The organism is Streptomyces sp. NPDC045701 (genome assembly GCF_056432045.1).
This window is the reverse complement of record NZ_JBWKJV010000005.1, coordinates 83,982-139,756: the sequence shown is the minus strand read 5'-3', so window position 1 is coordinate 139,756 and position 55,775 is coordinate 83,982. Positions and strand designations below refer to the sequence as shown.

At 73.4% G+C, this 55,775-nt stretch carries 54 protein-coding genes and 1 pseudogene (2 of these 55 cut by a window edge); 36 read left to right on the top strand and 19 right to left on the bottom strand.

Features of this window, described 5'->3' with window-relative positions:
- From AC07DW_RS08440 to AC07DW_RS08425, 4 genes are all read left to right on the top strand, one after another.
- Positions 1-792, top strand: the 3' portion of a protein-coding gene (locus tag AC07DW_RS08440) for a cysteine desulfurase (protein WP_064073105.1). Its footprint begins 465 nt before the window's first position; 792 of the gene's 1,257 nt are visible here — the last part of the coding sequence; the start codon falls outside the window, past its left edge; it ends in the stop codon at positions 790-792.
- An 8-nt stretch (positions 793-800) separates the two neighbouring features.
- The gene (sufU, locus tag AC07DW_RS08435) at positions 801-1,265 is read left to right on the top strand and encodes a Fe-S cluster assembly sulfur transfer protein SufU (protein WP_478856855.1); all 465 of its coding nucleotides are present in this window, start codon (positions 801-803) and stop codon (positions 1,263-1,265) included.
- Entirely contained in the window at positions 1,262-1,600 is a 339-nt protein-coding gene (locus tag AC07DW_RS08430) for a metal-sulfur cluster assembly factor (RefSeq protein ID WP_478856854.1), read from the top strand. Before sufU ends, AC07DW_RS08430 begins: the two co-directional genes overlap by 4 nt.
- Before the next feature lie 71 nt (positions 1,601-1,671).
- A complete protein-coding gene (locus tag AC07DW_RS08425) occupies positions 1,672-2,037 on the top strand; it encodes a VOC family protein (RefSeq protein WP_478856853.1) in 366 nt (121 codons plus the stop codon).
- On the opposite strand, the gene AC07DW_RS08420 is transcribed toward AC07DW_RS08425, so the two are convergent.
- Positions 2,027-3,118, bottom strand: a complete 1,092-nt coding sequence (locus AC07DW_RS08420; protein ID WP_478856852.1) for a DUF7847 domain-containing protein — start codon at positions 3,116-3,118, stop codon at positions 2,027-2,029. The two genes, AC07DW_RS08425 and AC07DW_RS08420, sit on opposite strands and share 11 nt — an antisense overlap.
- 76 nt (positions 3,119-3,194) lie before the next feature.
- On the opposite strand from AC07DW_RS08420, the gene AC07DW_RS08415 reads away from it, so the two are divergent.
- From AC07DW_RS08415 to AC07DW_RS08390, 6 genes are all read left to right on the top strand, one after another.
- Entirely contained in the window at positions 3,195-3,515 is a 321-nt protein-coding gene (locus tag AC07DW_RS08415) for a DMT family transporter (protein WP_478856851.1), read from the top strand.
- A complete protein-coding gene (locus tag AC07DW_RS08410) occupies positions 3,515-4,084 on the top strand; it encodes a TetR/AcrR family transcriptional regulator (protein ID WP_478856850.1) in 570 nt (189 codons plus the stop codon). Before AC07DW_RS08415 ends, AC07DW_RS08410 begins: the two co-directional genes overlap by 1 nt.
- A 26-nt stretch (positions 4,085-4,110) precedes the next feature.
- Positions 4,111-4,710: an RNA polymerase sigma factor gene (locus tag AC07DW_RS08405; RefSeq protein WP_478856849.1), complete on the top strand. Its 600-nt coding sequence runs from the start codon at positions 4,111-4,113 to the stop codon at positions 4,708-4,710.
- A complete protein-coding gene (locus AC07DW_RS08400; RefSeq protein ID WP_478856848.1) occupies positions 4,703-5,704 on the top strand; it encodes a hypothetical protein in 1,002 nt (333 codons plus the stop codon). The genes AC07DW_RS08405 and AC07DW_RS08400 overlap by 8 nt, the downstream gene beginning before the upstream one ends.
- Before the next feature lie 102 nt (positions 5,705-5,806).
- Complete coding sequence (gene dapD, locus AC07DW_RS08395; RefSeq protein WP_478856847.1) at positions 5,807-6,790, top strand: 2,3,4,5-tetrahydropyridine-2,6-dicarboxylate N-succinyltransferase; 984 nt, start codon at positions 5,807-5,809, stop codon at positions 6,788-6,790.
- Positions 6,791-6,881: 91 nt separating this feature from the next.
- On the top strand, positions 6,882-7,088 hold the full coding sequence (locus tag AC07DW_RS08390) for a hypothetical protein (protein WP_478856846.1): 207 nt from the start codon (positions 6,882-6,884) through the stop codon (positions 7,086-7,088).
- Here the strand turns inward: AC07DW_RS08390 and dapA are convergent.
- Positions 7,064-7,966 (bottom strand): 4-hydroxy-tetrahydrodipicolinate synthase, encoded by a 903-nt coding sequence (gene dapA / locus AC07DW_RS08385; protein ID WP_478856845.1) that lies wholly within the window; start codon positions 7,964-7,966, stop codon positions 7,064-7,066. The two genes, AC07DW_RS08390 and dapA, sit on opposite strands and share 25 nt — an antisense overlap.
- A 142-nt stretch (positions 7,967-8,108) precedes the next feature.
- On the opposite strand from dapA, the gene AC07DW_RS08380 reads away from it, so the two are divergent.
- The 4 genes and pseudogenes from AC07DW_RS08380 (at position 8,109) to AC07DW_RS08365 (ending at position 9,704) form a co-directional block, all read left to right on the top strand.
- A complete protein-coding gene (locus AC07DW_RS08380; protein WP_478856844.1) occupies positions 8,109-8,498 on the top strand; it encodes a phage holin family protein in 390 nt (129 codons plus the stop codon).
- Positions 8,495-8,752, top strand: a complete 258-nt coding sequence (locus AC07DW_RS08375; protein ID WP_478856843.1) for a DUF3618 domain-containing protein — start codon at positions 8,495-8,497, stop codon at positions 8,750-8,752. The genes AC07DW_RS08380 and AC07DW_RS08375 overlap by 4 nt, the downstream gene beginning before the upstream one ends.
- Before the next feature lie 7 nt (positions 8,753-8,759).
- Positions 8,760-9,041, top strand: a complete 282-nt coding sequence (locus tag AC07DW_RS08370; protein WP_478856842.1) for a DUF4235 domain-containing protein — start codon at positions 8,760-8,762, stop codon at positions 9,039-9,041.
- Positions 9,042-9,057: 16 nt separating this feature from the next.
- Positions 9,058-9,704 (top strand): annotated as a pseudogene (locus tag AC07DW_RS08365) (antibiotic biosynthesis monooxygenase).
- A 6-nt stretch (positions 9,705-9,710) separates the two neighbouring features.
- Here AC07DW_RS08365 and AC07DW_RS08360 read toward each other — a convergent pair.
- Positions 9,711-11,591, bottom strand: a complete 1,881-nt coding sequence (locus tag AC07DW_RS08360) for an endonuclease/exonuclease/phosphatase family protein (protein ID WP_478856841.1) — start codon at positions 11,589-11,591, stop codon at positions 9,711-9,713.
- A 196-nt stretch (positions 11,592-11,787) separates the two neighbouring features.
- On the opposite strand from AC07DW_RS08360, the gene AC07DW_RS08355 reads away from it, so the two are divergent.
- Positions 11,788-13,254 (top strand): hypothetical protein, encoded by a 1,467-nt coding sequence (locus AC07DW_RS08355; RefSeq protein ID WP_478856840.1) that lies wholly within the window; start codon positions 11,788-11,790, stop codon positions 13,252-13,254.
- Between the two features lie 123 nt (positions 13,255-13,377).
- On the opposite strand, the gene AC07DW_RS08350 is transcribed toward AC07DW_RS08355, so the two are convergent.
- From AC07DW_RS08350 to AC07DW_RS08340, 3 genes are all read right to left on the bottom strand, one after another.
- On the bottom strand, positions 13,378-14,145 hold the full coding sequence (locus AC07DW_RS08350) for an SDR family NAD(P)-dependent oxidoreductase (protein ID WP_478856839.1): 768 nt from the start codon (positions 14,143-14,145) through the stop codon (positions 13,378-13,380).
- An 82-nt stretch (positions 14,146-14,227) separates the two neighbouring features.
- Positions 14,228-15,430 (bottom strand): TerD family protein, encoded by a 1,203-nt coding sequence (locus AC07DW_RS08345; RefSeq protein ID WP_478857015.1) that lies wholly within the window; start codon positions 15,428-15,430, stop codon positions 14,228-14,230.
- A gap of 245 nt (positions 15,431-15,675) precedes the next feature.
- On the bottom strand, positions 15,676-16,485 hold the full coding sequence (locus tag AC07DW_RS08340) for an NAD-dependent epimerase/dehydratase family protein (RefSeq protein ID WP_478856838.1): 810 nt from the start codon (positions 16,483-16,485) through the stop codon (positions 15,676-15,678).
- 255 nt (positions 16,486-16,740) lie between these two features.
- On the opposite strand from AC07DW_RS08340, the gene AC07DW_RS08335 reads away from it, so the two are divergent.
- Positions 16,741-17,670 carry a 5-dehydro-4-deoxyglucarate dehydratase gene (locus AC07DW_RS08335; protein ID WP_478856837.1) on the top strand — a complete coding sequence of 310 codons (930 nt, stop codon included), beginning with the start codon at positions 16,741-16,743 and terminating at the stop codon, positions 17,668-17,670.
- Positions 17,667-18,866, top strand: a complete 1,200-nt coding sequence (locus tag AC07DW_RS08330) for a hypothetical protein (RefSeq protein ID WP_478856836.1) — start codon at positions 17,667-17,669, stop codon at positions 18,864-18,866. Before AC07DW_RS08335 ends, AC07DW_RS08330 begins: the two co-directional genes overlap by 4 nt.
- On the opposite strand, the gene AC07DW_RS08325 is transcribed toward AC07DW_RS08330, so the two are convergent.
- Positions 18,817-19,047: a hypothetical protein gene (locus AC07DW_RS08325; RefSeq protein ID WP_478856835.1), complete on the bottom strand. Its 231-nt coding sequence runs from the start codon at positions 19,045-19,047 to the stop codon at positions 18,817-18,819. The two genes, AC07DW_RS08330 and AC07DW_RS08325, sit on opposite strands and share 50 nt — an antisense overlap.
- A gap of 480 nt (positions 19,048-19,527) precedes the next feature.
- On the opposite strand from AC07DW_RS08325, the gene AC07DW_RS08320 reads away from it, so the two are divergent.
- The 14 genes from AC07DW_RS08320 (at position 19,528) to AC07DW_RS08255 (ending at position 37,748) form a co-directional block, all read left to right on the top strand.
- Positions 19,528-20,193 carry a GntR family transcriptional regulator gene (locus AC07DW_RS08320; RefSeq protein ID WP_478856834.1) on the top strand — a complete coding sequence of 222 codons (666 nt, stop codon included), beginning with the start codon at positions 19,528-19,530 and terminating at the stop codon, positions 20,191-20,193.
- Between the two features lie 20 nt (positions 20,194-20,213).
- Positions 20,214-21,116: a dihydrodipicolinate synthase family protein gene (locus AC07DW_RS08315; RefSeq protein WP_478857014.1), complete on the top strand. Its 903-nt coding sequence runs from the start codon at positions 20,214-20,216 to the stop codon at positions 21,114-21,116.
- Positions 21,113-22,837 carry an L-arabinonate dehydratase gene (araD, locus tag AC07DW_RS08310; RefSeq protein ID WP_478856833.1) on the top strand — a complete coding sequence of 575 codons (1,725 nt, stop codon included), beginning with the start codon at positions 21,113-21,115 and terminating at the stop codon, positions 22,835-22,837. Before AC07DW_RS08315 ends, araD begins: the two co-directional genes overlap by 4 nt.
- 103 nt (positions 22,838-22,940) lie before the next feature.
- On the top strand, positions 22,941-23,879 hold the full coding sequence (locus AC07DW_RS08305) for a carbohydrate ABC transporter permease (protein ID WP_478856832.1): 939 nt from the start codon (positions 22,941-22,943) through the stop codon (positions 23,877-23,879).
- Positions 23,876-24,787, top strand: coding sequence for a carbohydrate ABC transporter permease (locus AC07DW_RS08300; RefSeq protein WP_478856831.1), 912 nt, complete (start codon positions 23,876-23,878; stop codon positions 24,785-24,787). The genes AC07DW_RS08305 and AC07DW_RS08300 overlap by 4 nt, the downstream gene beginning before the upstream one ends.
- Before the next feature lie 3 nt (positions 24,788-24,790).
- A complete protein-coding gene (locus AC07DW_RS08295; RefSeq protein ID WP_478856830.1) occupies positions 24,791-25,936 on the top strand; it encodes a Gfo/Idh/MocA family protein in 1,146 nt (381 codons plus the stop codon).
- Positions 25,933-26,763, top strand: a complete 831-nt coding sequence (locus AC07DW_RS08290; RefSeq protein WP_478856829.1) for a DUF6807 domain-containing protein — start codon at positions 25,933-25,935, stop codon at positions 26,761-26,763. The genes AC07DW_RS08295 and AC07DW_RS08290 overlap by 4 nt, the downstream gene beginning before the upstream one ends.
- A complete protein-coding gene (locus tag AC07DW_RS08285; RefSeq protein WP_478856828.1) occupies positions 26,760-28,322 on the top strand; it encodes a glycoside hydrolase family 43 protein in 1,563 nt (520 codons plus the stop codon). Before AC07DW_RS08290 ends, AC07DW_RS08285 begins: the two co-directional genes overlap by 4 nt.
- A gap of 35 nt (positions 28,323-28,357) precedes the next feature.
- Positions 28,358-30,343, top strand: coding sequence for a pectinesterase family protein (locus tag AC07DW_RS08280; RefSeq protein WP_478856827.1), 1,986 nt, complete (start codon positions 28,358-28,360; stop codon positions 30,341-30,343).
- Between the two features lie 12 nt (positions 30,344-30,355).
- Positions 30,356-31,705, top strand: coding sequence for an ABC transporter substrate-binding protein (locus AC07DW_RS08275; RefSeq protein WP_478856826.1), 1,350 nt, complete (start codon positions 30,356-30,358; stop codon positions 31,703-31,705).
- A 116-nt stretch (positions 31,706-31,821) separates the two neighbouring features.
- Positions 31,822-32,631, top strand: coding sequence for a rhamnogalacturonan acetylesterase (locus tag AC07DW_RS08270; RefSeq protein WP_478856825.1), 810 nt, complete (start codon positions 31,822-31,824; stop codon positions 32,629-32,631).
- Positions 32,632-32,654: 23 nt separating this feature from the next.
- Positions 32,655-33,938, top strand: a complete 1,284-nt coding sequence (locus AC07DW_RS08265) for a pectate lyase family protein (RefSeq protein ID WP_478856824.1) — start codon at positions 32,655-32,657, stop codon at positions 33,936-33,938.
- Between the two features lie 225 nt (positions 33,939-34,163).
- Positions 34,164-36,338, top strand: coding sequence for a cellulase family glycosylhydrolase (locus AC07DW_RS08260; RefSeq protein WP_478856823.1), 2,175 nt, complete (start codon positions 34,164-34,166; stop codon positions 36,336-36,338).
- A 21-nt stretch (positions 36,339-36,359) separates the two neighbouring features.
- The gene (locus AC07DW_RS08255; protein ID WP_478856822.1) at positions 36,360-37,748 is read left to right on the top strand and encodes a glycoside hydrolase family 6 protein; all 1,389 of its coding nucleotides are present in this window, start codon (positions 36,360-36,362) and stop codon (positions 37,746-37,748) included.
- Between the two features lie 138 nt (positions 37,749-37,886).
- On the opposite strand, the gene AC07DW_RS08250 is transcribed toward AC07DW_RS08255, so the two are convergent.
- The 8 genes from AC07DW_RS08250 to AC07DW_RS08215 form a co-directional block, all read right to left on the bottom strand.
- Positions 37,887-39,053 (bottom strand): glycoside hydrolase family 12 protein, encoded by a 1,167-nt coding sequence (locus tag AC07DW_RS08250; protein ID WP_478856821.1) that lies wholly within the window; start codon positions 39,051-39,053, stop codon positions 37,887-37,889.
- Between the two features lie 773 nt (positions 39,054-39,826).
- Entirely contained in the window at positions 39,827-40,855 is a 1,029-nt protein-coding gene (locus AC07DW_RS08245) for a LacI family DNA-binding transcriptional regulator (RefSeq protein ID WP_478856820.1), read from the bottom strand.
- 93 nt (positions 40,856-40,948) lie between these two features.
- Complete coding sequence (locus tag AC07DW_RS08240; protein ID WP_478857013.1) at positions 40,949-41,338, bottom strand: hypothetical protein; 390 nt, start codon at positions 41,336-41,338, stop codon at positions 40,949-40,951.
- 121 nt (positions 41,339-41,459) lie between these two features.
- Complete coding sequence (locus AC07DW_RS08235) at positions 41,460-42,908, bottom strand: peptidoglycan D,D-transpeptidase FtsI family protein (protein WP_478856819.1); 1,449 nt, start codon at positions 42,906-42,908, stop codon at positions 41,460-41,462.
- A gap of 107 nt (positions 42,909-43,015) precedes the next feature.
- Positions 43,016-43,684, bottom strand: coding sequence for a response regulator transcription factor (locus tag AC07DW_RS08230; RefSeq protein ID WP_478856818.1), 669 nt, complete (start codon positions 43,682-43,684; stop codon positions 43,016-43,018).
- Positions 43,681-44,877 (bottom strand): sensor histidine kinase, encoded by a 1,197-nt coding sequence (locus AC07DW_RS08225; RefSeq protein ID WP_478856817.1) that lies wholly within the window; start codon positions 44,875-44,877, stop codon positions 43,681-43,683. Before AC07DW_RS08225 ends, AC07DW_RS08230 begins: the two co-directional genes overlap by 4 nt.
- A 53-nt stretch (positions 44,878-44,930) precedes the next feature.
- Positions 44,931-46,040, bottom strand: coding sequence for a hypothetical protein (locus AC07DW_RS08220; RefSeq protein ID WP_478856816.1), 1,110 nt, complete (start codon positions 46,038-46,040; stop codon positions 44,931-44,933).
- Between the two features lie 140 nt (positions 46,041-46,180).
- Positions 46,181-46,951 carry an IclR family transcriptional regulator gene (locus AC07DW_RS08215; RefSeq protein WP_478856815.1) on the bottom strand — a complete coding sequence of 257 codons (771 nt, stop codon included), beginning with the start codon at positions 46,949-46,951 and terminating at the stop codon, positions 46,181-46,183.
- A gap of 110 nt (positions 46,952-47,061) precedes the next feature.
- On the opposite strand from AC07DW_RS08215, the gene AC07DW_RS08210 reads away from it, so the two are divergent.
- The 4 genes from AC07DW_RS08210 to AC07DW_RS08195 all read left to right on the top strand — a co-directional run bounded on the left by AC07DW_RS08210 (position 47,062) and on the right by AC07DW_RS08195 (position 51,348).
- Entirely contained in the window at positions 47,062-48,591 is a 1,530-nt protein-coding gene (locus tag AC07DW_RS08210; RefSeq protein WP_478856814.1) for an aldehyde dehydrogenase (NADP(+)), read from the top strand.
- A gap of 4 nt (positions 48,592-48,595) precedes the next feature.
- Positions 48,596-49,207: a DUF1349 domain-containing protein gene (locus tag AC07DW_RS08205; protein ID WP_478856813.1), complete on the top strand. Its 612-nt coding sequence runs from the start codon at positions 48,596-48,598 to the stop codon at positions 49,205-49,207.
- Between the two features lie 341 nt (positions 49,208-49,548).
- Positions 49,549-50,247, top strand: a complete 699-nt coding sequence (locus AC07DW_RS08200; protein WP_478856812.1) for a DsbA family oxidoreductase — start codon at positions 49,549-49,551, stop codon at positions 50,245-50,247.
- Between the two features lie 57 nt (positions 50,248-50,304).
- Positions 50,305-51,348, top strand: coding sequence for an aminotransferase class V-fold PLP-dependent enzyme (locus tag AC07DW_RS08195; protein ID WP_478856811.1), 1,044 nt, complete (start codon positions 50,305-50,307; stop codon positions 51,346-51,348).
- On the opposite strand, the gene AC07DW_RS08190 is transcribed toward AC07DW_RS08195, so the two are convergent.
- Positions 51,300-51,893 (bottom strand): MarR family winged helix-turn-helix transcriptional regulator, encoded by a 594-nt coding sequence (locus AC07DW_RS08190; RefSeq protein ID WP_478856810.1) that lies wholly within the window; start codon positions 51,891-51,893, stop codon positions 51,300-51,302. The genes AC07DW_RS08195 and AC07DW_RS08190 overlap by 49 nt on opposite strands.
- Positions 51,894-52,014: 121 nt before the next feature.
- Between AC07DW_RS08190 and AC07DW_RS08185 the strand changes: the two genes are divergently transcribed.
- Positions 52,015-53,097 (top strand): alkene reductase, encoded by a 1,083-nt coding sequence (locus AC07DW_RS08185; RefSeq protein WP_478856809.1) that lies wholly within the window; start codon positions 52,015-52,017, stop codon positions 53,095-53,097.
- A gap of 7 nt (positions 53,098-53,104) precedes the next feature.
- On the opposite strand, the gene AC07DW_RS08180 is transcribed toward AC07DW_RS08185, so the two are convergent.
- The 3 genes in view from AC07DW_RS08180 to AC07DW_RS08170 are tightly spaced (at most 23 nt apart) and all read right to left on the bottom strand, a layout consistent with a single transcriptional unit that may run on beyond the window.
- A complete protein-coding gene (locus AC07DW_RS08180; RefSeq protein ID WP_478856808.1) occupies positions 53,105-54,148 on the bottom strand; it encodes a LacI family DNA-binding transcriptional regulator in 1,044 nt (347 codons plus the stop codon).
- A 23-nt stretch (positions 54,149-54,171) separates the two neighbouring features.
- The gene (locus AC07DW_RS08175; RefSeq protein WP_478856807.1) at positions 54,172-55,101 is read right to left on the bottom strand and encodes a carbohydrate ABC transporter permease; all 930 of its coding nucleotides are present in this window, start codon (positions 55,099-55,101) and stop codon (positions 54,172-54,174) included.
- On the bottom strand, positions 55,098-55,775 hold the 3' portion of the coding sequence (locus tag AC07DW_RS08170; protein WP_478856806.1) for a carbohydrate ABC transporter permease. The gene runs 267 nt beyond the window's last position; the window shows 678 of its 945 coding nt (coding positions 268-945); the start codon falls outside the window, past its right edge; its stop codon occupies positions 55,098-55,100. Before AC07DW_RS08170 ends, AC07DW_RS08175 begins: the two co-directional genes overlap by 4 nt.

The following is a 55,775-nucleotide window of genomic DNA, read 5'->3' as shown; positions in this document are numbered from 1 at the left end:
CTGACCGACGACGGCCGCCTCGACCTCTCGAACATCGACGAGATCATCACCGAGAAGACGAAGATCGTCTCCTTCACGCTGGTCTCCAACATCATGGGCACCGTCAACCCGGTCGAGGCGATAGTCCGCCGCGCCCAGGACGTCGGCGCCCTGGTGCTGATCGACGCCTCGCAGGCCGCGCCGCACATGCCGCTGGACGTGCAGGCCCTCCAGGCCGACTTCGTCGCCTTCACCGGCCACAAGATGTGCGGCCCGACGGGCATCGGCGTGCTGTGGGGCCGCCAGGAGCTGCTGGAGGACCTCCCGCCATTCCTCGGCGGCGGCGAGATGATCGAGACCGTCTCGATGAGCTCGTCGACGTACGCCCCGGCTCCGCACAAGTTCGAGGCGGGGACGCCCCCGATCGCGCAGGCCGTGGGCCTCGGCGCGGCGGTGGACTACCTCACCTCGATCGGCATGGAGAACATCGCGCGCCATGAGCACGCGATCACCGAGTACGCGGTCCGCCGCCTCCAGGAGGTCCCGGGCCTGCGGATCATCGGCCCGGTGACGGCCGAGGACCGCGGCGCGGCGATCTCCTTCGTCCTCGGCGACATCCACCCGCACGACGTGGGCCAGGTCCTCGACGAGCAGGGCATCGCGGTCCGGGTCGGCCACCACTGCGCCCGGCCGGTCTGCCTGCGGTACGGAATTCCTGCGACCACGCGGGCGTCGTTCTATCTGTACTCCACTCCGGCCGAGGTCGACGCTTTGGTCGAGGGACTGGAGCACGTCCGGAACTTCTTCGGCTAGGAGCGGGTGTGAAGCTGGATTCGATGTACCAGGAGGTCATCCTGGACCACTACAAGCATCCGCACGGGCGGGGCTTGCGGGACGGCGACGCCGAGGTGCACCACGTCAACCCGACGTGCGGCGACGAGATCACGCTGCGCGTGAAGTACGACGGCTCGCGGATCGAGGACGTGTCGTACGAGGGTCAGGGCTGTTCCATCAGCCAGGCGTCCGCCTCCGTCCTGAACGAACTTCTCGTCGGCAAGGAGCTCGCCGAGGCGCAGCGGATCCAGGCCACGTTCCTGGAGCTGATGCAGTCCAAGGGCAGGATCGAGCCCGACGACGCGATGGAGGAGGTGCTGGAGGACGCGGTCGCGTTCGCCGGCGTCTCGAAGTACCCGGCCCGGGTCAAGTGCGCCCTGCTGAGCTGGATGGCCTGGAAGGACGCGACCGCCCAGGCGATGGGCGACGGCGCGGAGAGGAAGACGGCATGAGCGAGAACCAGACGGCCGAGATGAAGCCGGCGTCCGAGGAGGAGGTCCGCGAGGCGCTGTACGACGTCGTCGACCCCGAGCTGGGCATCGACGTCGTCAACCTCGGCCTCATCTACGGCATCCACATCGACGACTCCAACGTCGCGACGCTGGACATGACGCTGACGTCGGCGGCCTGTCCGCTGACGGACGTGATCGAGGACCAGGCGAAGTCCGCGACGGACGGCATCGTCAACGAGCTGAAGATCAACTGGGTCTGGATGCCGCCGTGGGGCCCGGACAAGATCACGGACGATGGCCGCGAGCAGCTGCGCGCGCTCGGGTTCAACGTCTGATACGACGCTCCTCCCGCCGGATCCACGTTTTCCAGCTGCGACGGCCATGCTCCCCAGGCACACTGGCGGGCATGGCCGTTTCTCTGTACCAGATCGCCATCGACGCCCATGACGCGCCGGGCCTCGCCCGCTTCTGGACCCGGGTCCTGGACTGGAAGGTCCTGTACGAGGACGACGAGGAGATCGTCATCGGGGCGGACGAGCACGCGATGCCGGGCATCGTGCTCCTCCCCGTACCCGAGGGGAAGACCGTCAAGAACCGGCTGCACCTGGACCTGGCGCCCGACGACCAGGCCGCCGAGGTGGAGCGGATCATCGGCCTCGGGGCCCGGCGGGTGGACGTCGGGCAGGGCGACGACGTGACGTGGGTGGTCCTGGCGGACCCCGAGGGCAACGAGTTCTGCGTCCTGCGGCCGAAGAAGTCCCTTACGGGCTGACGTCCCGCGGCGGTACGGCGGCCGCCTCGGCGAGCGTGGGCGCGAGGTTCTCCTCGCGGATCCGCCGGTCCACGTACAGCAGGGCGGTGACCAGCTGCGGAAAGGCGGCCGTGACGATCTGCGCGACCAGCTGGGCGAGCAGGGCGAAGGCGAGCGTGGTGACCAGCAGCGTCACGACGAGCGCGGCGTCGGGCGAGGCGTCCGACAGCCCCGCACCCGGCAGGGCGCTCAGGAACTGGAACGGCAGCTGGACGAGGTAGCCGGTCAGGGTCGCCATGAGCGACGCCAGCAGCGTGATCCCGAACGTCCGCCACCAGGCGCCCCGCACCAGCCGCGAGGAGCGGCGCAGCGCGGCGAACGCCCCTTGCCCCTCGAAGACGGCGGCGGCCGGGGCGAAGCTGAACCGCACCCACAGCCAGATCGCCGGCGGACCGGTCACCAGCACGCCGAGCGCCCCGCCCAGTGCCCACCAGCCGGCGCCCGGGTACGCGTCGGGCGGGGCCAGCAGCGCCACGAACATCGCGACCAGCGCGAGGGCCATCAGCAGGATCGGGACCATGGCGATCAGGCCCGTCAGCAGCACGGTGCCCAGCACCGTCGCCGCCCGGGGGCGCACCCGGCGCCACACGGTGCCGATCGTCGTGGGGCGGCCGAGGACCGCGTCCTGGAGGACGGCCGGGCAGCTCGCGTAGACCACCGCGTTGGCGGTCAGCAGGAGCAGCGTACCGAGGGCGTACACCCCGCCGAAGGCGGTCAGCAGTGCCGGGACGTCGTCCCGCCCGGCGTCCTCCAGCCGGTCCCGGACGGCCAGGAAGGCGAGCGCCAGACCGGCGCCGAGGACCACCGTGGCCGTGCCGTAGGCCGCGAGGGCCAGGCCCAGCAGCTGCTTCCAGTGGCGTCCCAGGGTGGCGAGCGCGCCGCTCAGGAGGTCGGCGACGGAGAGCGGGGCGAGCGGGATGACGCCCGGCGCGGGCGGTGGGGGAGGGGGCGTCCAGCCGCCGTCCCACCCGTAGGGGCCGGGCGGCGGTCCCGGTGGCGGCGGTGGTCCGGCCGGCGGGCCCCACCCCGTGTGCTGCGTCATGCGTCCCCGTCCCCCTCGTACTGGTGTGTGAGCTGACGCGCACACGTTAGCGGGCCCCATGTGTACGCTCGTACACATGGGATCCGGACCGCTCGCCGCGGCCGTCGCGGCGAAGGTGGCCGACACGACGGCGATGAAGTACGGCGAGGGCTGCACCCGCCTGTGGCCCTCACCGATCACCGGCGCGGGCCACCCGCTCGCCTTCGCCCTGCTCGCGCAGACGCTCGACGCGCTGTCCGTGGGCACCGCGTACGCGATCTGTGCGGGCGCCGGCACCGCGGCCGTCGCCACGACCGGGATGCTGTGCATGGACGAACCGGCCGGCCCGGCCAAGCTCGCGGGCATCGCGCTGGTCGTCGCCGGCGTGGTCGTCCTCAACCTCGGCGGGGCGCACTGATGGCACCCCGCCGGTACGACCCCGACCGGCGCCGCCGCGTCATCGACGCGGCGATCCGGGTCGTCGGGCGCAGCGGCATCGCGGGGCTGAGCCACCGCACGGTGGCGCCCGAGGCGGACGTGCCGCTGGGCTCCACGACGTACCACTTCGCCTCCCTCGACGAACTGCTCGTCGCCGCGCTGCGCCGGCCGGGCGAGGGCTTCGCCGCGGCCGTACGCGACAGTGGCGCGCTCACCGGGGCGGACCTCGCCGCCGGCCTCGCCCGGGTGATGGGGCGGTGGCTGGACGGCACCCGCACGGGCGTGGAGCTGGAGTACGAGCTGTACCTCGCCGCCCTCCGGCGCCCCGCGCTGCGCCCGGTGGCGGCCGAGTGGACGGACGGTGTGGTGACCGCCCTGTCGGCCAGGACGGACCCGGCCACCGCCCGGGCGCTGGCCGCCCTGATGAACGGCATCTGCCTCCAGGTGCTGCTGACGGACGCGGCGTACGACGAGGAGTACGCCGCCGGGATGCTGGGCCGGCTGCTCGCCGTGAACCCGGCGGGGCCCTGTGGGGAACAGGGGGTGTGACCACACCCGCCACAGACGGAGACCCCGTGACCGGCCCACCGGACAACGACGACGCCGGCGTCATCGCCGCGTCCCTGCACCGCCCGGAGGCCTTCGCCGAGCTGTACCACCGGTACGCCGCGGACATCCACCGGTACGCCACCCGGCGGCTCGGGGACACGGTCGCCGACGACATCACGGCCGACACGTTCCTCGCCGCCTTCCGCGTCCGCGCCCGCTACGACCTGGACCGCGGCAACGCCCGCCCCTGGCTGTACGGCATCGCCGCCAACCTGATCGGCAAGCACCGCCGTACCGAGGTCCGCGCCCTCAACGCGCTGGCCCGCACCGGGCGCGACCCGGTCGCCGAGTCATGGGTCGACCACGCCGACGACCGGGTCACCGCCCAGGCCGCCCACGGCCCCCTCGCCGGCGCGCTCGCCTCCCTCTCGGGCGGCGACCGGCACGTGCTGCTCCTCGTCGCCTGGGCGGACCTGACGTACCAGGAGGTCGCCGAGGCGCTGTCCATACCCGTCGGCACCGTCCGCTCCCGCCTCAACCGGGCGCGCCGCAAGGTGCGGACCGCGCTCGGCGACAGTGACCCGACTCTCGCATCCGATTTCGCCCCGGAGGCCACCCATGGATGAGATGCGGACGCTCCAGGACTTCCGTGCGGACGCCCCCGCCCCCGACCGCACCCGCCTCGCCCCCGGCCACCGGCGCCTGCTCGACGAGGCCGCCCGGCCCCGGCGGCGCGCCCGTACCGGGTGGCTGGTCGCGGCGGCCGGCGCGGCGGCGGCGGTGACGGCGGTGGCGACGCTCGCCACGCTGCTCCCGGCGGACCACGAGCCGGCGGCGGCCGCGGCCGGCCCGCGGGCGGACCAGTTCATCTACCGCCAGACCGACTGGTGGTCGGTGCGCTGCGAATCCGTGGGAAGCGGCGGTGGCTTCATGGAGATGCTCTACGTCAAGCTTGCACCCGGGCCGGGCGAGCCCTGCGCCCTGACGCTCCGACCGGTCCGGGAGGAGGAGGCGTGGAGCCGCTACGACGGGTGGACCGAGACGATGGGCTCGCACACTCCTCCCCCGCAGACCCCCACCGGCGCGACGTCCAACGGGGGCGGATCCGAAGTGTTGACCCCCCGGCAGGCGGACGCGTTGGTGGAGGATCTGCCGGACGACACCGATGGCGCTCTGCGCATGATCCGGAAGCGGTCCGTCCCCAGCCGGGTGATCAGCGCGCCGCGTCTGACCCAGGCGCAGCGCGACTTCGTGGAGATCGCGGAGGTGCTGGCGACGGCGACCACGGTGCCTCCGGAGAAGAGGAAACTGTTGCTCCGGGTCGTCAGGGGGCTGGAGGGGGCGCAGATGACGGCCACCGCCGTGCCGGAGGCGAAGAAGACCTTGACGGCCGTGTCGGTCGAGGGCAACTCTCGGGACTACTCCTTCGAGCGGAACACCTTCCGCCTGCTGTTCGATCCGAAGACGCAGGAATTGAAGGGCTTCCAGCTCGTGGCCGGGACGGACTACTGGATCGGGGGCAAGGGGTCCGGCCACCCGTACGTCGCCAAGGGCACCGTGCTGGCCACCGCCCTGCGCGTCACGACCGGGGTCGTCGACGCCCGGGGAGCCCGCCCCTGACCCCTCCGGCGGCGCCCGCCCCGGTACCGGGGTTCGGGGCGGGCGCCGCCGGAAGGTGAGACCGGTTCGCCCGGGCGGCGGGGCGCCGGTTAGGTTTCTGGCATGACTTCTGCACCTCGTACCACCGGCGCCGTCGCCGCCGGCCTTGCCACCGTCGCCGGCGACGGCACCGTTCTCGACACCTGGTTCCCGGCCCCCGAGCTCGTCGCCGAGCCCGGCCCCGCGGGCACCGAGCGGCTCACTTCCGACCAGGCCGTGAACGTCCTCGGCGAGGGCGCCGCCAAGGCGCTCGGCGTCGACGCGCGGCGCGGCGTCGAGGTCGTCGCCGTCCGTACCGTCATCGCCTCGCTCGACGACAAGCCGCTGGACGCCCATGACGCCTACCTGCGTCTGCACCTGCTCAGCCACCGGCTCGTCAAGCCGCACGGGCAGAACCTGGACGGGATCTTCGGGCTGCTCGCCAACGTCGCCTGGACCTCGCTGGGGCCCGTGGCCGTCGACGACGTCGAGAAGGTCCGGCTGAACGCCCGCGCCGAGGGCCTGCACCTCCAGGTCACCAGCATCGACAAGTTCCCGCGCATGACGGACTACGTCGTCCCCAAGGGCGTCCGCGTCGCCGACGCCGACCGCGTCCGGCTCGGCGCGCACCTGGCCGCCGGGACGACCGTCATGCACGAGGGCTTCGTCAACTTCAACGCCGGCACCCTCGGTACCTCGATGGTCGAGGGCCGCATCTCCGCGGGCGTCGTCATCGGCGACGGCAGCGACATCGGCGGCGGCGCCTCCACCATGGGCACCCTGTCCGGCGGCGGCAACGTCATCATCTCCGTCGGCGAGCGCTGCCTCATCGGCGCCGAGGCGGGCGTCGGCATCGCGCTCGGTGACGAGTGCGTCGTCGAGGCCGGCCTCTACATCACCGCCGGTACGCGCGTGACGATGCCCGACGGCCAGATCGTCAAGGCCCGCGAGCTGTCCGGCGCGTCGAACATCCTCTTCCGCCGCAACTCGGTCACCGGCACCGTCGAGGCCCGCCCGAACAACGCGGTGTGGGGCGGCCTCAACGACATCCTCCACAGCCACAACTGATTCGTGTGATGGTGCGTAACCTTTGGGCCACTCGGGTGGATAAACAGGCCGCACACCGTCATACGAATCGGCTAGGCGAGGGACGGCTCCAATGAAAACCAGCAGACTCATCGTTCCGGGCGTCCTCGCGCTGGCGGCCCTGCTCGCGCCCGGCGTCGCCCACGCGGACGAGGCCCACAGCCAACCGGACAACGGCCACCGGGTGACGCTGGTGTCGATCGGCCAGATCGACGACCCCATGGAGGACGTGCTGGAGCACGTCGCCGTCCTGGGTCACAACCAGGTCGTCGGTTCCTGAACCAGTTCCTCGTACGCCGCGCGCAGCCCGTCGACCGCCTCCCGGCCGGCGGGCTGCAGCGGTTCGCGGACCGGTCCCGCGTCCAGCAGCGCCTTCACCGTCACCGTGCCCGGCAGGCCCGACGCCATCATCAGCTCGGCCAGCGCGATGGTGCGCGCGTTGAGCCGGGCGGCCAGTGCCGTGTCGCCCGCGTCGAAGGCGTCCAGCACCGCGCGCATCTGACGCGGCGCCACATTGGCGACCGTGCTGATGAAACCGGCGCCGCCGATCGCGTACAGCGGGAGGTTCGTCTCCTCGCAGCCCGAGTAGTACGCCAGTGACGTGCGGGCCAGCACCTTGGTCGAGCCCAGCAGGTCGTACGCGCAGTCCTTGACGGCCACGATCCGCGGGTGGCCGGCCAGCCGCAGCACCGTCTCCGGCTCGATGCGCGTCCCCGTACGGCCCGGGATGTCGTACAGCACCAGCGGCAGCCCCGTCGCGTCGGCCACCCGCCGGAAGTGGGCCTCCACGGCCGCCTGCGGCGGGCGGCTGTAGTACGGGGGAATCACCAGCAGCCCGTCCGCGCCCGCCCGTTCCGCCCGGCGGGCCAGTTCCACCGTGTGCGCGGTGTCCGCGGTGCCGACTCCCGCCACCAGCGGCGTTTCCGGGCCCAGCGCGTCCCGTACCGCCCCGATGAGCGCGGCCTTCTCGTCGTCGGTCGTCGTCGGGGACTCGCCGGTGGTGCCGTTCAGGACGAGCCCGTCACAGCCCTGGGCCACCAGATCGCGCGCCAGCTCCCGCGCCCGGTCGAGGTCGAGGTCCCCGGTGGCGGTGAAGGGGGTCACCATGGCGCACAGGACGCGGCCGAAGGGGCGGGGAGGGGTGGTGGTAAGGGTCATGGAGGCAGTCTGCGGCGCACGATGGTGTAGGTCTACTTAGTTCTCCTCCGGTCAAGTTTGAGCGTTGCTGAAGCATGGGCTGGTTGCGCGACCGCTCGGCGGGGTACCCGATGCTTCCCGTACGAGATGGGAGGCGATCCGCGTGGCCGGAGAACCGTCGGTCGGCGAGCTGGTGAAGCAGGCGTCTGAGCAGCTCTCCGACCTGGTGAAGACCGAGATGCGCACCGCGCAGGCCGAGATGATGCAGAAGGGGAAGCGCGCGGGCAAGGGCGGCGGGATGCTGGGGGCCGCGGCGGCCGTCGGCTACGTCGGCCTCATCGGGGTGTGGGCCACCGTGGCCGCCGCGCTGGCGGTGGCGCTCGACGTGTGGGCCGCCGTGCTCATCGCGACCGTGCTGTTCCTCGCCCTGGCCGGTGTCCTCGCCGTGCTCGGCCGCGCGCAGCTTAAGCGCGCCGTGCCGCCGAAGCCGGAGCGGGCGATCGACGGTGTGCGCTCGGACGTCCACGAGATCAAGGAGAGGGTCCACCGATGACACGGGACACGCACCACACCCCTGGACCTGACGAACTCCGCCTCCAGGCGGCGCGCAAGCGGCAGGAGCTGGGCGAGACCATCGACCAGCTCATGGCCAAGACGGATGTGAAGGCGCGCGCCGCCCACCTGGTGCACGACAGGACCCCGGAGCCGGTGCGTGAGCATGTACGCCCGGTCCTCGCGGCGGTCGCCGCCGTCGTGGTAGCGGGTGTGGTGTTGTGGCAGTTGCGGCGCACCGGAAAGTGGGGATAGGACGGGAATGGCGAAGCAGAAGAAGAAGCGGAAGCAGAAGCTGCTCTACCGGCCGGTGGGCATCCTGCTCGGCATGGCGAGCGGTGCCGTGGCCAGCACGATGTTCGCCAAGGCGTGGGCGGCGATCGGGGACGGCGACGCCCCGGACGCCATGGACGAGGAGCGGGAGTGGAAGGAGATCCTCCTGGCCGCCGCCGTCCAGGGCGCGATCTTCGCGGTGGTCAAGGCGGCGGTGGACCGCTCCGGCGCGATGGGGGTCCGGCGCATCACCGGTTCCTGGCCGGGCTGAGCCGGAAGGCGCGGCGGTGACGCGCGGCCGTACCCGATCCGGGTGCGGCCGCGCGGTCGTATCCGGAGCGGCGGCCTGGCGGAGCCGGGACTGACCCGACCCGCGGCCGCTCTCGTACAGCGTGTACACCGGCGAGGACGGGGCACGCTGCCGCACTGCTCCCAGTGGACGGACGAGCGGGCCCACCAGGACTTCGCCCGCATCCACCGGGACGCCAGGAACGCCGAGATCGACGCCGCCGTGCCCGGCATCGAGCGGATCGCCCCGCGCTCCTACGAGTGCCACCGCGGCGGTGCGCTCCGTACCGGGGACGACACCCGTGTGCCCGGCCGCGTGGTCATCGTGGACGTCGAGTTCGACGGGCCGGACGCCGACCGGCAACGGGTCTGGATCGACACGGTCTTCGAGGCGCTGGAGAGCGACCCCGGCCTGCACCCCGGCGGGATCTCCGGGCACTTCCACATGAGCCTCGACGGCACCCGGGTGCTCAACTACGCCGAGCGGGAGAGCGCCGAGGCCCACATCGAGGCGCTCGCCGGGCCCGGCGACGGGATCGGCGGCGCCACGCCGCAGTGGCGGAAGGTGCTCGAGTACCCCGGCGTCGTCGGGGGCGGCGTGAAGCGGTACACGCCCGCGCTGAGCCTCGGCGCGGGCGTGTCCTGAGTGGCGTCACGGGCGGAAGCGCAGCACCTGCGGGTCGTGGTCGCTGTTCTGCTCGGCGAACTCGGCGTTGATGTGCACGCTGTCGTACGCGAAGTGGCGGATCGACGGGCTGGTGAGGATCTGGTCCAGCACCTGGCTGTTGCCCTGGTAGACGTACGAGTAGCGCTCGCTGCGCGGCAGCGAGGTGACCGCCGCGTGGAGCGCGCCGCCGTCGGTCAGCGCCCGCGTCGTCGCGGAGAACTCGAAGTCGTTGATGTCGCCGAGGACGACGACGTCGGCGGTGCGCTGCACCTGGAGGACGTCCTTGACGAAGGCGTTGACCGCCTTCGCCTGCTGGAGGCGCTTGGCCTCGGAGGAACGGTTCGGCGGCTGGTGGTGCGAGACCAGTGACTCGTCACCGCCCTTCGACCCGAAGTGGTTGGCGATGACGAAGACCGTCCGGCCCCGGAAGGTGAACTCGCCGGCCAGCGGCTTGCGGCTGTTGTCCCACGCCGGGTTCGCCGGGTCGATCCGGCCGGGGGAGTGGGTCAGGGCCGCCCGCCCCTTCTCCCGTACGACACCGGTCGACGTCGCGGCGTCGCCGCCCGCGCGGTCGGTGAAGGACACCCGCGCGGGGTTGAAGAGGAAGACCTGGCGGATGTTGCCGCCCGGCTCGCCGCCGTCCTTGTTGTTCACCGGGTCGACGCCGCGCCACTCGTACGCCGGTCCGCCGGCCGCGACGATCGCGTCCGTGAACTTCTTCAGGGTCTGGTCGGCGGCGACCGTGCCGTCGTTCTTCGCCCCGTTGTTGTCCTGGATCTCCTCCAGGGCGACGATGTCGGGCGAGGCCAGGTTCTCCACGACGGCCTTGGCCAGCGCGTCGAACTTCTCCTGGGCGTCGGTCGGGTCGAGGTTCTCGACGTTGTACGTCGCCACCGCCAGCTCGCTGCGGTGCTGCTTCTCGGTGGTCTCCCGCTCCAGCCCCCGGTCGGCGACGGTGCCGAGCGTACGGGCGGTGAGGGTGTAGCCACCGAACTGGTTGAAGTCCAGCGGGCCCTCGGTCGTCCCGGTCAGCCAGTCGCCCACGTTCGCCTTCGGGAACGGCGTCTGGGAGACCGGGGTCAGCGACTGGATCTGGAGGCGGCCGGTGTTCTGCGCGGTGTACGAGCCGTACACGGCGCCGCCGCGCCGGTTGTCGTTCTCGTGCGGCTTCACCGTCACCCAGAGCTCGTTGTACGGGTCGGTCGCGCCGACGACCCGGGAGGAGCCGATCCGGATGTTGGTGCCCTCCAGGGACTCGTAGTGGTCCAGGGCGTAGCGGCCCGGCTCCAGCGTCCGGCCGTTGACGGAACCGCCGGCCGCCGGGTCGCCCTCGGGGGCGTACGCGGCGGGGACGGAGCGAGCCGAGACGACGACCGGCGCGGGGACCGGGTTGCCGGAGGAGGTGACGGTGACGGTCGGCTTGGTGATCTGCGTGAGCGACTGGTTGCCGGAGGACGTGCCGCCCGGGACGTACTCGGTGACCGTGCCGGAGACGGTGACCGCGTCACCGACGGCGACGGTGGGCGCGGAGCCGGTGTAGACGAAGACGCCTTCGCTGGTGGCGGGGTTGTCGTCCGTCTGTGTGTCCTGGAACCAGAAGCCGCGCGAGCCGTAGGTCCGTACGCCGGTGACGATGCCGGTCACCCCGGTGACCCGCTGCCCGGCGAGCGGGGATATCCGGGTGGTGCCCTGGATGTCGTGGATGCGTACCGCGTCGGCCGTGTCGGCGGCGGTGGCCGGCCCGGTGGCCAGCAGGCCCGCGGCCAGGGCGGCGGCGAGGACGGCCGAGACGGCGGCGGTGCGGGGCGCGGTGTGCGACAGGGCCGACGGGGATGTCCGCGCGGTTCTCGGCGGGGAGGAAGGCATCACGGGCTCCGATGGGTTCGTGGGAGGTACTGAGCGGTAGCTCTACGCGCGTCAATGTCTGGTCTGGGGCCTGTACTTGTCAAGGGTTCGCGGGTGGCCGGGTCTTGACCGGTACATGAACTGCCGGGCGGGGGCCCGAATACGTCTACGCTGGGGGCCGCCCGACCCCCGCGTACGTGCCGAGGAGAAACCGCTGATGTCGTCGGATCGCCCCACTCTGCCGCCGGTGCGGCTGCCCTCGGACGCGGAGCTGGCGCGGGACGCGCTCGTCGCCCCGCTGCTCGCCAGGGCCGTCCGGCTCGCCCGCTGGGCGGGGCCGGAGACCCGGGTCGGCGCCGGCGGCGAGCTGGTCGACGATCAGCTGCCCGCCGCCGCCGAGGCGCTCGGGCTCACGCCGGACGACGACGGGGCGGCGTACGCCAGCGAGGCGTGGCGGGTGGCCGTCGACACCGGGCTCGTGGTGGTCGAGGAACCGCAGGACGACGAGGGCGGCGGCGAGGACGGCGCCGTCGAGGCGGGCGGACAGCTCGCGCTGGTCACCGGCGGTGCGCCGCAGGACGTCCTGGCGCTGTGGCTCGACGCCCTGGAGACGGCGCTCGCCGACGCGACCGCGCCGCTGCTCGACGACCTCGACGGCCTCCTCGGTGAGGACGGCGACCTCGACCTGGACGCGCTGGACTGGGACCCGCAGCGCGAGGCCGAGTTCCTCGACGGCGTCCTGGGCAACCTGTACCTCCTCACGGTCGCGGAGGGCGGCTCGGGGGACGCGCCGGTACCGCTTCCGGCGCTCGCCGCGTCGATGATCGTGCCCGACGACATGGGCGAGCCGACCGACGACATCCTGGAGCAGGTCTCCGACGCGATGATGCGGCTGGACGACCAGTTCCGGGTGCTGGAGCCGATCGGGCTCGTCGAGTACCGGCCGGTCGACGAGTCGCTCATGGCCGAGGAGGGCGAGGAGCCCGCCCCGGCGCCGGACGGCGACGACGAGGACGTGTCGCGGTACGGCATGGTCAGGCTCACCCCGCTCGGGCTGTACGGCGTCCGTGCCCGGATGCTGGAGGCCGGTGTGGACGCCCCCGCGGTCGGCGACCTGGCCGACAAGGGCGCGGACGTGCTCCTCGACGGGGTCGCCCGCTACCCGGAGGCGTCGGCGCGGGCCGAGACCCACGCGTGGCTGGTCCGGCGCGAGCCGCTGCCCGCGGCGCGCGAACTGCTCGCGGCGGCCAAGGGCGCGGACGCCGGCGCGCCGCTGCGCCGTCTCCACTGCCAGCAGGCGCTGTCGCTGGTGGGCGCCGAGGCGGAGCCCGCGGTACGGGAGGTGCTCGACGACCCCGAGCTGGGCGGCCTGGCGCGCGTCTGGCTGGCGGAGCGCGAGGCGGCGGACGTACCGGCGCCGCCGGAGCCGATGATCTTCTGGCTGGCCATCGACACGATCGCCGCGCAGCTGGACGCGGTCGGCGGCGGGGACCTGGAGGAACTCCAGGAGCTCGTCGAGGGCCTGACGAGCCGGCACAGGGGGTTCTTCGACGCCGCGTGGCGGGTGGAGCACCCCGCCACGCCGGAGGTCCTGGAGGCGATGGGCCGGCTGCACCGCGACAAGCGGGTGGCGAAGGAGGCGCGCAAGGCCGCGTTCAAGGCCCGCTCCCGGACGGGCGACTGACCCACGGGGCGTGGCCGCCCGGGCCGGGGGCCTTCCCGGGGCGGAGCGCGGGCCCCGGGCCCGGTGGTGCGGTGCGGGGCCTTCCCGGTGGCCCCGGTGGTGCGGTGCGGGGCCTTCCCGGTGTCAGGTACGCAGGTGGGAGGCGCCGTTGAGGTCGAGGACGGTGCCGGAGGACCATTCGGCGGCCGGTGAGGCGAGCCAGAGGACCGCGGCCGCGATCTCCTCGGGCGTGGCCACCCGGCCGAAGGGGCTCTGGGCGCGGATCGCGTCGCCTTCCGGGCCGGTGAGGCGGGGCGCGACGCGTTCCGTGGCGAAGAAGCCGGGGGCGACCGAGGCCACGGCGATGCCGTGCGGGGCGAGGGAGACCGCCAGCGACTGGCCGAGGGCGTGGACGGCCGCCTTGGTGGCGCCGTAGGCGGGGTGGTCCGGCTCACCCCGGAAGGCGCCGCGCGAACCGATGTTGACGATGCGCCCGCCCGTGCCCTGGTCGATCATGCGGCGGGCGGCCAGGTGGCTCAGGTTCGCGGTGGCGAGCAGATTCACGGCGACGTGGCGCTGCCAGGCCGCCACCCACTCGTCGTACGGGGTCTCCGGCAGCGGGTGCCGGGTGTTGACCGCCGCGTTGTTGACGAGGACGTCCAGGCCGCCGAGCGCGGAGGCGGCGGCGCCGGCGACCCGGGCCGCCTCCGCCGGGTCGGTGAGGTCGCCGCCCGCCAGGACGTGGCCCGTGCCGGGCAGGGACGCCAGCGTGGCGCGTGCCTCGTCGGCGCGCGAGCCGTAGTGCACCGCGACCCGGTCGCCGTTCGCGGCGAACGCCCGGGCGACGGCGCGGCCGAGGCCCCGGGACGCACCGCTGACGAGCACGCGGCGGCCGGTCTCGGGGACGTTCAAGGGGGATCGCCTTTCGGGTGAGGCCCGGCACGAGGCGGCCCGGGCCGTGCCGGGCCGCCTCGTCGCGGACGGGCGGCGGTGCCTACAGCGCCTGCGCGGCCGGCTTGACCATGCCGCGTACGGTCCGTGACTTCACGAACTCGCCCATCGCCGTCATCTCCCACTCACCGGAGAACTGCTTGATGAGCTTGGCCATCATCACGCCGGTCTGCGGTTCGGCGGAGGTGAGGTCGAAGCGGACCAGCTCCTCGCCGGTGGCCGCGTCCATCAGCCGGCAGTACGCCTTGGCGACCTCGGTGAACTTCTGCCCGGAGAAGGAGTTCACGGTGAAGACCAGGCCGGTGGCGTCGGCGGGCAGTCGGCCCAGGTCGACCACGATCACCTCGTCGTCGCCGGCGCCCTCGCCCGTGAGGTTGTCGCCGGAGTGCTTGATGGCGCCGTTCAGGATGGCCAGCTTGCCGAAGTAGCAGCTGTCCAGGTGGTTGCGCTGCGGGCCGTAGGCGATGACCGAGGCGTCGAGGTCGATGTCCTTGCCCCGGAACGCGGGCTCCCAGCCGAGACCCATCTTGACCTGGGAGAGGAGGGGGCGGCCGCCCTTGACGAGGGAGACGGTCTGGTTCTTCTGGAGGTTGACCCGGCCCTTGTCGAGGTTGATCTTCCCGGCTCCGGGGGCGGGAGCGGGGGCCGTGGCGGGAGGGGCCGGGGGCGCGGCCGGGGCGGCGGGTGCGACCGGTGCCGGGGCGGCGGGCGCGGCGGGGGCCGGTGTCTGCGCCGGGGCGGCCCGTGCCGGCTCCTCGTCGACCGAGACGCCGAAGTCGGTGGCGATCCCGGCCAGCCCGTCGGCGTACCCCTGGCCGACGGCGCGGGCCTTCCAGGCGCCGTTGCGGAGGTAGACCTCGATCACCACCAGCGCGGTCTCCGTGCCGAGCTGCGGCGGGGTGAAGGTGGCGAGCACGCTGCCGCCGTCGGCGTCGCGGATGGTGGCGGTGGGTTCGATGCCCTGGAACGTCTGCCCGGCGGCGTCCGGGCTCGCGGTGACGACGATCTTCTCGATGCCCGGCGGCACGGCGGCCGTGTCCACGATGATCGCGTCCGGCGACGTGCCGCCGCCCGAGCGGTATGTCACGCCCGGGCCGGACGGCTGGTTGTAGAAGATGAAGTCGTCGTCGGAGCGCACCTTGCCGTCGGCGGTGAGCAGCAGGCCCGATACGTCGAGCCGCACGGGCGCGGCGACGTCCACCGCCACACGGGTGACGGGAAGCGGGATGTTCGAGCCGGGGGTCATAGCTGTCATGCCGGGGTAACGAGTGACATCGCTTTGCCGTTCCCTCACCTGCGCCACTCCGGTTACGGGGATGGTCGCGAGCGGTCCGCTCGTTGCCGTGCTTGTACGCGCCGGTACACCGGGCGGTCACCAGCCGGCCGTCACCGGATTCCGCTTCGGCGCATGACCGCTTCGCGCGGCCGCCCCGCAGGGTGCCGGCGGGGCGGCCCCGGGGCAGGGGCCGCATCCTCCCCGGCAGGGGGTTCTCAGTGCGGCCACTGCGGCGGGTGGGTGCAGAAGTGACCGCCCAGGTGGGCGTGGTCGGGGTTGGCGTCGTCCAGCTCGCCCTGTTCGGCGACGAGCCCGGCGGCGTACCGCTCGGAGTCGTCCCGCGGCTCGTAACCGAGCGCCCGGGCCGTCGAGAGGTCCCACCACAGGCGGGTGTTGGCGGACGAGCCGTAGACGACGGTGTGCCCGACGTCCCCGGCGGTGAGGGCGGCGTGGAAGAGGCGGGCGCAGTCGGCGGGGCTCATCCAGACCGAGAGCATCCGCACGGAGGTGGGCTCCGGGAAGCAGGAGCCGATCCGCACGGAGACCGTCTCGACGCCGTGCAGGTCCCAGTAGAGCTGTGCCAGGTCCTCGCCGAAGCACTTGGACAGGCCGTAGAAGGTGTCGGGGCGGCGCGGGGTGTCGACCGGGATCAGCGGGTCCCCCTCGCGGGGGCGCGGCGTGAAGCCGACGGCGTGGTTGCTGGAGGCGAACACGATCCGGGCCACCCCCTCCTTGCGGGCGGCCTCGTAGAGGTTGTAGGTGCCCTCGATGTTGGCGCGCAGGATCTTCTGGAAGGGGGCTTCCAGCGAGATGCCCGCGAGGTGGATGATCGCGTCGACGCCCCGGACCGCCTCGCGCAGGGCCACCTCGTCGGCGAGGTCGGCGGCGATCGCGCCGGGTTCGCCCGCGACGGGGACGACGTCGAGGAGGCGCAGCTCGTATCCGTACGCGGGCAGCAGCTCGCGCATGAGGGTGCCGAGGCCGCCGGCGGCTCCGGTGAGCAGAACCGTGCGGGGAGCGGGCATGGGCGGATCTCCTTGGTGGGCGGGGCGGCACACATACCTGGGTCGCATTCACATGCGTGGACACGCTAGAGAGGGATCGAGAACACCGTCAAGTGGGGCGGACGGAGTCAACTCCGCCTGTCGGTCGGGTTCTCCGTCGATCCGCCGCCTTGACCGCCCCAAGGGGACGGGTCTAGCGTGGCGGTGTTCAGGGATATGGACGGTAATCACAGGTGTGTACAACGCCTGGTTCGACGCCTGGTTCAAGGAGCGCCCGTGACCTCAGCCCCGCTCGCCGGCCGACTCGACGGCCTGCTCTTCTTCCCCGTCACCGCGTACGGCCCCGACGGCGCGCTCGACCTCGACGTGTTCCGCGCGCACGTGCGCGCCGGGGTCGAGGCCGGCGCCGGCGCGGTCTTCGCCTGCTGCGGCACCGGCGAGTTCCACGCCCTGACTCCCGAGGAGTACCGAGCCTGTGTGGCGGCCGCCGTCGAGGAGACCGCCGGACGGGTGCCGGTCGTGGCCGGCACCGGGTACGGCACGGCCCTCGCGATCCGGTACGCCCGGATCGCCGAGGAGGAGGGCGCCGACGGGCTCCTCGCGATGCCGCCCTACCTCGTCGTCGCCGGCCAGGACGGGCTGCTGCGCCACTACACCGCCCTGGCCGGGGCCACCGCGCTGGACGTCATCGTCTACCAGCGCGACAACGTCGTCCTCACCCCCGAGACGGCCGTCGAGCTCGCCCGCGTCGACGGCGTCATCGGCCTCAAGGACGGCCTCGGCGACCTGGACCTGATGCAGCGCATCGTCAGCGCGGTACGCGCCGAAGGGCTCGGCCTGCTGTACTTCAACGGCCTGCCCACCGCCGAACTCACCGGCCTCGCCTACCGCGGCATCGGCGTCACGCTCTACTCCTCCGCCGTCTTCTGCTTCGCCCCCGACATCGCCCTCGCCTTCCACCGGGCGCTCAACAGCGGCGACGACACGACCGTCAACCGCCTCATCGACGGCTTCTACCGCCCGCTGGTCGAACTGCGCGCCAAGGGCCGGGGCTACGCCGTGTCGCTGGTCAAGGCGGCCGTCCGCATGGGCGGCCTGGACGTCGGCGAGGTCCGGCCGCCGCTGGACGAACCGGCGCCCGCGCACCTGGAGGAGCTCGCCGGCATCATCGGACGCGGCCGCGCCCTGCTGGGGGACCCGCGGTGAGGGCCTCCGCCTTCCTCTACCCCTGGGACGTCACCGGCGACCCGGACGCCGCCGCCCGGATCGCGGACCTCGGCGTCCAGCAGGTCACCCTGGCCTCCGCGTACCACTCCACCCGCGCCCTGACCCCGCGCCACCCGGCGCACCGCGTCGTCACCGCCGAGTACGCCGCCGTCCTCTATCCGCCGGACCGCTCCCGCTGGGCCGGCCGGGACCTGGCGCCGTACGAGGCGGGGGACTGGGCGCCCGGCGACGCGTACGGGGAGGCCGCCCGGGCCCTGGAGGCCGCCGGACTGGACGTCCACAGCTGGGTCGTCCTCGCGCACAGCTCCCGCCTCGGCGCCGAGCACCCCGGCACCTCCGTGGTCAACGCGTACGGCGACCGCTACCCGTGGGCGCCCTGCGTGGCGCGGCCCGCGGTCAGGGCCTACCTCACCGAGCTGGCCGCCGAGGCGGCGGTGCGCCCCGGCGCGCGCGGCACCGAACTGGAGTCGTGCGGCTGGTACGGGATGGCGCACCTGCACGCCCACGACAAGATCGCCGGGGTCACCCTCGGGGACGCCGCCCAGTACCTGATGTCCCTGTGCTTCTGCGCCGCCTGCCGGGCCGGGTACGCGGCGGAGGGCCTCGACCCGGACGAGCTCGCCGCGGCGGTGCGCCGGGCCCTGGAGCCGGTGTGGGCCTCCGGCGGGGCGTCCGGCACCGGATGGCCCGCCGTGGAGGAGCTGCTGGGCACCGACCTCGCCGCGGCCACCCTCGCGTGGCGCACCCGGGCCGCCCGCACCCTCCAGGAGGAGGCGGTCGCGGCGGTCCGGGCGGCCGCCCACCCCTCCTTCCGCGTCCTGCTGCACGCCGACCCCGCCCCGTACCGCACGGGCGCCAACGCGGGGGTGGACCCCGCGCACGTCCTGGCCGTCGCGGACGGTGTCGTCGTGCCCTGCGCGGGCGGCGGCGCGGGCACGGTCCTGCCCCCGTTCGCGGCCCACGCGCGCGTGGACACCGTCCTGGCGGCCAACTTCACCGTGGTGACCGGCATGGGCGGCTCCCCGGCCACGCTCGCCGCCGACGCGGCACGCGCGCGGGAGCTGGGCGCCACCGAACTGCGGCTCTACCACGCGGGCCTGGCCTCCGACCCGGACCTGGCCGCCGTCAGGGCCGCCCTCGGTGCCCTCGCCGCCACCGGGGCCGCCCCGGCCTGAGCCCCAGCTCGGCGGCTGTCAGCAGACCCGCCACCGCCGGCCGCGGCAGCAGGACGCGTACGTCCACGACGGCGACCAGGGCCGCGCCCGGCAGCAGGGCGAGCGCGTTGGGCGCGAACAGCAGCGTGCCGGCGGTGGCGGCGGCCCCGTACCCGAACAGCACCGCGAACAGCAGCCGCACCCCGCCCGGCCGCGTCGGCCGGCAGGGGGCACCGGCAGCACGGCCGCCATGCCGGGGTTCACCCGCACCAGCAGCGGCCCGCGCCGTGTCCGGTCCGCGAGCGTGCCCAGCCACGGTCCGGCCGGGACCGGCGCCCACATCGCGAACACCGTCGGCGCGGCCAGGGCGTCCGACCCCGTCGGGGACTCGACCCGGACGCCGGCCACCAGCCACCTGTCGGCCGTGCCGAAGCCGGACACCACCACCCCGGTCGGATACAGCCGCGCGTGGCGGTCCCTCAGGACCCGTACCGTCGATCCGTTCGCCATGCCGCCGGCGTGCGGAGCCAGGCCCCCCGGCCGGACCGGGCGTCTTCCCCGGTACCGCCCCCCGAAATCCCCACGCACGTGTTTCGTCATAAGCGTTGACGAACACCCGCCACCGCCCTAACTTCATCGCGTCGTACTTCGTACGTCATATATGAGACGCGATACGCGAGATATGAGAGCAGCCGCCCGTATGGCCTTCGCCGCCGCCCCGAGCCCCATCCCCTCCCGCACCCAGTACGTCCTGGAGGCGATCAAGCACGCGATCCTCACCGGACAACTGCCCCCCGGCAAAGCCCTGGTGGAGACCGAGCTGGCGGCGCTGTACGGAGTGTCGAAGACCCCGGTACGGGAAGCCCTCAAGACCCTCGCGGGCACCGGACTCGTCGTCATGAGCCAGTACAAGGGCGCCACCGTCCGCACCGTGGACGCCGCCATGGCGCGCGAGGTGTACGACGTGCGCCTGCTCCTCGAACCCGAGGCGCTGCGCCGGACCATCACCCGCCGCGCGTCCCTCCACGCCGCCGGGCAGGCGCTGGCCACCGCCGACACCGCGGCCGACCAGGCCGAACGCTCCCTCGCCAACCGCGAGTTCCACCGCGCCCTCTACCTGCCCTGCGGCAACCCGCTGCTGGCCCGGATGCTCGACGAGGTGCGCGACCAGGCCGCCCTGGTGTCGACCGTCGCCTGGAGCGCCCAGCCGTCCTGGCACCGCGAGGCCGACGAGCACCGGCGGATCCTCCACCTCGCGGAGGCCGGGGACGCCGACGGCGCCGCCCGCGCCCTGCACGACCACATCGCCTCCTTCGTCCAGCGGGCCTTCCCGGAGGACGCCCAGTGACCACTGAACAGGACAGCCGCATGGACCACGCAGCGCTGAGGTCGGCACTCGCCGACGTCGTCGCGATCCCCGTGACACCGTTCGACGCCGCGGGCGGCGTCGCACGCGACACCTACCGCGCCCTGCTGCGCAGGCTGCTCGACGGCGGCGTACGGGCCGTCACCCCGAACGGCAACACCGGTGAGTTCTACGCCCTCACCCCCGAGGAGCGGACCCTCGTCACCGAGCTGACCGTCGAGGAGACCGGTGACCGCGCCGCCGTCCTCGTCGGAGTCGGACACGACCTGCCGACCGCGACGGCCGCCGCCCGGCACGCCCGCGACCTCGGCGCCGGCATGATCATGGTCCACCAGCCCGTGCACCCCTACGTCTCCCGCGACGGCTGGATCGAGTACCACCGCGCCATCGCCGACGCCGTCCCCGGCCTGGGCGTCGTGCCGTACGTCCGCAACCCGCTCCTCGACGGCGCCACCATCGGCCGGCTCGGCGAGCTGTGCCCCAACGTGATCGGCGTCAAGTACGCCGTGCCCGACGCCGCCCGCTTCGGCGCCGTCGCCCGCGACGCCGGCCTCGACCGGTTCGTGTGGATCGCCGGCCTCGCCGAGCTGTACGCGCCCGCCTACTGGGCCATGGGGGCCACCGGGTTCACCTCCGGGCTGGTCAACGTCGCCCCGGCGGTCTCCCTCGCCATGCTGGAGGCGCTGCGGGCCGGGGACCAGCAGGCCGCCGCGAAGGTGTGGGAGCAGATCCGCCCCTTCGAGGACCTGCGCGCCGCCGACCAGTCCGCCGACAACGTCACCGTCGTCAAGGAGGCCCTGGCGGCCCTCGGCCTGTGCCGCCGCGACGTGCGCCCGCCCAGCCGCCTGCTCCCCGGACCGGACCGCGACCGGGTCGCCTCGTTGATCGGGGGCTGGTCCATATGACGCCCCGTACGCCCGGGGGACTCCGCAGCCACCAGTGGTACGGCACGGACGGCCTGCGTTCGTTCTCCCACCGCGCCCGCACCCGCCAGCTCGGCTATCTCCCCGAGGAGCACCTGGGCAAGCCGGTCATCGCGGTCCTCAACACCTGGTCCGACATCAACCCCTGCCACGTCCACCTCCGCGACCGCGCCCAGGCCGTCAAGCGGGGCGTGTGGCAGGCCGGCGGCTTCCCACTCGAATTCCCGGTCTCCACGCTCTCCGAGACCTTCCAGAAGCCCACGCCCATGCTCTACCGCAACCTCCTCGCCATGGAGACCGAGGAGCTGCTGCGCTCCTACCCGGTCGACGGCGCCGTGCTGATGGGCGGCTGCGACAAGTCGACACCCGCCCTGCTGATGGGCGCCGCCTCGGCCGACCTGCCGGCCGTCTTCGTCCCGGCCGGGCCGATGCTGCCGGGACACTGGCGGGGCGAGGTCCTCGGCTCCGGCACCGACATGTGGAAGTACTGGGACGACAAGCGGGCCGGCCTCATCGGCGACTGCGAGATGGCCGAACTGGAGAACGGCCTCGCCCGCTCGCCCGGCCACTGCATGACCATGGGCACCGCCTCCACACTGACGGCCGCCGCCGAGGCGCTGGGCGTCACCATGCCGGGCGCCTCCTCCATCCCGGCCGTCGACTCCGGCCACGACCGGATGGCCGCCGCCTCGGGGATGCGGATCGTCGACCTCGTACGCCAGGACCTCAAGCCGTCGGACATCCTGACCCGCGAGGCGTACGAGGACGCCGTGACGACCGTGCTCGGGCTCGGCGGCTCCACCAACGCCGTGATCCACCTGATCGCCATGGCGGGCCGCTCCGGCGTCACGCTCACGCTCGACGACTTCGACCGGATCGCCAGGACCGTGCCCGTGCTCGCCAACCTCCGGCCCGGCGGCCGGCACCTCATGGAGGACTTCCACTTCGCCGGCGGGCTGCCCGGGTTCCTCTCCCGCATCACCGACCTGCTGCACCTGGACCGGCCGACCGTCGCCCACGCCAGCTTGCGCGAACAGCTCGACGGCGCGCTGGTGCACGACGACGACGTCATCCGCCCGCGCGACCGGGCCCTCGCCGACGAGGGCGGTGTCGCCGTGCTGCGCGGCAACCTGTGCCCCGACGGCGCCGTCATCAAGCACATCGCCGCCGAACCGCACCTGCTCAAGCACACCGGCCCGGCCGTCGTCTTCGACGACTACCGGACCATGCAGCGCACCATCAACGACCCGGCCCTCGGCATCACCGCCGACCACGTGCTGGTGCTGCGCGACTCCGGGCCCAAGGGCGGCCCGGGCATGCCGGAGTACGGGATGCTGCCCATCCCCGACCACCTGCTCAAGCAGGGCGTGCGGGACATGGTGCGGATCTCCGACGCCCGGATGAGCGGCACCAGTTACGGCGCCTGCGTCCTGCACGTCGCGCCCGAGTCGTACGTCGGCGGGCCCCTCGCCCTCGTCCGCACCGGCGACCTCATCACCCTCGACGTCGAGGCGCGCACGCTCCACCTGCACGTGACCGAGGAGGAACTCGGACGGCGCCGGGCCGAGTGGACCCCGCCACCCGCCCGGTACGGGCGCGGCTACGGCGCGCTCTACAACGAGCACATCACCCAGGCCGACACCGGCTGCGACTTCGCGTTCCTCGCCAGGGCCGGCGAGGTCCCGGACCCCTACGCGGGCTGAACCGCCCCCTGGACCGGATCCTCTGCCCGGATCCTCTTGTCCGGCATGCCGAACATGATCCGGCAAGCGCTTCACCCCACGCAATGACGAACGGAGACATGTCATGGCCCAAGCCGCAGCCGTGGCGAAACACCCCCGGTCCGGCCGGCGCCGCACGGGGACCGGAGCGGAACCACGCCGCCTGCCGTATCTGCTGATCGCCCCCGCCGGTCTGCTGATGCTGGGCTTCATCGCCTACCCGGTACTGAGCGTCTTCTACTACAGCCTTCAGAACTACAACGTCACCAAGCCCTGGAAGAACGGCTTCGCGGGCCTCGACAACTTCACCCGCGTCTTCACCGAGGACCCGCTCTTCTGGCCCACGCTCGGCTTCAGCGCCAAGTGGGTCGTCGTCCAGGTCGGCCTGCAACTCGCCCTCGGGCTGATGCTGGCGCTGCTGGTGAACCAGACGTTCGTCGGCCGGGCCGTCGCCCGCGCCCTGGTCTTCTCGCCGTGGGCCGTCTCCGGCGTCCTGACCACCACCATCTGGATGCTGCTCTACAACCCCTCAACGGGCATGAGCCGCTACCTCGCCGACCTCGGCATCGGGGCGTACGGCACCTCCGTGCTCTCCGACACCGGCACCGTCTTCTGGGCGGCCGTCGTGGCCGAACTGTGGCGCGGCGTCCCCTTCTTCGCCATCCTCATCCTCGCCGACCTCCAGTCCATCCCGAGGGACCTGTACGAGGCGGCGTCCGTCGACGGAGCCGGCCGGCTGCGGCAGTTCTTCCACATCACCCTGCCGCACCTCAAGGACGCGATCATCCTGTCCACGCTGCTGCGCGGCGTCTGGGAGTTCAACAACGTCGACCTGCTCTACACCCTCACCGGCGGCGGCCCCGCCGGGGTCACCACGACCCTGCCGCTGATGATCGCCAACACCGGTATCGAGGGCCACGACTTCGGTTACGCCTCCGCGCTCACCACCGTCGCGTTCGTGATCCTCCTCTTCTGCTCGATCCTCTATCTGCGCCTGAGCAAGTTCGGAGGCGACCGCACATGACCGCCCAACTCGCGGAAAAGGGCACCGACGCCCGCGTGCCCGCGCCACGGGGACCGCTGCCCCCCTCCCGGCCGCGCACGCCCAAGCGGGAACGCGCCTTCGACGACGTACCGCGCTGGCAGATCTACGTCCCGCTCGGGTTGTACCTGCTCTTCACGCTGGTGCCGTTCTACTGGATGCTGCTGTTCGCGCTGCGGCCCGCCGGGTCGACCTCGCTCGTGCCGTGGCCGCTCACCTTCGAACACTTCGACAAGGTCTGGAACGAGCGCAGCTTCGGCGTCTTCTTCCAGAACAGCATGCTCGTCGGACTCGCCACGCTGGTGACCACCACGCTCATCGCCCTGACCGGCGGGTACGCGCTGGCCCGGTTCGACTTCCGGATCAAGAACGGCTTCATGCTGGCGCTGCTGTGCTCTCAGTTCATCCCGGGCGCGCTGATGCTGGTCCCGCTGTTCGAGATCTTCCGCGAACTGCGGATGATCAACTCGCTGGGCAGCGTCATCATCGCCGAGACCGTCTTCCAGCTGCCCCTGTCGATCATCCTGATCAGCGGATTCATCAAGAACGTGCCGGTCTCCCTGGAAGAGGCCGCCTGGGTGGACGGCTGCTCCCGCCTCCGCGCCTTCCTCGCGGTCGTCCTGCCCCTGCTGCGGCCCGGACTCATCGCGGTCGGCTCCTTCGCCTTCGTTCACAGCTGGAACCACTTCCTGTTCGCCCTGATGTTCCTCAGCCGGCAGGACCGGCAGACCATCCCCGTCGGCCTCAACACCCTCATCGGATCGGACAGCGTCGACCTGGGCGCCTTGGCGGCGGGCGGTGTCATCGCCGCCGTCCCGGTGGTGATCGTCTTCGCGTTCATCCAGAAGTGGCTCATCACCGGCTTCAGCGCCGGAGCGGTGAAGGGCTGACCCATGAACCCCATCCCCCTCGTCCTCGCGGGCGCCCGCGGCCACGGCCGATGGCACCTGGACAACATCCGGCGTCTCCAGCGGCGCGGCGCGGTACGGCTGGCGGGCGTCTGCGAGCTGGAGCCGCTCGACGCCGCCGCACTCGACGGCTTCGACGGCGTGACGCAGTCCTCCGACTTCGCCGCCCTCCTCGACACCACCGGCGCGGGCATCGCCGTCATCTGCACCCCCATCGACACCCACACCACGCTCGCGCTCACCGCCGCCCGGCGCGGAACGCACATCCTGCTGGAGAAACCGCCCGCCCCCTCCTGGGCGGAGTTCCGGCGCATGGCGGACGGCGTACGGGAGGCCGGCACCGCCTGCCAGATCGGGTTCCAGTCCCTCGGCTCCCACGCCCTGCCCGCCATCGCCGACCTCGTCGCCGCCGGCACCATCGGCGACGTCACCGGCATCGGGGCCGCCGGCGCGTGGGCCCGTGACGAGGCGTACTTCCGGCGCTCCCCATGGGCCGGGAAACGCCGGCTGGACGACGGCACGGACGTCGTCGACGGCGTCCTCACCAACCCGCTCGCCCATGCCGTGGCCACCGCCCTCGCCCTCGACGGCAGCCCGCGCGCCGAGGACGTCACCACCATCGAACTCGAACTCGCCCGTGCCAACGACATCGAGGCGGACGACACCTCCTGCGCCCGCGTCACCACCGCACGCGGCACGCACGTCACCGTCGCCGTGACCCTCTGCGCCGAGCGGCCCGGCGAGCCGTACGTCGTCGTCCACGGCAGCCACGGCCGCATCACCCTCTGGTACAAGCAGGACCGCGTCCTGGTCCAGCGCGCCGGACACGGCCCCGTGGAGACCCTCCACGGCCGCACCGACCTGCTGGAGAACCTGGTCGCCCACGTACGCGACGGCGCCGGCCTGCTCGTACCGCCGGAGCGCACCGGCGCCTTCATGCGGCTCGTCGACGCCGTGCGCACCGCCCCCGAGCCGCGCCGGCTCCCCGAGGGGACCTGGTACGCCGACGGGAACCGCCGGGTCGTCAAGGGTGTCGACCGGCTCGTCCGGGCGAGCGCCGACACCCTCTCCCTCTTCTCCGAGCTCGACCGGCCCGAACCCGGCCTCCCCGGACTGGAGATCTCCCCATGACCGTCCTCCTGCACTGCGCGGGACGCCCCGTCGCCCGCTACCTCCACCGGCCCGACCTCGCCACCGGCCTCTCGCCCCGCCCCTACCTCCACCCCGTCACCACCCCCGGGGGCACCCCCGTCACCGAGGAACGGCCCGAGGACCACCGCCACCACCTGGGCGTCTCCGTCGCCGTCCCCGACGTCGCCGGCCACAACTTCTGGGGCGGCCGCACCTTCGTACGCGACCGGGGACCCACCGCCCTGGACAACCACGGCGTCCAGCACCACGACGACTGGAAGCTGCGCGACCCGGACGGTTTCGTCGAGGACCTGACCTGGCGCGCCGCCGGCCGCGAGCTGCTGCGCGAACGCCGTACCGTCTCCGCCGCCGGACTGACCACCACCGCCTGGGCGCTGGACTTCACCTTCTCACTCACCAACCCCGGCCCCGCGGACCTCACCATCGGCTCCCCGGCCACCAACGGCCGCCCCGGCGCCGGCTACGGCGGGTTCTTCTGGCGCGCCCCCAAGGAGGCCACCGCGCCCGCCGTCTTCACCCCGGACGCCGACGGGGAGGAGGCCGTCCACGGCCGGACCGCCGACTGGCTGGCCCTCCGGGGCACCACCTGGACGCTCGTCTTCGCCGGCGCCACCGACGCCACCCGCCGTGACCCGTGGTTCGTACGGACCGAGGAGTACCCCGGCGTCGGTTCCTCCCTCGCCTGGCGGGAGCGCCTCACGGTGCCGGCCGGGGCGACCGTGGTCCGCCGGGTGGTGACGGTCGTCGCCGACGGCGCCCCGGACCGGGGCGAAGCCACCGCCCTCGTACGGAGGGCCCTGTCATGACACCCGTGTGGACCGCCGACCTCGGCGACGGCACCTACCGCAACCCGGTCCTGAACGCCGACTGGTCCGACCCGGACGTGATCGCCGTGGGCGAGGACTTCTACCTCACCGCGTCCAGCTTCGGCCGCGCCCCCGGCCTGCCCCTGCTGCACTCCCGCGACCTGGTCAACTGGTCGCTCATCGGCCACGCCCTGGACCGGCTCGAACCCGCCGCCGAGTTCGCCGCGCCCCGCCACGACCGGGGCGTGTGGGCGCCGTCCCTGCGGTATGCCGACGGCCGCTTCTGGATCTTCTGGGGCGACCCCGACCACGGGATCCACCAGATCAACGCCGAGCACGTGCGCGGCCCGTGGAGCGAGCCGCACCTGCTCAAGGCGGGCCGGGGACTGATCGACGCCTGCCCGCTGTGGGACGACGAGACCGGCGAGGCCTACCTCGTGCACGCCTGGGCCAAGTCCCGGTCCGGCGTGAAGAACCGGCTCACCGGCCACCGGATGAGCCGGGACGGCCGCACCCTCCTCGACGACGGCAGGGTGATCGTCGACGGGGACCGCATCCCCGGCTGGTTCACTCTGGAGGGACCCAAGCTCTACCGGCACGGCGGCTGGTTCTGGATCCTCGCCCCGGCCGGGGGAGTGGACACCGGCTGGCAGGGCGCCTTCCGGTCACGCGACTTCTTCGGCCCGTACGAGGAGAGGATCGTCCTCGCGCAGGGTTCCACCGGCGTCAACGGCCCGCACCAGGGCGGCTGGGTGCGCACGCGGGCGGGCGAGGACTGGTTCCTGCACTTCCAGGCGCGCGGCGCGTACGGCAGGGTCGTCCACCTCCAGCCGATGGCGTGGGACGCGGACGGCTGGCCCGTGCTCGGCGACCGGGGCGAGCCCGTGCTCGTCCACCGCAAGCCGGCCGCCCCGCCGCAGCCCGTGGAGGCGCCCGCGACCGACGACGCGTTCCCGGGCGGGCGGTACGGGCGGCAGTGGCAGTGGACGGCCAACCCGTGCGCGGGGTGGACCGTCGAGCACGGCGGTGACGGGCTGCGGCTGGCCTGCGTGCGGAGCGCCGACGCCGGCGACCCGCGCCGACTGCCGAACGTGCTCACCCAGCGCCTGCCCGCCGAGACGTTCACCGCGGAGGTGGCCCTGGAACTGGAGTCCACCGAGGCCGGTGCCCGCGCGGGGCTCGCCGTCCTGGGCGACGCCTTCTCGTGGATCGGGCTGGAGCGGGGCGCGGACGGCCGGGTGATGCTGGTCCACCGGTTCGCCGAGGCGGTCGCCGAGCACGAGCGGGACGCGGCGCACGCGCGCGTGGTGCCGGACGGGGGGCACGCGCGCGTGGCGCCGGGCGCCGGGGGCGGGCCGGTCCGGCTGCGCGTCGAGGTGTCGGCGGGCGCCCGCTGCCGGTTCCACGCCGACACGGGCGACGGGTGGCGGCCGTCGGGGCCGGTCTTCGCCGCCACGCCCTGGCGCTGGGTGGGTGCCCTGCTCGGGCTGTTCGCGGTGGCTCCCCCGGGACCGGGGAGCGCCGGGACGGCCACGTTCACCGAGTTCCGCGTCACCTGACCTTCCTGTACGTCCCTTCGTCGATCGGAGCCGCCATGCGACTACGTAGCAAGCGCTTGCCGACCAGGATGTCGGCCACCGTGACCGCCCTCGTCGCCGTCCTCGCGCTCGGCACGGTGTCCCCCGCCGGGGCCGCGCCGCCCGCACCCCGCCCCCCGGTGGCGGACCGGTGGGCCGACGAGCCCCACGGCTTCGCCTCCCTCGCCGGCGGAACCACCGGCGGCCGGGGCGGCAAGGTCGTCACCGTCCGCACCCAGGCCGACCTCGCCCGGTACGCGGGCGCCGCCGAGCCCTACGTCATCCGGGTCGCCGGCGCGATCGACGTCGAGCCCTTCGGGTCGTCGGTCACCGTCGCCTCCGACAAGACGATCGTCGGCGCCGGCACCACCGGCGAGATCGTGCACGGCGAGCTCCAGCTCAAGCCCGGCACGCACAACGTCATCATCCGCAACCTCACCCTGCGCGACTCCTACGTCGAGGGCGACTGGGAGGGCAAGACCACCGACTTCGACGGCATCCAGATGGACTCCGTCCACCACGTCTGGATCGACCACAACCGCTTCACGCACATGGGGGACGGGCTGCTCGACGTCCGCAAGGACAGCCAGTACGTCACCGTCTCCTACAACCGCTTCGACAACCACAACAAGGCGTTCGGCATCGGCTGGACGGACAACGTCACCACGCAGATCACCATCGACCACAACTGGTTCAGCGGCACCAAGCAGCGCAACCCGTCCGCCGACAACTGCGCCTACGCCCACCTCTACAACAACTACCTCTCCGCCCAGGTCGCCGACGGTGACCCGGTCTGGTCCTACGGGAACTGGGCGCGCGGCCGCACCCGCATGGTCATCGAGAACAGCTACTACGAGGACGTCCAGCACCCGTACCAGGCCGACGCCACGGCCGAACTGGTGGAGCGCGGCTCCGTCCTGAAGGGCACCACCGGCCGCCACGACGAGTGGGGCGCCGCCTTCGACCCGCGCTCCTTCTACGCCTACCGGCTCGACCCGGCCGCCGCCGTACCCGCGCTGGTGAAACGCTTCTCCGGGCCGCAGGGGAACCTGGGCACCGACACCGTGCTCGACGTGCCCGCCGCCTACCCCACCGTCCAGGCCGCCGTGGACGCCGTCCCGGCCGGCAACGACGGGCGCGTCACCGTCCGGATCGCCCCCGGCACGTACCGGGAGAAGGTCCGCGTCCCCGCCGACAAGCCGCGGATCACCTTCCGGGGCACGGGCCGGGACCGCGCCGACACCGTGATCGTGTACGACACGCCGAACGCCCACGGCGGCTCCTCCGGCAGCGCGACCGTCCTGATCGCCGCCTCCGACGTCACCGCCCGCAACCTCACCTTCGTCAACGACTTCGACGAGGCGGCGGTCGAGCTGAACGCCGAGCAGGCCCTGGCGATGAAGACCACCGGTGACCGGATCGTCTTCGAGAACACCGCCTTCAAGGGCAACCAGGACACCCTGATGACCGACAGCCCCAGGCTGGACGCCATCAGCCGGGTCTACATCCGCGACTCGTACATCGAGGGCGACGTCGACTTCGTCTACGGCCGGGCCACCACCGTCATCGACCGGTCGCTGATCCGGGCGCTCAGCCGCGGCTCCGCCACCAACAACGGGTACGTCACCGCCGCCAGCACCTGGAAGGACAACCCGTACGGCTTCCTGATCACCCGCTCCCGGATCGTCAGCGACGCCCCGGCCGGCTCCTTCCACCTCGGCCGGCCCTGGCACCCCGGCGGCAACCCGGACGCGGTCGGCCAGGTGCTGATCCGGGAGACCGAACTGCCCGCGGCCATCAAGTCCTCGCCGTGGACCGACATGAGCGGCTTCTCGTGGCGGGACGCCCGCTTCAGCGAGTACCGCACCTACGGACCGGGCGCCGCCGTCACCCCCGACCGCCCGCAGATGTCCGACACCGACGCCGCCCGCCACGAGGTCGCCGACTACCTCGCGGGTCCGGACGGCTGGGCCCCGCACACCTCCCGCACCCGCACGAGCTGAGAAGAGAGTGACATGACCCACCCCCAGACCCACAGACGCCGTCGTACCGCCGCGACGGCCGTGTCCCTGGCCGCGGCGCTGGCCCTGACCGCCACCGCGTGCGGCGACGACGGCACCGCCGCCGCGGGCGAGGAGGGTTCCGGCAAGGGAACCATCACCTTCTGGGACAACAACGGTGGTGTGCGCACCGCCGTCTGGCAGGAGATCATCAAGGACTTCGAGGCCAAGAACCCCGGCATCGAGGTCACCTACGTCCCCATCCCCAGCGAGGACGTGCAGTCCAAGTACGACACCGCCATCGCGGGCGGCGGCCTGCCCGACGTCGGCGGCGTCGGTGCCGCGTACCTCGCCAACATCGTCGCGCAGAACGCCTTGGAGCCGGTCGGCGACCGGATCGACACATCGCCGCTCAAGGGCAAGCTCGTCCCGACCATGGTCGCCTCGGTCAAGTCCGCCGGGGGCCGGGGCGACGAGATGTACTCGGTGCCCACCTCCGCCAGCAACGGCACGCTGTACTACCGCACCGACCTGTTCAAGGCGGCGGGCCTGGAGGCGCCGACCACCTGGGCGAAGTTCTACACGGCGGCCACAAAGCTCACCGACGCCGGCAAGAACCGGTTCGGGTACACCATCCGGGGCGGCGCGGGCTCCATCGCCCAGGCGCTGGACGCCATGTACGGGCAGTCCGGCATCACGTCCTTCTGGAACGCCGACCGGACGAGGACCACGGTCAACGACCCGAAGAACGTGGCGGCGCTGGAGAAGTACACGGGGCTGTTCAAGACGGCCACGCCCGAGGCGGACGTCAACAACGACTTCAAGAAGATGGTCGCCCAGTTCGACACCGGCTCCATCGGGATGCTGAGCCACAACCTCGGCTCGTACACCGACCACGTGAAGGCCCTCGGCAAGGACAAGTTCGCGGGCATCCCGAACCCGCTGGGCCCGAACGGCACGCGAGTGCAGGTCTCCAACCCGGTCGACGGGCTCGGGCTGTTCAAGAGCAGCAAGAACAAGGCCGCGGCCTGGAAGTTCATCGAGTTCGCCGTCTCGCACGAGTCCAACAGCAAGTGGAACGAGTCGGCGGGGGCCATCCCGTCGAACACCGAAGCCGCGGGCGACCCGTGGATGAACGAGGCCGAGGCCACCAAGCTGGGCGCCACGGCGCTCACGGACGGCTCCACCAAGATCGTGGAGCTGCCCTACTACCTCCCCGACTGGAACAAGATCAGCAAGGCCGACAACGAGCCGAACTTCCAGAAGGTGCTGCTGGGCGTGATGACGGAGAAGCAGTTCCTGGACACGCTCGCCGAGCAGCTCAACGAGGCGCAGGCCGAGTGGAACGAGCGGAACACGTCCTGACCCGCGGCCGCCCAGAGGCCGGGCGGGCCCCGCTCGGGCGGGTCCGCCCGGCCCGCGCCGGCCGGACGCCGTCGCGGGCCGGCTTCCCCTTCCCCCGTACGAGAGGTCTCGCACCCATGTCCCTCAGCCGCAGACGGACCGTGGCCGCCCTCGCCGCCGCCCTCCCGCTGGTGCCCGCCGGCGCCGGGGTCGCCGGGGCCCGGCCGCGCAGCGCCACGGTGTGGATCGCCGGTGACTCCACCGCCGCGCGGAAGCACCCGGACGCCGCGCCCGAGACCGGGTGGGGCATGGCCCTGCCCATCTTCCTCACCCCGCACCTCACCGTGGCCAACCACGCCATGAACGGCCGCAGTTCGAAGAGCTTCATCGACGAGGGCCGCCTCGACACCGTCCTCGCCGGCATCCGCCCCGGCGACCTCCTCCTCGTCCAGTTCGGGCACAACGACCAGAAGGCCGGCGACCCCGCCCGGTACACCGAGCCGTGGACGACGTACCGCGAGCACCTGCTCCGGTACGTGGCGGGGGCGCGGGCGCGGGGGGCGCGGCCCGTGCTGCTCACCCCGGTGGAGCGGCGGAGGTTCGACGCCGGGGGCGACGCCGTGCCGACGCACGGGGAGTACCCGGCGGCCATGCGGGCCCTCGCCGCCGAGCGGGGCGTGCCGCTCGTCGACGTACAGGCCGCGTCGCTCGCCGAGTGGCGCAGGCTCGGGCCCGAACCGTCGAAGGAGTACTTCAACTGGCTCGCTCCCGGCGAGTCGCCCAACTATCCGGACGGCAGGCAGGACAACACCCACTTCCGGCCGCGCGGCGCCATCGAGGTGGCGCGGCTGGTGGCGGCCGGGCTGCGCGCGCACGGCGTGCTGGCCGCCCGCGACGTACGGCGGCTGGAGGAGCCCGTCCCCGCCGCATGGATCACCTGGCCGTGAACCACACACAAGGAGTCTCGGACATGCGTACCCGCATCATGGGCGTCACGCTCGCCGGTTGCACCGCCCTCGTGCTGTCCCTCACCCCCGCCCACGCGGCGGCCGACCCGGGGCGTCAGACCCTCGCGGCGGGCGACGGCTGGGCCTCGGAGGGGGCCGGCACGAGGGGCGGCGCCGCCGCCGACGCCGCGCACACCCACACGGTCAGGACCTGGGCCGAGTTCAAGGCCGCGCTCGCGCCGGGCGACGGCGCCCCGCGGATCATCCGGGTGGTGGGCACGCTCGACGCCACCGAGGGCGGCTGCGCGGCGTTCGAGGCCGACGGTTACGACTTCGACCGGTACCTCGCCGACTACGACCCCGCCGTCTGGGGGTACGAGACCCCGGTCAGCGGCCCCCAGGAGGACCTGCGCGCCGCCTCCGCCCAGGCGCAGGGGCGGGCCGTCAAGGCGTACGTCCCCGCCCGCACGACCATCGTCGGTGTCGGCAGGGACGCCCGGATCACGGGCGGCAGCCTGCAGATCCAGAACGTGGACGACGTCATCGTCCGCAACCTGACCGTGGAGAGCCCGCTCGACTGCTTCCCGCAGTGGGACCCCACGGACGGGGCCACGGGCGCGTGGAACTCGGAGTACGACGCGATGGTCGTGCACGGCTCCACGCACGTGTGGATCGACCACAACACGTTCACGGACGGGCGGTACCCGGACAGTTCGCTTCCCCGGTACTTCGGCGAGATCTACCAGCAGCACGACGGCGAGCTGGACATCGTGCGCGGCGCGAACCACGTCACCGCGTCCTGGAACGTCTTCGCGGACCACGACAAGACGCTGATGATCGGCAACAGCGACGGCGCGGCGGCGACCGACGCCGGGAAGCTGAAGGTCACCCTGCACCACAACCTCTTCACCGGCGTCGTCGAGCGCGCGCCGCGCGTCCGCTTCGGCCAGGTCGACGCGTACAACAACCACTACGTGGTGAGGAGGGACCAGGTGCCCGCGTACGCGTACAGCTTCGGCGTGGGGATGGAATCGCGGCTGTACGCGGAGAAGAACGCCTTCACCCTGCCGGAGGGGACAGCCGCCGGGAAGATTTTGAAGAAGTGGAAGGAGGCGCCGCTCACCGCCGTGGGCAACCGGGTCAACGGCCGCGCGGCCGACCTGATCGCCGCCCACAACGCGCTGAACCCGGACAACCCCCTCCGCTCCGGCGCCGGGTGGACGCCCACGCTGCGGACGCGGGTCGACGACCCGCGGGCGGTGCCGGCCGTCGTGGGCGCGCGGGCCGGGGCCGGAAAGGTCTGCTGAGCGGGCCCCCGTGCCGGTCCTGGGCGGGCCCCGCGCCGGTCCTGGGCGGGCCCCGCGCCGGTTCCGGGCGGGGACCCCGGCCCGTCCCGGGGCGGGCCCCGCGCGGATCCTGCCCGGAAGGTTGACAGCTCCTGTGGCGCCTGGCTTCATGAACAACGCTATTGGGAGCGCTCCCACTTTCTCTACGTGCTTCTCGTTCCGGCCGAACCGACAGAAGGGCACACAGTGGGACAGTCACGTGAACGGAACCGGCCGCCGGGGCGCCTGCGCGCGCTGGCGGCGGGTGTGATCAGCGCGGGATTGCTGGTGGCCGCCGTCCAGTCCGCCCCGGCGGCCGCCCGGCCCGCCGCGGACCCGGCAGCCATCGCCGCACCGGCCGCCACCCCGGGGACGGCCGCCGTCGCCGCCTCCGGGGACGACTGGCTGCACACCGAAGGCAACAAGATCGTCGACGCGAACGGCGACGAGGTCTGGCTCACCGGCGCCAACTGGTTCGGCTTCAACGCCGCCGAACGGGTCTTCCACGGCCTGTGGTCCGGCAACATCACCCAGATCACCCGGTCCATGGCCGACCGGGGCATCAACATCGTCCGCGTACCGATCTCCACCCAGCTGCTGCTGGAGTGGAAGAACGGCCGGGCGACCGTCCCGAACGTCAACGCGCACGCCAACCCGGAGATCGCCGGGAAGACCTCCCTGGAGGTCTTCGACTTCTGGCTCGCCCTGTGCAAGCAGTACGGCATCAAGGTCATGCTGGACGTGCACAGCGCCGAGGCCGACAACTCCGGCCACGTGTACCCGGTGTGGTGGAAGGGCACCGTCACCACCGAGCAGTTCCACAGCGCCTGGGAATGGGTGACGGCCCGCTACCGCGACGACGACACGCTCGTCGCGATGGACGTCAAGAACGAGCCGCACGGCAAGGCGAACGAGACCCCGCGCGCCAAGTGGGACGGCTCGACCGACCAGGACAACTTCAAGTACGCCTGCGAGACCGCCGGCAAGCGCATCCTGGCCATCAACCCGAACCTGCTGGTGCTGTGCGAGGGCGTCGAGGTCTACCCCAGGGCCGGCGTGAGCTGGACCTCCACCACCCCGACCGACTACCACTCCACCTGGTGGGGCGGGAACCTGCGCGGCGTCCGGGACCACCCCGTCGACCTCGGCGCCGGCAACGACCAGCTGGTCTACTCGCCGCACGACTACGGGCCCCTGGTCTTCGCCCAGCCCTGGTTCACCGGCGACTGGAACCGCACGACCCTCGAACGGGACGTCTGGGACCCCAACTGGCTGTACCTGCACAAGGAGAACAAGTCGCCGCTCCTCATCGGCGAATGGGGCGGCTTCCTCGACGGGGGCCCGAACCAGAAGTGGATGACGGCCCTGCGGGACCTGATCGTGGAACACCGCATCCACCAGACCTTCTGGTGCATCAACCCCAACTCCGGTGACACCGGCGGCCTGCTGCTCGGCGACTGGAAGTCGTGGGACGAGGAGAAGTACGCGCTGCTGAAGCCCGCCCTGTGGCAGCACGGCGGGAAGTTCGTCAGCCTCGACCACGAGGTCCCCCTCGGTGGCACCGGCAGCACCACGGGCCTCAGCCTGCGCGAGGTGTACGGGGACGGCGGCGGCCCCGGCGACCCGGCGGACACCACCGCGCCCACCGCCCCGACCGGCCTGACCAGCACGGCCCGGACGGCCACCAGCGTCTCGCTGTCCTGGACGGCGGCGACCGACAACGTCCGGGTGACCGGCTACGACGTGTACCGGGGCGCGGTCAGGGTCAACGCGGCACCGGTGACCGGCACCACGTACACCGACACCGGCCTCACCCCGGCCACCGCGTACGGCTACGCGGTACGCGCCCGGGACGCGGCGGGCAATGTGTCGGCCCCCTCCGCCGTGCTGAACGTGACGACCGCGCCGGGCGGCACCCCGTCGGGCGCGGTGAAGGTCCGGTACAAGAACAACGACGCGTCGCCCACGGACAACGCCATCCGGCCCGGACTCCAGGTGGTCAACACCGGTTCGGCGGCACTCGACCTGAGCACGGTGTCCGCCCGCTACTACTTCACCCGCGACGGCGGCTCCCCGTCCGTCACCGCCTGGTGCGACTACGCGGCGGTGGGGTGCGCGCAGGTGAAGCTGCGTGTCGTCCCGCTGACGGCACCGGTCGCCGGCGCGGACGCCTATCTGGAGGTGACGTTCACCGGCGGTTCCCTGGCCGCCGGGAGGGACTCCGGGGACATCCAGGTGCGGATGAGCAAGTCCGACTGGTCGCCGTTCAACGAGGCGGACGACCACAGCCGCTCGGCGTCGACCACCTACGCCGACGCCCCGGCGATCCCCGCGTACACCGGTACCGCCCTCGCCTGGGGCGCACCGCCGGCCGGAGCCTGACCGGGAAGGAGCCGCACCCCCATGACCTACCGAGGAAACCGCCGGCGGGGGCTGGCCACGACCCTGGCCGTGGCCACCGTCGCCGCCACGCTGCTCGGCGCGGCCGCCCCCCGGCCGACCGGCCACCGGCCGCCCGCCCACGTGGACAACCCCTTCGCGGGCGCGTCGTTCTACGTCAACCCCGACTACGCCCGCCTCGTCGAGGGGTCCGCCGCCCGGACCGCCGACCCGGCCCTCCGGGCGAAGATGCGAGCGGTCAAGCGCCACTCAACGGCCGTGTGGCTGGACCGCATCGCCGCCGTCCACGGCGGGGCCGCCAACGGGGGCCGCAAGAGCCTCGCCCAGCACCTCGACCTGGCGCTCGCCCGCAAGCGGCCCGGCCGGCCGGTCGTCGCCACCTTCGTGGTGTACGACCTGCCCGGCCGCGACTGCGCCGCCCAGGCGTCCAACGGTGAGCTGCCACTCACCGAGGCGGGCCTGCGCCGCTACCGGACCGAGTACATCGACGCCATCGCCGAGGTCCTCGCCCGCCCCAAGTACCGCGGCGTCCGCGTCGCCACGGTCATCGAGCCCGACGGCCTGCCCAACCTGGTCACCAACCTGAGCGACCCGGAGTGCGCCCAGGCGCGGAGCAGCGGCCTCCAGGTCGAGGCGATCCGGTACGCGCTGGACAGGCTGCACGCCATCCCCAACGTCTACACCTACCTGGACTTCGCGCACTCCGGCTGGCTCGGCTGGGACTCCAACCTCGCGCCGACCGTGCGGCTCTACACGGATGTGGTGAAGGGAACGGCCGCGGGCCTGGCGAGTGTGGACGGGCTGGTCACCAACGTCTCCAACTACACGCCGCTCTCCGAGCCGTTCCTCACCGACCCGGACCGGGTGGTGGGCGAGGGGCCGGTCAAGTCGAGCGCGTTCTACGGGTGGAACGGGCAGTTCGACGAGGCCGACTTCACCCGGTCCGTCCACCGCGAACTGGTGGCCCAGGGCTGGCCCCCGTCCACCGGGATGGTCGTCGACACGTCCCGCAACGGCTGGGGCGGCCCGGCCCGGCCCACCGCCGAGAGCACCAGCACCTCGCTCGACGCGTACGTCGACGAGTCCAGGGCGGACCGCCGTCCGCGGCGTGCGCTGTGGTGCAACGTCGCCGGAGCGGGCCTGGGCGAACCGCCGCGCGCCACGCCCGCCGGATACCCGGACTCGCACCTGGACGCGTTCCTGTGGGTCAAGCCGCCGGGCGAGTCCGACGGCGCGGGGGACGACATCCCGAACGGCGAGGGCAAGCGCCCCGACCCCATGTGCGACCCGGTGGCCACCCCGGGCGCCCTCCCGGGCGCGCCGCTGGCCGGTCACTGGTTCCACGAGCAGTTCCGGATGCTCGTCACCAACGCCCATCCGCCGGTCTCCTGACCCGGCACACCGAAGCGGCCGGCCGTGCCCACGGGGGGACGGCCGGCCGTGGTGCGCCGGTCGGGACAGCCGGGGATCGGCCGCCGGGCTGGGGCCGTCAGGGCCGCAGGGGAGAGGCCGCCGCCGGGGGAGGCGGCGTCACGCCACCGCGCACACCGTTCCGTTGAGGGCGAACTGCGCGGGCCGGGCGAAGGTGCCCGTGTAGGTGCCCTGGAACCCGAACGACTGGCTGCCGCCGGGGGCGATCCGGGCGTTGGACGCCGTGCCGGTCGCGGTCACCGCGCCCGAGGCGGGGCTCACGGTCGCGTTCCAGGCCTGGGTGACGGTCTGGCCGGCGGGGAGGGTGAACGCGAGCCGCCAGCCGTCGACGGGCGCGGTGCCGGTGTTGGCGACCGTCACGTTCGTGGTGAAGCCGCCGGGCCAGACGCCGGGCGCGTAGGTGACGCGGCAGGCGGTGGCGGGGGTCCCGGGGTCGCCGGGGCCGGTGCCACCGGTGTTGACGGTGGAGGAGAAGGAGTCCACGCGCAGCCCGGCGCCGTTCTGCCACGGCTCGAAGCCGGCCTGGACGCTGGTCAGGTACCAGGACGGCTGGGCGAGGCCCCGGGAGACGGTCTGGTCGACGAAGTCCATCACGTCGAAGCTCCAGCTGCCGATCGCCGAGGGCGCCACGAAGGAGATGACGTCGTTGGCGCCGTTGCTGCCGGTCCACACCTCCCAGGACCGGCCGCCCACGGTGGCGGTGCCGGTCGGTGAGCCGATGGGCTGGACGGGGCCGACGCGGTTGAACCAGATCATGATCTCGGTGCGGTTCACCCCGTCGGTGCGCGGCGTGGGGTCGAGCCAGATGTCGTACGAGGCGTTGTAGACCGCGTCACCGACGTACCCGTACGTGATGCTGGACGGCGCGCTGCTGATGGCGTCGATCCGCTTCGGCAGGGCGGTACCGGGGGAGCAGTTCGTGTAGTGGCAGCCGTTGAACACCGAGGGGTACGACTTGGGCGCCCCGTTCGTCGGCACGGAGCCGTCGGCGCGGGTGAGCGTGAAGCCGGTGGCGGTGGCGTTGACGCACTGCGTCGCGCTGGTGCCCCAGCGGTTGTTCTGGACGACGTAACGGCCCTGGATGGTGGTGGAGCCGAACTGGTCGCAGACCAGGGTGTCGGCCCGCGCGGGCGCGGTCGCCGTGGTGAGGGCGGTCAGCGAGCCCAGCGCGACCAGAGCCGCCGTGGCGGCGGTGCGCAGGGAGCGGAGGCCGTGGTGCACGCGGCGGCGTACACGATGGCGGGTGGGGTGGAGGAACGTCTTCATACGGGTGCGTGTCCCTTCGGGGCAGCGACGGTACGAGGGTTTCCGATTGGGAGCGCTCCCAACTTCTGCTCCGCGGTGGACTGTAGGAGCGCCCGGGGGTGGTGGCAAGACGTTGTGCGCGTGCATTGACGTGGGCCCGTCATGTCAGCACAGTGGAGGGCGAGGGCGGGAGCGCTCCCAAAACCTGCCGCCCTCACCCCGGCGGCGCGGCGGTGGTGCACGCCGATCCCCACCGCCGCGCCGCCTTCCGCCCCAGAAGGGACTCCCCATGCGCCGACTAACCGTACGTCCGGCCCCGGCAACCCTCGCCGCTCTCCTGAGCGTCGCCGCGCCGTCGCCGTCCGGCTGGGCGTCTCCGGTCCGGCCACCGCCGCCCCCGGCCAGACCACGGCCGTCAACGGCGGGCCGGAGACCTTCCCCCAGCGACTGCCCGCCTGCGGAGCCTCGCAGTGCACCACCCCGCTGGAACGCCGCCGCACGAGCCCCAGGCACCCGCTCTCCGGCCGCAACCGGTTTCTCGACGGGCCGCCGGCCACGGCCTTCTCCTCCATCGTGCCGCGCGCCGGCTACGCCCGCCCCGGCCGGGAGTGCCGCACGCTGCTCGCCGCCCCCGCCGAGGTGGAGCGCGCACTCCCGCTGAACGCCCGTGCCGTCGACGCCGGCCGGCGGGGCGGCGGCACCTCCGGACCCTGCCCATGCGGTACGAGGACGGCCGGTGGCTCGTCGCGACGACCCCCGCCCGGCTGGCCGCGTACCGCGCCGGGACGTGCCGGTCAGGTCGACGCCCGCTCCACCAGCTCCGTCCGCAGGATGACGTGCTGCCAGGCGGCGGCGCCCTCCTCCCGGAGGGCCTCCATCAGCACCCGCGCCATCGCCCGGCCCATCTCCTCCACCGGCTGGCGCACCGTCGTCAGCCGGGGGTCCGTGTGGCGCGCGATCGGCGAGTCGTCGAAGCCCACCACGGCCACGTCCTGCGGCACCCGCCGCCCGGCCACCCGCAGTTCGTGCAGCGCGCCCGCCGCCATCACGTCCGACGCGGCGAAGATCGCGTCCAGGTCCGGGCACCGGGCCAGCAGCTCCCGCGTCGCCCGCCGCCCGCTCTCCTCCGTGAAGTCACCCCACGCCGTCAACCCGGGGTCCACCTCCCCGAGCGCCGCGCGCATCTCCTCCCGGTATCCCCGCAACCGGCACTGCGCCGCGTACATGTCGGGCGGGCCCGCGATGGTGGCGATGGCGCGCCGCCCCGTCCCCACCAGGTGCCGGACGGCCGCCCGCGCCCCGCCGGCGTTGTCGGAGTCCACGTACGACACCGACTCGTCACTGCGCCGCCGGCCGCTGAGCACCGTCGGCACCTCCAGCTCCGCCAGCATGTCCGGCAGCGGCTCACTGTCGTGCACCGACACCAGCAGCACCCCGTCCACCCGCCCCGCCCGCGCGTACTGCACGAACCGCTGCCGCTCCTTGTCGGTGCGCACCAGCGTCAGCAGCAGCTGCATGTCCGCGTCGGCGAGCGCCGCGCCGACCCCGTGGACGATGTCGGAGAAGAACGGCTCCGCGAAGAACCGCCGGGTGCTCTCCGGGATCACCAGCGCCACCGCGTCGGCCCGGCTCGCCGCCAGGGCGCGGGCCGCCCGGTTCGGTACATAGCCGAGCCGGTCGATCGCCTGCTGCACCAGCAGGCGCGTAGCGGCCTTCACCCCCGGCGCGTTGTTGACGACCCGGGACACCGTGCCCCGTCCCACGCCCGCGAGCGCGGCCACTTCCTCCAGCGTGGGCGGGCCCACGCGTCCCCGTCCGACCATCCGTGACCTCCAAGGCTCCATCGAATCACCGGAAGCGGGCGCTCCCCACCCGGCGGTCCCACGAAGTGCCGGCGCGGACCCGGAACCGAACCGTCAGGGCGCCGCACCCCGCGGCGGCCGGCGCTCGTACCGCAGCGCCGCTCCCGTCACCACCGCGCCCAGACCCTCCCACAGGCCCACGCCCAGGAAACCGGCCGGGGCACGGCCGGAGACGACCGCGAGGAGGAACACCGCGCAGGTCAGCAGCCGGAAGGGCACCGTCCAGCGGAAGAAGGCCCTCCAGTCGGCCAGCGCCGCCAGCACGTAGTAGACGCCCATGTTGACCGCCGCCATCGACGAGGCGGTCAGGAACACCAGGGTGTGGTCACCGTCCGCGCGCCGCGCGCCCGGCACGGGCGCGAAGCCCATGACCGTCAGCAGCGCGTCCGGGGAGACCAGGCCCACCACACCCAGCGCGGTGGCGAGCAATCCGAAGACCGCCATCGTCCAGCCGGACGGGGAACGGGGGCGGAGACGGAGCAGCGGCCGCACGGGAGTCCTTCCTGCGCACAGGGGTACGAAGGTCCTGCATACCGTGCGGCCGCGAAGGACGCTCCACCGGGGGCTACTTCAGCGCCGCCGCCATCATCTTCCGCGCGACCGGCGCGGCCAGCCCGTTGCCGCTGACCTCCGCCCGCCGCGCGCCGGAGTCCTCGATCAGCACCGCGACCGCGACCTCCTCGCCGGTCCCGGCGTCCTTGGCGTAGGAGGTGAACCACGCGTACGGCTTCTCGCTGTTGTCCACCCCACGCTGTGCCGTGCCCGTCTTGCCGCCCACCTCCACGCCGTCGATCCTCGCGTGGGAGCCGGTGCCCTCCTCGACGACCGTGACCATCGCGCCGCGCAACTGCTCGGCGGTGGACGACGACACGACCCGCCGGGCCTTCCCGTCCTCGTACGACTCCAGGGTGTCGCCGTCCGCGTCCACGACCGAGGACACCAGGTGCGGGGCCGCCAGCAGCCCGTCGTTGGCGAGGGCGGCCGACACCATGGCGATCTGGAGCGGTGTGGCCGTCACGTCGAACTGCCCGATGCCCGACAGCGCCGTCTGCGCGTCGTCCATCCGCGAGGGGTAGACGCTGGCATGGGCGCGTACCGGCACGTCCTGCCGGTCGTCGTTGAAACCGAACTTCTCCGCCATCGCCCGCACCGCGTCCTGGCCCAGGTCGACGGCCATCTTGCCGAAGACGTTGTTGCACGAGTACTGGAGCGCGACCCGGATCGAGGCGTTCTCGCACGGCGCCGACGGGTTCTCGTTCCGCAGGTCGGTGACGGTGCCCTTCAGCCGGTACGGGTTCGGGCTCCTCGTCGGCTCGTCGACGGAGCCGTACAGCCCGTCCTCCAGCGCCGCCGCCGCGACGACCAGCTTGAACGTGGAGCCGGGCGCCACCGGTTGGCGGATCGCCCGGTTCACCAGCGGCTTGTCCGGGTCCTCGGTGAGCCGCTTCCAGGCGGCGCCGTCCGTCGTCCCGGCGATGGCCGAGGGGTCGAACGACGGGGTGCTCACCATGCCCAGGACGCGCCCGGTCCCCGGGTCGAGGGCGACGGCCGCTCCCTTGGTGTCGCCCAGCGCCTCGAAGCCCGCCTTCTGGACGGCCGGGTCGATCGTCGTCAGCACGTCGCCCGGCTCGGCGCGCTTGCCGGTGAGCGCGTCGAGCGGGTTCCTCAGCCGGGGGTCCGTCCCGTCCAGGACGCCGGCGTAGACGCCCTCCAGCTGGTTCGAGCCGTACGCCTGCGAGCCGTAGCCGGTGACGGCCGCGTACAGCTCGCCGTCCGGGTAGGTGCGCTGGTAGCGGAGGTCCCCGCTCCGTGTCCTCTTCGAGCCGGTGACCGGCGAGCCGGCCACCACGATGTCCCCGAGCGGCTGGGCGTACCGCTCCATGGTGTTCCGTCGGTTGTGCGTGTCGTCGGCGAGCGCCTTCGCTTCGTACGCCTGCACCCAGGTCGCCCGCAGCAGCAGGGCGAACACCAGCAGCAGGGAGAAGACGGCGGCTCTTCTGATCGTCTTGTTCATCGCGCCCGGAACGACGAACGGGAGGAGCGGGCGGGTTCCGGATCGTCCGTCTTCTCAGGAAACGTTCATCCGTGGACGTTCACGAGCGGACGTTCCTGAGCGGACGTTCATCCGCCGCCGGGGCCGGCCGGGGCGATGAAACCGGACTCGTACGCCGCGATCACCGCCTGGGTGCGGTCCCGCGTCCCCGTCTTCGCCAGCACGGCCGCCACATGCGTCTTCGCCGTCGCCGCGCCGACGCCCATCCGCCGGGCGATCTCGGAGTTCGTCAGGCCCGTCGCCATCAGCCGCAGCACCTCCGCCTCCCGCTCGGTCAGCCGCGCCACCCAGGGCGGGGCGGCCTCCGGCCGCCGGCGCGCGTGCCCCGCCGCCAGGCCCCGCAGCGCGGCCGGGTACAGCAGCGAGTCACTGCGGGCGACCAGCCGCACAGCGGCCACCAGGTCCTCCGCCGCCGCCCGCTTCAGCAGGAACCCGGCCGCCCCGGCGCGCAGCGCGTCGTACACGTAGCTGTCGTTCTCGAACGTCGTCACCACCACGATCCGGGGTGCGGGCTCCGGCGGCCGGGCGAGGATCCGCTCGGTGGCGCGGATCCCGTCGACCCCGGGCATCCGTACGTCCATCAGGACGACGTCCGGCCGCAGTTCGCGCACCACGGACACCGCCTCGGCGCCGGTCGACGCCTCGCCGACCACCTCCAGGTCCGGCTCGGCGTCCAGGATGACCCGCAGGGCGGTACGCACCATCCGCTCGTCGTCCGCCAGCACGATCCGGATCATCGGGCGGACCCCCGCAGCGGCAGGCGCGCCGCCAGCCGCCACGCCCCGTCCACCGGGCGGGCCTCGGCGGTGCCGCCCAGCAGGCGCGCCCGTTCCCCGATGCCCCGCAGGCCGCGGCCGCCCCCGGGGCGGGCCACCGGGGGCCGGGCGGGCAGCGGGTTCTCCATGGTGATGGCCACCTCGTCCTCGTCCCGTACGACGGTCAGCGACACCGGCACGCCGCCCGCGTGCCGGGCCGCGTTCGCCAGGCCCTCCTGGACGATCCGGTACGCCTCGCGGGACACCGCCGCCGGCACGCCCGCCACGTCACCGCCCCGCACGGTCAGCGACACATGGCGCCCGGTCTCGGACAGCAGCGCGTCCAGCGCCTCCAGGCCGGGCCCCGGCAGTTCCGCGTGGTCCTCGCCCTGTCGCAGCAGGCCCAGCACGGCGTCCAGTTCGCCGACCGTGCGGCGGGCGGCGCCCTCGATGGCGGTCAGCGCCTCCCGGACGAACTCCGGGTCGCTGTCGAGCACCTTGCGCGCCGCGCCCGCCTGGAGCGTGACCGCGCTCAGCGCGTGGCCCACCGAGTCGTGCAGCTCGCGGGCGAGCCGGTTGCGCACGGCCAGTTCCGCGGCGCGCCGCTCGGCCGCCGCCAGCCGGTCCGCGGGCGTGGGCCCCAGCAGCAGTGGGGCCTGCCGGGCCAGCAGCGCCCCCGCCCCGGCCGCCACCGCCGCGAGGGCGACCAGCATCGCGAGCCCGGCCGGCACCCCGCCGTACACCAACCACCGCTGGTCCAGCGACCAGAACCGCCCGAGTTCCGACTCCCGCAGCGCGGCCGAGAAGGGCAGTGCCATCACCGACACCGCGAACGGCGGCAGCGCCAGCGACGCCCCGCTCACGAGCCCGCCCAGCCCCACGTGGAGCGTGAACCACCCGGCGGTGCGCGCCCTGGCCGCCCGCGACTTGGCCGGCCCGTCCGCGAAGCGCTCCGGCGAAACCCCGCACAGCGTCCGCGCCGCCGCCACCGACATGGGCCGGGCCGGCGGGAACAGCGCCGTCACGGCGGCCAGCGGCAGGGCGATCGCGTACGCCCCGAACTGCACCGCGGGGGAACCGGAGAACGTCCCGCCCCCGCCCGCGAACGGCGCGAGGACCAGCGTGCCCAGCAGCCAGTACGGCATCAGCAGCGCGCCGCCCAGAATCAGATGCACCCACCGCAGCCGTGCGCGCCGCCCCAGCAGCACGCCGCCCGGCGCCCCCGCCCTCACGCCGGGCGCTCGGCGCGCCGCCGCAGGAGGACGGCCACGCAGGCGCCCAGCAGCATCCCCGTGATCATCTCGCCAGCGTAGGCCAGCAGCATGGCCGCGGTGGGCTCGTTCGCGGGATCGCTCTGCGGCACCAGGGCGGCCAGCAGCAGCCAGCCGCCCCAGCAGCCGACCCCGGCGGAGCCGACCCAAGCGAGCGCCAGCGGTGCCTTGAGGGGCAGCGAACGCCCCAGACGGAACACCAGCATCAGCACTCCCACGGTCGCGGCGGCGAAGAAGAGCAGACGGACGCCCTCCAGGACGAAGAAGTCGCTGCCGCGCTCCGCGATCCGCCCCGCCGACAGCCCACGCGTGGAGCCGGACAGCCACAGCACGTGCAGCGCCGTCGGCACCAGGAGCAGGACGGAGGCCACCACGGCCGCCGCCCGGACCGCGGGCCGCAGCAGCCCGGGGGACACCTCGTGCACCCGGCCCTGCCACACCGGGCTCCAGCGGTCCCGGGCGTACAGGGCGAACAGCGTGCCGAGGCTGAGGCCCTGGACGATGAAACCGCCGTAGACGACGGAGAAGACCCACTCGTCGAGGAACGGCTCCGCGGGGGCCGAGTGCCCGGCCGCCATCTGGGCCGGGTAGCCCACCATGATCGGCGCCAGCAGGCCGGTCGCCCCCCACATCGGGAACGCGAGCAGCCACGCCTTCACCGCCGCCCCCCAGGGCTGGGTGAACAGCAGCGCCAGGACGACGACGGCCGCGTCCATCAGCACCGTCGTCAGGTTGACCGCCGCCATCAGGTCCGGATCGTCCAGCAGCGCACTGCCCTCGGGGATGCCGACGCGGCTGCCGGACACCCAGGCCACCTTGAGCGAGACGTACGGGACGCACGAGACCACCGCGAGGGCACGCAGCGCCCGGCGCGCCAACCCCGGCCGGGCCGGTGCAGGTCCCGGTGCCGGGCTCACCGGGTGCGGCCGGTCCGTCACGGCGACGACGGGCGGGCCCGCGGGGGCGATGACGGAGGCGGCGGGGCTCGTCGGGACGGGGGCGGGCGGGTTCGCGGGGGCGGAAGGGGGCGGGTCCGCCGGGGCGGTGGCGGCCGGGTTCGTGGTCATGCCCCTACGCTCCCGTCCGCACGGGACCCGCACCTCCTTCCCGGCGGTGAACCGCCTCCGCCGCACGGCGGAGACCGCTCAGCCACGCAGGAGGAGGACCGGCGGGTCGCTCTCGCGCGCCTCCCGGAGGGCCGCGTCCGTCACAGCCTCCTCGTCGCGAGCGTCAGCCGGTCGCGGGCGTCGAACAGCGCGTCCTTGACCATCTGCTCGTGCGCCGGGGTGAGCCGGGCGACCGGCACCGAGCAGCTGATGGCGTCCCGCGCCGGGGTGCGGTAGGGGATCGCGACGCCGAAGCACCGCAGGCCCAGGGTGTTCTCCTCGCGATCCACGGCGTATCCCTGCTCGCGGACGGCGTGCAGCTCCTCGATGAGCTTCTCGCGGTCGGTGATGGTGTGCTCGGTGAGCGCCGGCAGGGTCTCCGGGAGCATCTTGCGGACCTGCTCGTCGCTGTGGGTGGCCAGCAGGGCCTTGCCGAGCGACGTGGAGTGGGCGGGCAGCCGGCGTCCGACGCGGGTGAACGGCCGCAGGTAGTGCTGCGACTGGCGGGTGGCCAGGTAGACGACGTTGGTGCCGTCGAGCCGGGCCAGGTGGATGGTCTCGGTGGTGTCGTCGGAGAGCCGGTCCAGGGTGGGGCGGGCGGCCGCGACGACCTCGTCGCCGTCGATGTACGAGGTGCCCACGAGCAGGGCGCGCACGCCGATGCCGTACCGCGTGCCCGTCGCGTCGGTCTCCACCCAGCCCAGCTCCACCAGGGTGCGCAGCAGCATGTAGAGGCTGGACTTGGGGTAGCCGACGGCTTCCTGGACGGCGGCCAGGGAGTGCATGCCGGGGCTGCCCGCGAAGAACTCGAGCAGTTCCACCGTGCGGACGGCGGACTTGACCTGCGCCCCGCCGGAATCGGTAGCTGACATTCGACTCGCCCCTCTTGTGGTCACGCCGCGCCCGTTAATAGAGTCCCATTCATCATCAGGAACGCTGTTCAGAATACCGAACAATCGCGGTGGGCTGGAAGGACGTAGTGGTGTCAGCAGTACAAGTCTGGAGTGTCGACCCCCGAACCGGGAAGCGGCGGGAGCGGGTTGCCGTCGAAGCGACCGCGGAGGACGTCGACCGGGCCGTACGGGCGGCGCACTCCGCCCGCGGCGCCCTCGCCGACCGCACGGTGCGCGCCGCGTTCCTGCGGACCGCCGCCGAACTCCTCGACGGCGCCAAGGACGCGCTGGTGGCGGCGGCCGACGCCGAGACCGCCCTCGGCCCCGCCCGCCTCACCGGCGAACTGGCCCGCACCTGCTTCCAGCTGCGGGCCTTCGCCGACATCGTCGACGAGGGCGACTTCCTCGGCGTCATCATCGACCACCCCGACGACACCGCCACCCCGCCCATCCCGGACCTGCGCCGCTACAAGGTCCCGCTCGGTGTCGTCGCCGTGTACTCGGCCTCCAACTTCCCCTTCGCCTTCTCCGTGCCCGGCGGCGACACCGCCAGCGCGCTGGCCGCCGGCTGCCCGGTCGTCGTCAAGGCCCACCCCGACCACCCGGCCACCTCCGAGCTGGTCGCCGCCGTCCTCGGCCAGGCCGCGGCACAGCACGACATCCCCCAGGCCGTCGTCGGCCTCGTGCACGGCTTCGAGGCGGGCGTCGAGCTGGTCAAGCACCCGCTGATCGCCGCCGCCGGGTTCACCGGCTCGATCCGCGGCGGCCGGGCGCTGTTCGACGCGGCCGCCGCCCGCCCCGTACCCATCCCGTTCCACGGCGAACTGGGCTCCCTCAACCCGGTGGTGATCACCGAGGCGGCGGCCGCCGAGCGGGCCGAGCAGATCGGGACCGGCCTCGCCGGGTCCATGACGCTCGGCGCGGGCCAGTTCTGCGTCAAGCCCGGACTGGTGCTGGCGCCGGCCGGGGCGGGCGGCGACGAACTGATCGCCTCCCTCGCCGGCGCGGTCGAGGCCGCCGGCGAGGGGGTGCTCCTCGACCACCGGATGCGCGACAACTTCGTCGCGGGCGTCGCCGACCGCGCCGCGCTGCCGGACGTCGAGGCCCCTGTCACCCCCGGCGCGGGTGACGAGCACACCGTCAGCCCCGGGTTCCTGACCGTGCCGGCCGCCAAGCTCGCCGACGAGGGCGCGCACGACCTGCTGCTGGAGGAGTGCTTCGGCCCCGTGACCGTGGTCGCCCGGTACGAGGACGAGGGCGAGGTCACCGCCGTCCTGTCCCGGCTGCCCGGCAACCTCACGGCGACCGTCCACCTCTCCTCGGAGGAGGCGTCCGGCGGGGGCCGCGCCGCCGAGATCCTCGCCGAACTCACCCCGCTCGCCGGCCGCGTCCTCGTCAACGGCTGGCCCACCGGCGTCGCCGTCGCCCCCGCCCAGCACCACGGCGGCCCCTACCCGGCCACCACCTCCACCTCCACCTCCGTCGGCGGCACCGCCGTCGAACGCTGGCTGCGCCCGGTCACCTACCAGTCGACCCCCGAGGCGCTGCTCCCGCCGGAGCTGCGCGACGACAACCCGCTGGGCCTCCCGCGCCGCGTCGACGGACGGACGGAGCGCTGATCCGGTGGACCTCACACTGCCCGGACTGCCGTTCCCCCTGCGGCCGTACGGCCCCGACGCCGGCTGGTCGTACGAGCGGGGGGCGCTGACGGGCCGGGCGGGCCCGCGCCAGGACCGTTTCGTCCCCCCGACGGGCGACGCCCTGGACCCGGCATCCGACGCGCCGCGCCTGCTCGGCGCGGTGCCGGAGGGCGACTTCCAGCTGGTGGCCCGCGTCACGGCCGGCCTCGCGGCCCCCTTCGACGCGGGCGCGCTCTACGTCCACGCCGGTGAGCGGGAGTGGGCCAAGCTCTGTCTGGAGCTGTCGCCGGACCGGCCGACCGTGTGCACGGTCGTGACCCGGGGCCACTCGGACGACGCCAACTCCTTCGTGGTGGACGGCGGCACCGTGTGGCTGCGGGTCAGCCGGACGGGCCGGGCGTTCGCGTTCCACGCCTCGGCGGACGGCGCGCACTGGACCTTCGTCCGGGTCTTCGCCCTCGGCGACGCGGCGCGGGCGGGCTCGGCACGGGTCGGCTTCGCCGCCCAGTCGCCGGTGGGCGAGGGGTGCGCGGTCACCTTCGACCGGATCGCGTACCGCCCGCACGCGCCGGCGGACCTGCGCGACGGCACCTGACGGCTTGCCGCCCCGCGCGGGCCGCGACGGCCCGGCTCCGGTGTCCGAGCCCCGCGCGGGCCCGGCTCCGGTACCGGCCTCCCGCGCCGGCCGGCGGAACAGCGCCGGCCGGCTCCGCCGCCCCGCGACCGGCCTCCGCCGGGGAAGCCGCTGTTCCCGGAGGCGGAGACCCGCACGCGGCTGCGGTTCGCCGGGACCAGGACCCTCGGCAACGGGGCCGTCCTCCTCCGGTACGAGCGGCACCGGGGGAATGAACCGGCGCGGTGACGGGTTGACGGCGTGAGCGGAGGAAGCCTCCGCACGGCCCCGGCCGCGCCTCACGACCTGGAGAGAACGAAGACATGCGCGTCGAGATCTGGAGCGACATCGCCTGCCCGTGGTGCTACATCGGGAAGGCGCGCTTCGAGAAGGGGGTCGCGGCCTTCGCCCACCGCGACGAGGTCGAGGTGGTGCACCGCTCCTTCGAGCTGGACCCGGACCGGGCCAAGGGCGACACCGCGCCGGTGATCGACATGCTGGCGAAGAAGTACGGGCGCACCCGTGAGGAGGCGCGGGCCATGGAGGAGCACGTGGCCGCCAACGCGCGCGCCGAGGGGCTGGAGTACCGCACCGAGGGGCGGGACCACGGCAGCACCTTCGACATCCACCGGCTGCTCCACCTGGCCAAGGCGCACGGCCGGCAGGACGCGCTGCTGGACCTCGCCTACCGCGCGAACTTCGCCGAGGAGCGGTCCGTCTTCGACCCCGAGGTGCTCGTGCGGCTCGGTGTCGAGGCGGGGCTGGCCGAGGACGAGGTGCGGGCCGTGCTGGCCGACGAGGACGCCTACGCCGAGGACGTACGGGCCGACGAGCGCGAGGCGGCCGGGCTGGGCGCGACGGGCGTGCCGTTCTTCGTCCTGGACCGGCGCTACGGCGTCTCGGGCGGGCAGCCCGCCGAGGTGTTCACCCAGGCACTGGAGCAGGCCTGGCAGGGCCGGGTGATCCAGCCGGTCGGCGCGGGGGCGGCGGCCTGTGACGTGGACGGCGTCTGCGAGGGGTGAGCCGCGCGTCAGCCGGGGGCGATTGACCTGGCACACCGTCCGGACCAGGGTGGGGGGATGGAAACCCCTCTCGGTGGCGGCGAGTTCGCGCCCGCACAGACGTACCTGGACACCTCCCGCTGCGGGCTGCTGCCCCGCCGGGCGGTGGCCGCCGTGACCGCGCTGGCGGAGGCCGTGGCCGCCGGGACGGCGGGCGGGTCCGGCAGCTTCGAGGCCGTGGACGGCGCGCGGCGCGGGTTCGCGCGGGTGGCGGGCGTGGGCCCGGACCGGGTCGCCGTGGGAAGTTCGGTCGCCGTCCACGTCGGCCTGGTCGCGAACTCGCTGCGGCCCGGGGCGGAGGTCCTCTTCGTGGAGGGCGACTTCGGGTCGCTGATCACGCCGTTCACGGCGCGGGGCGACCTCGAGGCGCGGTTCGTGCCGCTGGAGGACCTGGCGGACGCGGTACGGCCCGGCACGGCGCTGGTCGCCTTCTCGTCCGTCCAGTCGGCGGACGGCCGCGTGGCCGACCTGGCCGCCGTGAGGGAGGCGGCGGCCGCGCACGGGGCCCGTACGCTCCTCGACGCGACCCAGTCGGCGGGGTGGCTGCCGCTGGACGCGGGGGCGTACGACTACACGGTGACGGGCGGGTTCAAGTTCCTGATGTGCCCGCGGGGCGCGTCGTTCCTGACGGTGACCGAGGAGGCCCAGGAGTCGCTGGTGCCCATCCACGCGGGCTGGTTCGCGGCGGCCGACCTGGACAACCCGTACGGCCCGGCCGCCCGGCTCGCCGACACGGCCCGCCGGTTCGACGAGCCGCCCTCCTTCCTCTCGTACCACGGGGCCGAGCAGTCCCTCGCCCTGCTCGCCGAGATCGGCGTCGACGCGGTGCACGCCCATGCGACCGCGCTCGCCGCCCGCTTCCGGGAGGGCCTGGTCCGCCTCGGTCACTCCCCGGTGCCCGGCGCCTCGGCCGTCGTCGGCGTGCCGGGGCTGGGGGCGCGGCGGCCGGAACTGGCCAGGGCCGGCGTCGTCGTCTCCGCCCGCGCCGGCAACCTGCGGGCCGCCTTCCACCTCTACAACTCGGCCGCCGACGTGGACCGGGCGCTGGACGCGCTGTCCTGAACCCCGCCGGCCGCGCCGTCCCGTCCGCCGCCCGAGGGGCCGGGGCACGCCGGCGTCCCCTTGCACAGGTTCGCCTCGACCTTGCCCAGGAGCCGCGTCAGCTCGGCGCGCTCGGGCGCGTCGAGCCCGGCGAGGGTCAGCTCCTCCAGCCGGCTCCAGGCCCCGGTCACCTGCGCGTGCAGCGTGCAGCTGGCGGCGGTCGCCTCCACCAGCACGGCGCGCCGGTCCGAGGGGTCGGGGGAGCGGCGCACATGGCCGGTCTGCTCCAGGCGCTGGAGCATCTTGGTGACCGTGGAGGGGTCGAGGTCCAGGACCCTGATCAGCTCCGACTGGCGGACCGGTCCGGCGTCCCAGAGGTGCATCATCACGAACTCCTGGCCCGGATAGATGCCGGCTTCCTTGAGGAACCGGCCCGCGGCGATGCGGTGCAGCCGGGCCACCCGCGACAGGGCGTGGCTCAGCGGGCCGCACTGTGCCGCGGAGGGCGGCGCGTCGGTACAGGCGGGGCGCTCGGCACCCTGCTCGGGGTGGTGCGGGCCGGTCATCGGGGCTCCTCGCGGGACTGTCGGTCGATACCGCCGATTTTACCTTGGTCGGCCAATGAATGCGTTACAGTAACGTCAGGCAGAAATGATTGGCCGACCACACAATGTCTTGGGAGCCCCGATGACCACTGCTTTCGACCCCATCGACCTGTCCGGCACGCCCCTCGCCAACCGCATCGTCATGGCCCCGATGACCCGCAGCCGCGCCGGAGCCGGCCGGGTGCCGACCGGCCTCACCGCCGAGTACTACGCCCAGCGCGCCTCGGCCGGACTGATCATCACCGAGGGCATCCAGCCCTCACCGGTCGGCCAGGGCTACCCCGACACCCCGGGCCTGCACAGCGAGGAGCAGACCGCCGCCTGGCGCCGGGTCACCGACGCGGTGCACGCCGCGGGCGGCCGGATCTACGCCCAGCTCATGCACGCCGGCCGCATCGGCCACCCCGACCTGCTCGCCGACCAGCCCGGCGGCCTCCACCCCGTCGCCCCGTCCGCCGTGGCCGCCGAGGGGCAGGTCTACACGGCCGAGGGCCCCAAGGACTTCGTCACCCCGCGCGAGCTCACCGACGCCGAGGTACGGGAGACGATCGCGGACTTCGTGTCCGCCGCCCGCAACGCGGTGACCGCCGGCTTCGACGGTGTCGAGCTGCACGGCGCCAACGGCTACCTCATCCACCAGTTCCTGGCCCCCGGCACCAACCGGCGCACCGACGCCTGGGGCGGCTCCGCCGAGAACCGCGTGCGCTTCGCCGTCGAGGTCGTCACGGCGGTCGCCGCCGAGATCGGGCCCGAGCGCACCGGCCTGCGGATCTCCCCCGGCAACGGCTTCAACGGCATCGACGAGCCCGAGCCGGAGGAGGCGTACACCGCGCTGGTGACGGCCCTCGAACCGCTCGGCCTCGCCTACCTGCACGTCCTGGAGAGCTCCCCGGCCACCCGCGATCTCACCCTGGCCCTGCGCAAGCTCTTCTCCGGCGCCCTCGTGCTCAACCCCGCCACCGAGGGACCGACCAGCGCCGAGGACCTGGCCCTCATCGAGAACGGCACGGCCGACCTCGTGGCCTTCGGCGCCCTGTTCCTCGCCAACCCCGACCTGCCGGCCCGCCTCCGGGCCAACGGCCCCTACAACACACCGGACACGGCCACCTTCTACGGCGGCGACCACCGCGGCTACACGGACTACCCCGCCCTGACCGTCCGATAGCGCGGGCTCACGCCGATGCGCGGCGCACCAGCTCGGTGGGGAGGATGACCGCGGCGTCCTCCTCCCCGCCTATGCGGGCCAGCAGCATCCGCACCATCTCGGCGCTGATCCGGTCCCACGGCTGGCGGATCGTGGTGAGCGGCGGCCGGGACGACACCGCCGCCGGCGAGTCGTCGAAACCGCCCACCGCCACGTCCTCCGGCACCCGTCGCCCGGCCCGCGCCAGGGTGTCGAGCACGCCCTGCGCCATCAGGTCCGACGCCACGAACACCGCGTCCACGTCCGGCGCCCGCTCCAGCAGCAGCGCCGCCGCCGCCTCGCCGCTCGCCCGGCTGTAGTCGCCCGGCACGATCAGCGCCTCGTCGGCCGGCAGCCCGCACCCGGCCAGCGTCTCGCGGTACCCCGCGAGGCGCTCGACCCCGCCCGGGGTGTCCGGAGGGCCGGTCACCGTGGCGATGCGGCGGCGCCCCGACGCGTACAGGTACCGCACCATCTCCCGCGCGCCGTCCCGGTCGTCGGCGGCGACGTAACTGACCTTCGACGTCTGGCCGAGCGGTTTGCCGCACGCCACCAGCGGGACGCCCGCCCGGCGCAACTGCGTCACCACCGGGTCGCCGGAGTGGCTGGACACCAGCAGCACCCCGTCGACGTGGCCGGCCTCGATGTACCGCAGGTTGCGCCGCCGTTCGTCGGCCGTGCCCGCGATCATCAGCAGCAGCGGGATGTCCCGGTCGGCCAGCGCCTGGGTGCAGCCCCGCAGCAGCACGTTGAAGTTGGGGTCCTCGAAGAACCGCTCCTGCGGCTCGGTCAGCAGGAACGCCACCGAGTCCGACTTGCCGGTGATCAGCGAGCGGGCGTGCCGGTTCACGACGTACCCCGTCCTGCGGATCGCCGCGTTGACGGCGTCCTGGGCGGCGGGGCTGACGTAGTGCCCGCCGTTGAGGACGCGCGAGACGGTGCCGCGGGAGACCCCGGCCTCCCGGGCCACGTCATGGATGGTCGGCGGCCGGCGGCGGCCCTCCGTGCTCCGGCTCGTGCTGCTGCGGCTCATGCGTGGCGTTCCCCTCGGTGTCATCAGGACTTTACGGCCCCGGACAGCAGGTCCAGGCTCCAGAACCGCTGGATGACCAGGAAGAGGGCGATGAGCGGGACGACCGCCAGCATGGCACCGGTGATCACCAGCGTGTAGAGCGCCGGGGTCGCGGAGCCCTGCGCGAGCAGGGTGTAGAGCCCCACGGTCATCGGGAACTTCTCGTCGTCCCCGAGCATGATGTAGGGCAGCAGGAAGTTGTTCCAGATCGCCACGAACTGGAAGAGGAAGATCGTGACGAGCCCCGGCGACATCATGGGGACCGCGATCCGCAGGAAGATCCGCCACTCGCCCGCCCCGTCCATCCGGCCGGCCTCCACCAGCTCCATGGGGATGGCGGCCGCCGCGTAGATCCGGCCGAGGTACACGCCGTACGGGGAGAGGACCAGCGGCAGCAGCACCGACAGGTACGTGTCCGCCAGACCGGCCTTCGCCACCAGCAGGTACTGCGGGATGGCCAGGATGACCGGCGGCATCAGCACACCGGCCAGCAGGACGTTGAAGACGGCTTCGCGCCCGCGGAAGCGGTAGACCGCCAGCGCGTAGCCGGAGACCGCCGACACCGCCGTGGACAGGACGGCGCCGAAGCCCGCGTAGAAGGCCGAGTTGGCCATCCACCGCCAGTAGATCCCGTCGCGGTACGCGTCGAGGCCGGCCAGGTTGTCGCCGAGGCCGCTGCCCGGCAGGAACGTGAAGGTGGAGAACAGCTCCGTGCCGGACTTGGTGGACGCCACGAGCACCCAGGCGACCGGCAGCAGGCAGTACAGCGCGCCCAGGAGCAGGGCCGCCGTGGGCAGCGGGGCGATCCGGCCGGGGCGGCGGGGCCGGGCGGAGGGCGGGCCCTGGGAAGTGCCCGGTGTGGTGCCGGCGGCCGGGGCGGTCCTGCGCGCCGGGGGAGCGGTGAGGTCGGTCATCGGGTCCGTCCCTGCTTCCTTCCGGAGTTGGAGGCCCTCAGCAGGCCGAACGACAGCACGAAGGTCGCGACGGCGAGGACGACGGCGGTCGCCGACGCCGCGTGGACGTTCCCGCCGACGAAGGCGTCGTTGTAGACCTTCATCAGCGGGCTCCAGGTGGTGGGGATCCCGTTGGTCAGCGGGCGCAGGGTGGTCGGCTCGCTGAAGACCTGGAGCGTCGCGATGATCGAGAAGAAGAAGGTCAGCACGAGCGACGGCGCCACCATCGGGATCTTGATCCGCAGCGCGATCTGGAGCGGGGTGGCCCCGTCCAGCTTCGCCGCCTCGTACACCTCGGCCGGGATGGACCGCAGCGACGTGTAGATGACGATCATGTTGAACCCGGTGCCGCCCCACACGGCGATGTTCGACAGGGCCAGGAAGAGCGGCCCGCCGTCCAGCAGGTCCGGCCGCGGCAGCCCGAGGGCGTCGAGCGCGTAGTGGAACGGGCTGACGTCCGGCAGGTACAGGAACCCCCACAGCATCGCCGCGACGACGCCCGGGACGGCGTACGGGAGGAAGATCGCCAGTCGGGAGAAGGACCGCGCCCGGACCCGCTCGGTGTCCAGCAGCAGCGCGAACAGCAGCGCGAGCCCCAGCATCACCGGGACGACGATGGCGCCGTACCCGAGGAT

What these genes read in the sequence shown, in the direction of transcription:
- AC07DW_RS08285 (WP_478856828.1), top strand. Translation starts at nt 26,760, where the DNA reads ATGACACCCGTGTGGACCGCCGACCTCGGCGACGGCACCTACCGCAAC.
- AC07DW_RS08195 (WP_478856811.1), top strand. Translation starts at nt 50,305, where the DNA reads ATGGAAACCCCTCTCGGTGGCGGCGAGTTCGCGCCCGCACAGACGTAC.
- AC07DW_RS08375 (WP_478856843.1), top strand. Translation starts at nt 8,495, where the DNA reads ATGACACGGGACACGCACCACACCCCTGGACCTGACGAACTCCGCCTC.
- AC07DW_RS08250 (WP_478856821.1), bottom strand. Translation starts at nt 39,053, where the DNA reads ATGAAGACGTTCCTCCACCCCACCCGCCATCGTGTACGCCGCCGCGTG.
- AC07DW_RS08175 (WP_478856807.1), bottom strand. Translation starts at nt 55,101, where the DNA reads ATGACCGACCTCACCGCTCCCCCGGCGCGCAGGACCGCCCCGGCCGCC.
- dapA (WP_478856845.1), bottom strand. Translation starts at nt 7,966, where the DNA reads ATGACCCTTACCACCACCCCTCCCCGCCCCTTCGGCCGCGTCCTGTGC.
- AC07DW_RS08425 (WP_478856853.1), top strand. Translation starts at nt 1,672, where the DNA reads ATGGCCGTTTCTCTGTACCAGATCGCCATCGACGCCCATGACGCGCCG.
- AC07DW_RS08255 (WP_478856822.1), top strand. Translation starts at nt 36,360, where the DNA reads ATGACCTACCGAGGAAACCGCCGGCGGGGGCTGGCCACGACCCTGGCC.
- AC07DW_RS08430 (WP_478856854.1), top strand. Translation starts at nt 1,262, where the DNA reads ATGAGCGAGAACCAGACGGCCGAGATGAAGCCGGCGTCCGAGGAGGAG.
- AC07DW_RS08305 (WP_478856832.1), top strand. Translation starts at nt 22,941, where the DNA reads ATGGCCCAAGCCGCAGCCGTGGCGAAACACCCCCGGTCCGGCCGGCGC.
- AC07DW_RS08295 (WP_478856830.1), top strand. Translation starts at nt 24,791, where the DNA reads ATGAACCCCATCCCCCTCGTCCTCGCGGGCGCCCGCGGCCACGGCCGA.
- AC07DW_RS08340 (WP_478856838.1), bottom strand. Translation starts at nt 16,485, where the DNA reads ATGCCCGCTCCCCGCACGGTTCTGCTCACCGGAGCCGCCGGCGGCCTC.
- AC07DW_RS08400 (WP_478856848.1), top strand. Translation starts at nt 4,703, where the DNA reads ATGGATGAGATGCGGACGCTCCAGGACTTCCGTGCGGACGCCCCCGCC.
- AC07DW_RS08300 (WP_478856831.1), top strand. Translation starts at nt 23,876, where the DNA reads ATGACCGCCCAACTCGCGGAAAAGGGCACCGACGCCCGCGTGCCCGCG.
- AC07DW_RS08420 (WP_478856852.1), bottom strand. Translation starts at nt 3,118, where the DNA reads ATGACGCAGCACACGGGGTGGGGCCCGCCGGCCGGACCACCGCCGCCA.
- AC07DW_RS08215 (WP_478856815.1), bottom strand. Translation starts at nt 46,951, where the DNA reads ATGTCAGCTACCGATTCCGGCGGGGCGCAGGTCAAGTCCGCCGTCCGC.
- AC07DW_RS08390 (WP_478856846.1), top strand. Translation starts at nt 6,882, where the DNA reads ATGAAAACCAGCAGACTCATCGTTCCGGGCGTCCTCGCGCTGGCGGCC.
- AC07DW_RS08345 (WP_478857015.1), bottom strand. Translation starts at nt 15,430, where the DNA reads ATGACCCCCGGCTCGAACATCCCGCTTCCCGTCACCCGTGTGGCGGTG.
- AC07DW_RS08185 (WP_478856809.1), top strand. Translation starts at nt 52,015, where the DNA reads ATGACCACTGCTTTCGACCCCATCGACCTGTCCGGCACGCCCCTCGCC.
- AC07DW_RS08240 (WP_478857013.1), bottom strand. Translation starts at nt 41,338, where the DNA reads ATGGCGGTCTTCGGATTGCTCGCCACCGCGCTGGGTGTGGTGGGCCTG.
- AC07DW_RS08230 (WP_478856818.1), bottom strand. Translation starts at nt 43,684, where the DNA reads ATGATCCGGATCGTGCTGGCGGACGACGAGCGGATGGTGCGTACCGCC.
- AC07DW_RS08235 (WP_478856819.1), bottom strand. Translation starts at nt 42,908, where the DNA reads ATGAACAAGACGATCAGAAGAGCCGCCGTCTTCTCCCTGCTGCTGGTG.
- AC07DW_RS08290 (WP_478856829.1), top strand. Translation starts at nt 25,933, where the DNA reads ATGACCGTCCTCCTGCACTGCGCGGGACGCCCCGTCGCCCGCTACCTC.
- AC07DW_RS08265 (WP_478856824.1), top strand. Translation starts at nt 32,655, where the DNA reads ATGCGTACCCGCATCATGGGCGTCACGCTCGCCGGTTGCACCGCCCTC.
- AC07DW_RS08415 (WP_478856851.1), top strand. Translation starts at nt 3,195, where the DNA reads ATGGGATCCGGACCGCTCGCCGCGGCCGTCGCGGCGAAGGTGGCCGAC.
- AC07DW_RS08245 (WP_478856820.1), bottom strand. Translation starts at nt 40,855, where the DNA reads ATGGTCGGACGGGGACGCGTGGGCCCGCCCACGCTGGAGGAAGTGGCC.
- AC07DW_RS08220 (WP_478856816.1), bottom strand. Translation starts at nt 46,040, where the DNA reads ATGACCACGAACCCGGCCGCCACCGCCCCGGCGGACCCGCCCCCTTCC.
- AC07DW_RS08270 (WP_478856825.1), top strand. Translation starts at nt 31,822, where the DNA reads ATGTCCCTCAGCCGCAGACGGACCGTGGCCGCCCTCGCCGCCGCCCTC.
- araD (WP_478856833.1), top strand. Translation starts at nt 21,113, where the DNA reads ATGACGCCCCGTACGCCCGGGGGACTCCGCAGCCACCAGTGGTACGGC.
- AC07DW_RS08315 (WP_478857014.1), top strand. Translation starts at nt 20,214, where the DNA reads ATGGACCACGCAGCGCTGAGGTCGGCACTCGCCGACGTCGTCGCGATC.
- AC07DW_RS08370 (WP_478856842.1), top strand. Translation starts at nt 8,760, where the DNA reads ATGGCGAAGCAGAAGAAGAAGCGGAAGCAGAAGCTGCTCTACCGGCCG.
- AC07DW_RS08200 (WP_478856812.1), top strand. Translation starts at nt 49,549, where the DNA reads ATGCGCGTCGAGATCTGGAGCGACATCGCCTGCCCGTGGTGCTACATC.
- AC07DW_RS08180 (WP_478856808.1), bottom strand. Translation starts at nt 54,148, where the DNA reads ATGAGCCGCAGCAGCACGAGCCGGAGCACGGAGGGCCGCCGCCGGCCG.
- AC07DW_RS08190 (WP_478856810.1), bottom strand. Translation starts at nt 51,893, where the DNA reads ATGACCGGCCCGCACCACCCCGAGCAGGGTGCCGAGCGCCCCGCCTGT.
- AC07DW_RS08280 (WP_478856827.1), top strand. Translation starts at nt 28,358, where the DNA reads ATGCGACTACGTAGCAAGCGCTTGCCGACCAGGATGTCGGCCACCGTG.
- AC07DW_RS08320 (WP_478856834.1), top strand. Translation starts at nt 19,528, where the DNA reads ATGAGAGCAGCCGCCCGTATGGCCTTCGCCGCCGCCCCGAGCCCCATC.
- AC07DW_RS08275 (WP_478856826.1), top strand. Translation starts at nt 30,356, where the DNA reads ATGACCCACCCCCAGACCCACAGACGCCGTCGTACCGCCGCGACGGCC.
- dapD (WP_478856847.1), top strand. Translation starts at nt 5,807, where the DNA reads ATGACTTCTGCACCTCGTACCACCGGCGCCGTCGCCGCCGGCCTTGCC.
- AC07DW_RS08410 (WP_478856850.1), top strand. Translation starts at nt 3,515, where the DNA reads ATGGCACCCCGCCGGTACGACCCCGACCGGCGCCGCCGCGTCATCGAC.
- AC07DW_RS08360 (WP_478856841.1), bottom strand. Translation starts at nt 11,591, where the DNA reads ATGCCTTCCTCCCCGCCGAGAACCGCGCGGACATCCCCGTCGGCCCTG.
- AC07DW_RS08355 (WP_478856840.1), top strand. Translation starts at nt 11,788, where the DNA reads ATGTCGTCGGATCGCCCCACTCTGCCGCCGGTGCGGCTGCCCTCGGAC.